Annotated in this window: 50 protein-coding genes and 1 pseudogene (1 of these 51 cut by a window edge); 32 read left to right on the top strand and 19 right to left on the bottom strand. The window is 68.7% G+C overall.

Going from position 1 to position 57,001, the window contains the following annotated elements; all coding sequences use genetic code 11:
- A protein-coding gene (locus TFC3_RS26185) for a regulator (RefSeq protein ID WP_067507623.1) crosses the window boundary here: on the top strand, nucleotides 1-68 show its final stretch. The gene continues 118 nt to the left of window position 1, outside the view; 68 of the gene's 186 nt are visible here — the last part of the coding sequence; the start codon falls outside the window, past its left edge; it ends in the stop codon at nucleotides 66-68.
- Between the two features lie 145 nt (nucleotides 69-213).
- Here the strand turns inward: TFC3_RS26185 and TFC3_RS26180 are convergent, their stop codons facing one another.
- The 3 genes from TFC3_RS26180 to TFC3_RS26170 all read right to left on the bottom strand — a co-directional run bounded on the left by TFC3_RS26180 (nucleotide 214) and on the right by TFC3_RS26170 (nucleotide 3,451).
- Nucleotides 214-1,452: a DNA-processing protein DprA gene (locus TFC3_RS26180; RefSeq protein ID WP_067505211.1), complete on the bottom strand. Its 1,239-nt coding sequence runs from the start codon at nucleotides 1,450-1,452 to the stop codon at nucleotides 214-216.
- Between the two features lie 96 nt (nucleotides 1,453-1,548).
- A complete protein-coding gene (locus TFC3_RS26175) occupies nucleotides 1,549-3,090 on the bottom strand; it encodes a YifB family Mg chelatase-like AAA ATPase (RefSeq protein ID WP_067505208.1) in 1,542 nt (513 codons plus the stop codon).
- Between the two features lies 1 nt (nucleotide 3,091).
- On the bottom strand, nucleotides 3,092-3,451 hold the full coding sequence (locus tag TFC3_RS26170) for a YraN family protein (protein WP_067505205.1): 360 nt from the start codon (nucleotides 3,449-3,451) through the stop codon (nucleotides 3,092-3,094).
- 440 nt (nucleotides 3,452-3,891) lie between these two features.
- Between TFC3_RS26170 and rpsB the strand changes: the two genes are divergently transcribed.
- The 7 genes from rpsB to TFC3_RS26135 all read left to right on the top strand — a co-directional run bounded on the left by rpsB (nucleotide 3,892) and on the right by TFC3_RS26135 (nucleotide 10,771).
- Complete coding sequence (gene rpsB / locus TFC3_RS26165; RefSeq protein WP_067505202.1) at nucleotides 3,892-4,851, top strand: 30S ribosomal protein S2; 960 nt, start codon at nucleotides 3,892-3,894, stop codon at nucleotides 4,849-4,851.
- A 93-nt stretch (nucleotides 4,852-4,944) separates the two neighbouring features.
- Entirely contained in the window at nucleotides 4,945-5,772 is an 828-nt protein-coding gene (gene tsf, locus TFC3_RS26160) for a translation elongation factor Ts (RefSeq protein WP_067505199.1), read from the top strand.
- Between the two features lie 99 nt (nucleotides 5,773-5,871).
- Complete coding sequence (pyrH, locus tag TFC3_RS26155; protein WP_067505195.1) at nucleotides 5,872-6,636, top strand: UMP kinase; 765 nt, start codon at nucleotides 5,872-5,874, stop codon at nucleotides 6,634-6,636.
- Between the two features lie 78 nt (nucleotides 6,637-6,714).
- Nucleotides 6,715-7,236 (top strand): ribosome recycling factor, encoded by a 522-nt coding sequence (gene frr / locus TFC3_RS26150; RefSeq protein WP_067507620.1) that lies wholly within the window; start codon nucleotides 6,715-6,717, stop codon nucleotides 7,234-7,236.
- Nucleotides 7,236-8,348: a phosphatidate cytidylyltransferase gene (locus tag TFC3_RS26145; protein WP_067505192.1), complete on the top strand. Its 1,113-nt coding sequence runs from the start codon at nucleotides 7,236-7,238 to the stop codon at nucleotides 8,346-8,348. The genes frr and TFC3_RS26145 overlap by 1 nt, the downstream gene beginning before the upstream one ends.
- 34 nt (nucleotides 8,349-8,382) lie before the next feature.
- Nucleotides 8,383-9,561, top strand: coding sequence for a 23S rRNA (adenine(2503)-C(2))-methyltransferase RlmN (gene rlmN, locus TFC3_RS26140; RefSeq protein ID WP_067505189.1), 1,179 nt, complete (start codon nucleotides 8,383-8,385; stop codon nucleotides 9,559-9,561).
- Nucleotides 9,562-9,601: 40 nt separating this feature from the next.
- Nucleotides 9,602-10,771 carry a DivIVA domain-containing protein gene (locus tag TFC3_RS26135; RefSeq protein ID WP_067505186.1) on the top strand — a complete coding sequence of 390 codons (1,170 nt, stop codon included), beginning with the start codon at nucleotides 9,602-9,604 and terminating at the stop codon, nucleotides 10,769-10,771.
- 50 nt (nucleotides 10,772-10,821) lie between these two features.
- On the opposite strand, the gene TFC3_RS26130 is transcribed toward TFC3_RS26135, so the two are convergent.
- Nucleotides 10,822-11,049, bottom strand: coding sequence for a DUF2631 domain-containing protein (locus tag TFC3_RS26130; RefSeq protein WP_067505183.1), 228 nt, complete (start codon nucleotides 11,047-11,049; stop codon nucleotides 10,822-10,824).
- Between the two features lie 177 nt (nucleotides 11,050-11,226).
- Here TFC3_RS26130 and TFC3_RS26125 point away from each other — a divergent pair, with 177 nt between their 5' ends.
- The gene (locus tag TFC3_RS26125; protein ID WP_067505180.1) at nucleotides 11,227-12,873 is read left to right on the top strand and encodes a Rieske 2Fe-2S domain-containing protein; all 1,647 of its coding nucleotides are present in this window, start codon (nucleotides 11,227-11,229) and stop codon (nucleotides 12,871-12,873) included.
- 451 nt (nucleotides 12,874-13,324) lie between these two features.
- Nucleotides 13,325-13,891, top strand: coding sequence for a GNAT family N-acetyltransferase (locus TFC3_RS26120; protein WP_067507617.1), 567 nt, complete (start codon nucleotides 13,325-13,327; stop codon nucleotides 13,889-13,891).
- Here the strand turns inward: TFC3_RS26120 and TFC3_RS26115 are convergent.
- Entirely contained in the window at nucleotides 13,857-15,479 is a 1,623-nt protein-coding gene (locus TFC3_RS26115; RefSeq protein WP_067505179.1) for an NAD(P)/FAD-dependent oxidoreductase, read from the bottom strand. The genes TFC3_RS26120 and TFC3_RS26115 overlap by 35 nt on opposite strands.
- A 99-nt stretch (nucleotides 15,480-15,578) precedes the next feature.
- On the opposite strand from TFC3_RS26115, the pseudogene TFC3_RS26110 reads away from it, so the two are divergent.
- Nucleotides 15,579-17,624, top strand: a pseudogene (locus TFC3_RS26110) (MMPL family transporter); the annotation flags it as partial.
- Here the strand turns inward: TFC3_RS26110 and TFC3_RS36280 are convergent.
- Nucleotides 17,569-18,507, bottom strand: a complete 939-nt coding sequence (locus TFC3_RS36280) for a YhjD/YihY/BrkB family envelope integrity protein (RefSeq protein WP_082772312.1) — start codon at nucleotides 18,505-18,507, stop codon at nucleotides 17,569-17,571. The pseudogene TFC3_RS26110 and the gene TFC3_RS36280 overlap by 56 nt on opposite strands.
- Nucleotides 18,508-18,602: 95 nt before the next feature.
- On the opposite strand from TFC3_RS36280, the gene dxr reads away from it, so the two are divergent.
- Genes dxr through ispG form a run of 3 tightly spaced genes read left to right on the top strand, consistent with a single transcriptional unit; the run spans nucleotide 18,603 to nucleotide 22,241 of the window.
- Nucleotides 18,603-19,814, top strand: a complete 1,212-nt coding sequence (gene dxr / locus TFC3_RS26105; protein ID WP_067505173.1) for a 1-deoxy-D-xylulose-5-phosphate reductoisomerase — start codon at nucleotides 18,603-18,605, stop codon at nucleotides 19,812-19,814.
- Nucleotides 19,814-21,061, top strand: coding sequence for an RIP metalloprotease (locus tag TFC3_RS26100; RefSeq protein WP_067505170.1), 1,248 nt, complete (start codon nucleotides 19,814-19,816; stop codon nucleotides 21,059-21,061). Before dxr ends, TFC3_RS26100 begins: the two co-directional genes overlap by 1 nt.
- A gap of 7 nt (nucleotides 21,062-21,068) precedes the next feature.
- Entirely contained in the window at nucleotides 21,069-22,241 is a 1,173-nt protein-coding gene (gene ispG, locus TFC3_RS26095) for a flavodoxin-dependent (E)-4-hydroxy-3-methylbut-2-enyl-diphosphate synthase (RefSeq protein ID WP_067505167.1), read from the top strand.
- A 61-nt stretch (nucleotides 22,242-22,302) separates the two neighbouring features.
- On the opposite strand, the gene TFC3_RS26090 is transcribed toward ispG, so the two are convergent.
- On the bottom strand, nucleotides 22,303-23,142 hold the full coding sequence (locus TFC3_RS26090; RefSeq protein WP_067505164.1) for a DUF4081 domain-containing GNAT family N-acetyltransferase: 840 nt from the start codon (nucleotides 23,140-23,142) through the stop codon (nucleotides 22,303-22,305).
- A 125-nt stretch (nucleotides 23,143-23,267) separates the two neighbouring features.
- Between TFC3_RS26090 and TFC3_RS26085 the strand changes: the two genes are divergently transcribed.
- Nucleotides 23,268-23,885 (top strand): PadR family transcriptional regulator, encoded by a 618-nt coding sequence (locus TFC3_RS26085; RefSeq protein WP_067505161.1) that lies wholly within the window; start codon nucleotides 23,268-23,270, stop codon nucleotides 23,883-23,885.
- A gap of 105 nt (nucleotides 23,886-23,990) precedes the next feature.
- On the opposite strand, the gene TFC3_RS26080 is transcribed toward TFC3_RS26085, so the two are convergent.
- Nucleotides 23,991-24,950, bottom strand: coding sequence for an LLM class F420-dependent oxidoreductase (locus TFC3_RS26080; RefSeq protein WP_067505158.1), 960 nt, complete (start codon nucleotides 24,948-24,950; stop codon nucleotides 23,991-23,993).
- 173 nt (nucleotides 24,951-25,123) lie between these two features.
- Between TFC3_RS26080 and TFC3_RS26075 the strand changes: the two genes are divergently transcribed.
- The 3 genes from TFC3_RS26075 to TFC3_RS26065 are packed head-to-tail and all read left to right on the top strand — an operon-like array spanning nucleotide 25,124 to nucleotide 28,442.
- Nucleotides 25,124-25,711 carry an ABC transporter ATP-binding protein gene (locus tag TFC3_RS26075; RefSeq protein WP_067505154.1) on the top strand — a complete coding sequence of 196 codons (588 nt, stop codon included), beginning with the start codon at nucleotides 25,124-25,126 and terminating at the stop codon, nucleotides 25,709-25,711.
- Nucleotides 25,708-27,852 carry a YhgE/Pip domain-containing protein gene (locus TFC3_RS26070; protein ID WP_067505152.1) on the top strand — a complete coding sequence of 715 codons (2,145 nt, stop codon included), beginning with the start codon at nucleotides 25,708-25,710 and terminating at the stop codon, nucleotides 27,850-27,852. The genes TFC3_RS26075 and TFC3_RS26070 overlap by 4 nt, the downstream gene beginning before the upstream one ends.
- Nucleotides 27,853-27,854: 2 nt before the next feature.
- A complete protein-coding gene (locus TFC3_RS26065; RefSeq protein ID WP_173745400.1) occupies nucleotides 27,855-28,442 on the top strand; it encodes a TetR/AcrR family transcriptional regulator in 588 nt (195 codons plus the stop codon).
- Between the two features lie 80 nt (nucleotides 28,443-28,522).
- Here TFC3_RS26065 and TFC3_RS26060 read toward each other — a convergent pair whose 3' ends face one another.
- The 6 genes from TFC3_RS26060 to TFC3_RS26035 form a co-directional block, all read right to left on the bottom strand.
- Entirely contained in the window at nucleotides 28,523-29,593 is a 1,071-nt protein-coding gene (locus TFC3_RS26060) for an ABC transporter permease (RefSeq protein ID WP_067505146.1), read from the bottom strand.
- The gene (locus TFC3_RS26055) at nucleotides 29,590-30,483 is read right to left on the bottom strand and encodes an ABC transporter ATP-binding protein (RefSeq protein ID WP_067505143.1); all 894 of its coding nucleotides are present in this window, start codon (nucleotides 30,481-30,483) and stop codon (nucleotides 29,590-29,592) included. The genes TFC3_RS26060 and TFC3_RS26055 overlap by 4 nt, the downstream gene beginning before the upstream one ends.
- Nucleotides 30,484-30,580: 97 nt before the next feature.
- Complete coding sequence (locus TFC3_RS26050) at nucleotides 30,581-31,231, bottom strand: response regulator transcription factor (protein WP_067505141.1); 651 nt, start codon at nucleotides 31,229-31,231, stop codon at nucleotides 30,581-30,583.
- A complete protein-coding gene (locus tag TFC3_RS26045) occupies nucleotides 31,228-32,613 on the bottom strand; it encodes a sensor histidine kinase (protein ID WP_067505139.1) in 1,386 nt (461 codons plus the stop codon). The genes TFC3_RS26050 and TFC3_RS26045 overlap by 4 nt, the downstream gene beginning before the upstream one ends.
- Nucleotides 32,610-33,134 carry a helix-turn-helix domain-containing protein gene (locus tag TFC3_RS26040; RefSeq protein WP_067505137.1) on the bottom strand — a complete coding sequence of 175 codons (525 nt, stop codon included), beginning with the start codon at nucleotides 33,132-33,134 and terminating at the stop codon, nucleotides 32,610-32,612. Before TFC3_RS26040 ends, TFC3_RS26045 begins: the two co-directional genes overlap by 4 nt.
- Nucleotides 33,135-33,136: 2 nt before the next feature.
- Nucleotides 33,137-33,709, bottom strand: coding sequence for a DUF998 domain-containing protein (locus TFC3_RS26035; RefSeq protein ID WP_255363810.1), 573 nt, complete (start codon nucleotides 33,707-33,709; stop codon nucleotides 33,137-33,139).
- 215 nt (nucleotides 33,710-33,924) lie between these two features.
- Between TFC3_RS26035 and TFC3_RS26030 the strand changes: the two genes are divergently transcribed.
- Nucleotides 33,925-34,809 carry an SDR family NAD(P)-dependent oxidoreductase gene (locus tag TFC3_RS26030; RefSeq protein ID WP_082772534.1) on the top strand — a complete coding sequence of 295 codons (885 nt, stop codon included), beginning with the start codon at nucleotides 33,925-33,927 and terminating at the stop codon, nucleotides 34,807-34,809.
- Here TFC3_RS26030 and TFC3_RS26025 read toward each other — a convergent pair.
- Complete coding sequence (locus tag TFC3_RS26025) at nucleotides 34,767-35,165, bottom strand: MerR family transcriptional regulator (RefSeq protein ID WP_067505131.1); 399 nt, start codon at nucleotides 35,163-35,165, stop codon at nucleotides 34,767-34,769. The two genes, TFC3_RS26030 and TFC3_RS26025, sit on opposite strands and share 43 nt — an antisense overlap.
- 1,254 nt (nucleotides 35,166-36,419) lie before the next feature.
- On the opposite strand from TFC3_RS26025, the gene TFC3_RS26020 reads away from it, so the two are divergent.
- The 6 genes from TFC3_RS26020 to TFC3_RS36275 all read left to right on the top strand — a co-directional run bounded on the left by TFC3_RS26020 (nucleotide 36,420) and on the right by TFC3_RS36275 (nucleotide 44,046).
- A complete protein-coding gene (locus tag TFC3_RS26020) occupies nucleotides 36,420-37,949 on the top strand; it encodes an amino acid permease (protein ID WP_067505128.1) in 1,530 nt (509 codons plus the stop codon).
- Nucleotides 37,950-38,022: 73 nt separating this feature from the next.
- Nucleotides 38,023-39,369: a glutamine synthetase family protein gene (locus TFC3_RS26015; protein ID WP_067505125.1), complete on the top strand. Its 1,347-nt coding sequence runs from the start codon at nucleotides 38,023-38,025 to the stop codon at nucleotides 39,367-39,369.
- Between the two features lie 49 nt (nucleotides 39,370-39,418).
- Entirely contained in the window at nucleotides 39,419-40,780 is a 1,362-nt protein-coding gene (locus TFC3_RS26010) for an aldehyde dehydrogenase (protein WP_082772311.1), read from the top strand.
- Nucleotides 40,781-40,791: 11 nt separating this feature from the next.
- Nucleotides 40,792-41,556 (top strand): 3-oxoacyl-ACP reductase, encoded by a 765-nt coding sequence (locus tag TFC3_RS26005; protein WP_067505122.1) that lies wholly within the window; start codon nucleotides 40,792-40,794, stop codon nucleotides 41,554-41,556.
- Nucleotides 41,557-42,167: 611 nt separating this feature from the next.
- Complete coding sequence (locus tag TFC3_RS26000) at nucleotides 42,168-42,860, top strand: gamma-glutamyl-gamma-aminobutyrate hydrolase family protein (RefSeq protein WP_067507611.1); 693 nt, start codon at nucleotides 42,168-42,170, stop codon at nucleotides 42,858-42,860.
- 421 nt (nucleotides 42,861-43,281) lie between these two features.
- Nucleotides 43,282-44,046 carry a gamma-glutamyl-gamma-aminobutyrate hydrolase family protein gene (locus tag TFC3_RS36275; RefSeq protein WP_082772310.1) on the top strand — a complete coding sequence of 255 codons (765 nt, stop codon included), beginning with the start codon at nucleotides 43,282-43,284 and terminating at the stop codon, nucleotides 44,044-44,046.
- Here the strand turns inward: TFC3_RS36275 and TFC3_RS25990 are convergent.
- Nucleotides 44,043-44,615, bottom strand: a complete 573-nt coding sequence (locus TFC3_RS25990) for an HD domain-containing protein (RefSeq protein ID WP_067507608.1) — start codon at nucleotides 44,613-44,615, stop codon at nucleotides 44,043-44,045. The two genes, TFC3_RS36275 and TFC3_RS25990, sit on opposite strands and share 4 nt — an antisense overlap.
- Nucleotides 44,616-44,675: 60 nt before the next feature.
- Here TFC3_RS25990 and TFC3_RS25985 point away from each other — a divergent pair, with 60 nt between their 5' ends.
- The gene (locus TFC3_RS25985) at nucleotides 44,676-48,311 is read left to right on the top strand and encodes a SpoIIE family protein phosphatase (protein WP_067505116.1); all 3,636 of its coding nucleotides are present in this window, start codon (nucleotides 44,676-44,678) and stop codon (nucleotides 48,309-48,311) included.
- Here the strand turns inward: TFC3_RS25985 and TFC3_RS25980 are convergent.
- Nucleotides 48,298-48,615, bottom strand: coding sequence for an STAS domain-containing protein (locus TFC3_RS25980; protein ID WP_236718323.1), 318 nt, complete (start codon nucleotides 48,613-48,615; stop codon nucleotides 48,298-48,300). The two genes, TFC3_RS25985 and TFC3_RS25980, sit on opposite strands and share 14 nt — an antisense overlap.
- A gap of 88 nt (nucleotides 48,616-48,703) precedes the next feature.
- Between TFC3_RS25980 and map the strand changes: the two genes are divergently transcribed.
- Nucleotides 48,704-49,561 carry a type I methionyl aminopeptidase gene (gene map / locus TFC3_RS25975; RefSeq protein WP_067505113.1) on the top strand — a complete coding sequence of 286 codons (858 nt, stop codon included), beginning with the start codon at nucleotides 48,704-48,706 and terminating at the stop codon, nucleotides 49,559-49,561.
- Between the two features lie 27 nt (nucleotides 49,562-49,588).
- On the opposite strand, the gene TFC3_RS25970 is transcribed toward map, so the two are convergent.
- Both TFC3_RS25970 and TFC3_RS25965 read right to left on the bottom strand, forming a co-directional pair.
- Nucleotides 49,589-50,011, bottom strand: a complete 423-nt coding sequence (locus TFC3_RS25970) for a ferritin-like domain-containing protein (RefSeq protein ID WP_067505111.1) — start codon at nucleotides 50,009-50,011, stop codon at nucleotides 49,589-49,591.
- Nucleotides 50,008-50,436 (bottom strand): hypothetical protein, encoded by a 429-nt coding sequence (locus TFC3_RS25965; RefSeq protein ID WP_067505108.1) that lies wholly within the window; start codon nucleotides 50,434-50,436, stop codon nucleotides 50,008-50,010. Before TFC3_RS25965 ends, TFC3_RS25970 begins: the two co-directional genes overlap by 4 nt.
- Nucleotides 50,437-50,654: 218 nt before the next feature.
- Here TFC3_RS25965 and rimP point away from each other — a divergent pair, with 218 nt between their 5' ends.
- From rimP to TFC3_RS25940, 5 genes are all read left to right on the top strand, one after another.
- Nucleotides 50,655-51,332, top strand: coding sequence for a ribosome maturation factor RimP (rimP, locus tag TFC3_RS25960; RefSeq protein ID WP_067505105.1), 678 nt, complete (start codon nucleotides 50,655-50,657; stop codon nucleotides 51,330-51,332).
- On the top strand, nucleotides 51,329-52,345 hold the full coding sequence (gene nusA, locus TFC3_RS25955; RefSeq protein ID WP_067505101.1) for a transcription termination factor NusA: 1,017 nt from the start codon (nucleotides 51,329-51,331) through the stop codon (nucleotides 52,343-52,345). Before rimP ends, nusA begins: the two co-directional genes overlap by 4 nt.
- Entirely contained in the window at nucleotides 52,323-52,718 is a 396-nt protein-coding gene (locus TFC3_RS36270; RefSeq protein WP_082772308.1) for a YlxR family protein, read from the top strand. Before nusA ends, TFC3_RS36270 begins: the two co-directional genes overlap by 23 nt.
- Nucleotides 52,719-52,825: 107 nt before the next feature.
- On the top strand, nucleotides 52,826-55,909 hold the full coding sequence (gene infB, locus TFC3_RS25945) for a translation initiation factor IF-2 (protein WP_067505096.1): 3,084 nt from the start codon (nucleotides 52,826-52,828) through the stop codon (nucleotides 55,907-55,909).
- A 64-nt stretch (nucleotides 55,910-55,973) separates the two neighbouring features.
- On the top strand, nucleotides 55,974-56,999 hold the full coding sequence (locus TFC3_RS25940; RefSeq protein ID WP_067505092.1) for a TRM11 family methyltransferase: 1,026 nt from the start codon (nucleotides 55,974-55,976) through the stop codon (nucleotides 56,997-56,999).
- Nucleotides 57,000-57,001 lie beyond the last annotated feature (2 nt).

The following is a 57,001-nucleotide window of genomic DNA, read 5'->3' as shown; positions in this document are numbered from 1 at the left end:
GGCTGACCGAGGACGTCGAGGCATGGATGAAGGTCCACCGCCGCGACGTCGACGACACCGAGGACTGACCCTCCCCGGCCCGCAGCACCGAAGGCCGCCTGCTCCCGGCGGGCGGCCACGGTGCGATTCATGCTGCCCGCCCAATGGATTGCTTGAGCGATCGCAGTAGCCGGGCGGCTTCGGCGAGAAGCGCGCTGCAGGCGCCCGGGATGGTTATCCGCCGCCGGTGGGCGGGGTGAGACCGGGTAGCTGCGGCGGCATGCCTCTGCGGTCGGAGTTGGTGCGGGCTGCCGGGGACAGCGCTATCCCGTCGTCCAGGCGTATCACCAGGCCCCTCATCTCCAGCAAGGACAAGCGCCGCAGCACCGTTCGCAGGCCCAGCCCGGCCCGCGCGGCCAGCTGATCCGGGTCGATGGCGCCCAGCAGGGGCATGGCCTCCAGGACCAGCGCGCTTTCCTCGTCGAGGCTGTCCCGGGCATGTTGCGCGGCGCGGGCTGGTTCCGATATGTACTCGCCAATGGTGCCCACCTCGTCCAGAACATGGGCTGCTGTGGTGACAAGCCTTGCCTCGGGGCAGCGCCGCAGAAGTTCGTGGCAGCCCACGGACATGGCCGAGGTAACGGGACCCGGTACGACCATCGCCCGCCGACCCAGGGCAAGCACCCTCCCCATGGTCTGCACCGCCCCACTGCGCGCCGCCGCCTCCACCACCACCGCGCCGGTAGTGGCGGCAGCTATCACGCGATTGCGGATCAAGAAGCGGTGGCGCAGCGGCTCGGCACCGATCGGCCATTCGCTCATCAGCAGCCCACTCGACTCGATCTGCTCGAACAAAGAGGCATTGCCCAGCGGGTACGGCCGGTCGACCCCGCACGCCAGCACCGCCACGGTCAGGCCGCCGGCAGCCAGCGCGCCGTGATGGGCTGCCGAGTCGATGCCGAAGGCGCCGCCCGACACCACTGTCCACTCCTGCTCGGCGAGGCCGAAGCTGATGTCCGTGGTCACGTGCCTGCCGTACTCCGTGGCTGCGCGGGCGCCGACAACGGCCACTGAGCGTTCGAAGGCGTCGTTGAGTGGGCGTTCGCCGCGTACCCAGAGGCAAAGCGGTGGCCGGACGTGCCGGTCGATGCTGTTCGTGCCGTCCAGTTCGAGGGTGGCCAAAGCGTCGGCACCGGGTGGCCATTCCCGGTCCGAAGGGATGATGACCCGGGCGCCGAGGCGTTCACCCTTGCGCAGCGCGAGGTCGGCGAACCTGCGGGGGTCGTCGATGCCGCTTCGAGCTCGTACGGCCGCCAGCAGGGAACTGTTCGCGATCTCGCCTTTGAGGAGCTGCTTGAGCGTTGTCTCGGCTCCTTGTGACTGCACGAGTTGCCAGATGGTGCGGTTACCCGGCTCGGCCAGCCAAGTGAGGGCCACCCGGGCCAGACGGTCGCCCGCTGAGTCCGTACTCATGCGGTCTGCTTGGTGATCTTGGGTTGTGCGCTTTGGATGCCGACGGAACGCGCCGGGGAAGTAGTGAGCGCGCGAAGGCTGTGCAGCACTTTCGGGTCAAGGGCGGGTTTGCCGGTCACGGGCGTCTCCCATTCTGAGTTGGGCGGCCTCGTCCACGTCGGAGCCGCTGGGGCTGGTGTGTCCGCTCAGGTCGGCGACTGTCCACGCCAAGCGGAGGATTCGGTCGAAGCCGCGGGCAGACAGCGAACCGCGGTCGAGGCTGGCCCGCAGGGTTGCGGTCTGCCGGGCGGAGAGCCGGAACGGGGGCCGGCGCAGGTGCGGGCCGGGTACGTCGGCGTTGATCCGCCAGCCCCAGGCCGCCCACCTGGCCTCGGCTGCCTGCCGGGCGGCGGACACGCGCCCGGCTACGTGAGCCGAGGACTCCGGGGGATCCGATGACGAGGTCATCAGCTGGGCGGCGCGAACCGGACGCAGCCTGATCTGGATGTCGATCCGGTCGAGCAGCGGCCCGGAGAGCTTGCTCAGGTAGCGGCGGCGGGCGAGCGCGGTGCACTGGCAGTACTGGTCGCCGGACGAGGCCGCACAGGGGCACGGGTTCGCGGCCACGACGATCTGCACGCGCGCCGGATATTCGGTGCTGCCACGCGCCCGGGCCAGGACCACCCGTCCGCTCTCCAAGGGCTGGCGGAGGGCTTGCAGGGTTGCGTTGGCGAACTCGGGGGCCTCGTCGAGCAGCAGCACACCGCGATGTGCCAGCGAGATGGCGCCGGGGCGGGCGATGCCCGAGCCGCCACCGATCAACGCTGCGGTGCTCGCGCTGTGATGCGGGGCCTGGAACGGGGGCCGTCTGATCAGTTGGCCGTCCGGCGGGAGCAGCCCGGCTATGGAGTGCAGGGCTGTCACTTCCAGTGCGGAGGTGTCGTCGAGCCGGGGCAGGACCGAGGGGAGGCGTTCGGCGAGCATGGTCTTGCCGGCGCCGGGCGGCCCGAGCATGGACATGTGATGACCGCCCGCCGCGGCTACCTCGATGGCGTAGCGGCCCATCTCCTGACCGGCAAGGTCGGCCAGGTCGGCGCCGTCGGGCACCGGGTCGGCTGCGGGCGGGGGCGGGGGGAGCAGTTCCGACTCGCCGCGGATGTAGCCGATCAGCCGGCGCAGCGAGTCGACCGCCTGCACGGTCAGGCCGGGGACCAGGGTTGCCTCGCGGGCGTTGCCGAGGGGCACCACAACGCGGGTGATCCCGGCCGCCGCGACCGCTGCGACCATCGGCAGGACGCCGCGCACCGGTCGTACCGTTCCGTCGAGGCCCAACTCGCCCAGGACCGCGACGCCTTCCATGGGGGCGAGGGGCAGCTCTCCCGCCCCGGCGAGCAGCGCAACGGCGATCGCCAGGTCGAAGGCACTTCCTTGCTTGGGCAGCGTGGCCGGCAGCAAGTTGACGGTGATGCGACGGTTGGGCCAGCGCTCGCCGGAGTTGACGATGGCCGCCCGTACGCGATCCCGGGCCTCATGCAGGGCGGCGTCGGGGAGCCCGGTCAGCACGAGGGCCGGCAGTCCGATCGACAGATCCGCTTCGACCTCGACGACGTGGCCGCGTACGCCGACCAGCCCGACGCAGAGCACTCTGGCGTAGCTCATGTCAGAACGCCGCCCGCAGGTGATCGATGTGCGCCGGACCCTTGGGCTGGGGGAGCACCGACACCACGTCGAAGCGGACCTCGCGGGGCCGTACGGAATTCTGGGACAGCCAGATCGCCGCCAGCCGGCGCAGCCGGCGGATCTTCGCGGGGTTTATCGCCTCCACCGCAAGCCCGAACATCGTGCCGCGGCGGGTCTTGACCTCGCAGAACACAAGGTCGTCGCCGTCTCGCAGGATCAGGTCGACCTCGCCGTCGGCGCAGCGCCAGTTGCGCTCCAGCAGGATCAGGCCCTCGTCGCACAGGTGTCGTTCCGCGATGCGCTCGCCGTATTCACCCACGGCCTTGGTCTCGTTCGTCATGCCGGGGACCTTGGCAATTTTTCTGCCTCGACGCGACCGAGCCTGTGGACAAAGCGCTCCGGCCCGGTCACCCGGGCCATCCCGCAAGGCGAGCAGATGTGGATAACCGGCATGGCTCCCACCGTTTGTGCTACACGAGCCCGCGTGTCCGGTATGTCGGATCGGGTGGCCCGTTCGAGGGCGTAAGCAGGGGCACACCTGCCCGGAAGCAGACTCCGGCGCCTACGGCGTATGCTTGGTCCCGGCGACCGCCTCGTGCGGTCGACCTCGCGCGCCCTCTGCACGTGCCGTGTCCCGATACCCCAGCGGTGTCGGATCAGCCGGCAGCGACGGCCCTCCCTGGTCCCGGCTCTCCCGGGCCCACCCTGGGCCGACGACCGGGCGCCAGGACGCCCACCGCCGGTGAGCGTGACAACCAGGGAAACAGGGAGCAATTCACCATGGCCGTCGTGACCATGCGCCAGCTACTGGAAAGCGGTGTCCACTTCGGGCACCAGACCCGGCGCTGGAACCCGAAGATGAAGCGCTTCATCTTCACCGAGCGCAACGGTATCTACATCATCGACCTGCGCCAGACCCTCGACTACATCGAGAAGGCCTACGCGTATGTGCGCGACACCGTCGCCGAGGGTGGCCACATCCTCTTCGTCGGCACCAAGAAGCAGGCTCAGGAAGCGATCGCCGAGCAGGCGACCCGCGTGGGTCAGCCCTACGTCAACCACCGCTGGCTGGGTGGCATGCTCACCAACTTCCAGACGGTGTACAAGCGGCTCCAGCGCATGAAGGAGCTCGAGGCTCTGGGTGACCTGAGTGGCACCGCCACCGGTTACACCAAGAAGGAGACCCTCCAGCTCTCGCGCGAGAAGGAGAAGCTCACCAAGACCCTCGGTGGTCTGCGTGACATGACCAAGGTGCCGTCGGCGATCTGGGTTGTCGACACCAAGAAGGAGCACATCGCCGTCGACGAGGCCCGCAAGCTGGGCATCCCGGTCATCGCGGTGCTCGACACCAACTGCGACCCCGACGAGGTCGACTTCCCGATCCCGGGCAACGACGACGCCATCCGCTCGGCCGAGCTGCTGACCCGGGTTGTTGCCGCCGCCGTCGCCGATGGTCTGATCGCCCGCTCCGGCCGGGGCCGTGGCGCCGACGCCGACTCGAAGCCCGAGGCGACCGTCGCTGCCGGTGAGCCGCTGCCCGAGTGGGAGCGCGACCTGTACGAGGGTGCCGAGAAGAAGGCCGCGGACGTGGAGCCGGCTGCTGCCGCCCCCGCCGCCGCCGAGCCGGCTGCCCCCGCCGCCGAGTCGGCTGCCCCCGCGGCCGAGTCGGCTGCCCCCGCGGCCGAGCCGGCTGAGCCGGCTGCCCCCGCCGCCGAGCCGGTGGCAACCGCCGCGGAGTAAATCCTCCGTACAAGCCGGCCGCCGCGAGGTGGCCGGCTTGCACCAAGCCAGCGAGACTCAAGCCAGCGAGACTTCAGAGGATCAGAGAGAGTCATGGCCAACTACACCGCCGCGGACGTCAAGAAGCTCCGCGACCTCACCGGCGCCGGCATGATGGACTGCAAGAAGGCGCTCGACGAGTCGGACGGTGACTTCGACAAGGCCGTTGAGTTCCTGCGCATCAAGGGTGCCAAGGACGTCGGCAAGCGGGCCGGGCGCACCGCCGCCAACGGCATCGTCAGCCACTCCGGCAACGCGCTGCTCGAGCTCAACTGCGAGACCGACTTCGTCGCCAAGACCGCCGACTTCGTCGCGCTGGGCGCCCAGCTCGTCGAGCTCGGTGTGCAGAACAAGGCCGCCGACGCCGCCGCGCTGCTCGCTCTGTCGCTGGACGGCAAGCCGGTAGCCGACGTCATCCAGGACTTCTCCGCCAAGATCGGCGAGAAGATCGTGGTCAACCGCTTCGCCGAGCTTGACGGCAACGTCGCGGTCTACCTGCACCGCAAGGCCCAGGACCTGCCGCCGCAGGTGGGCGTGCTGGTGCAGTACACCGGCAAGACCGGCGAGGCCGGCGACGACGACGCCCGCGCGGTCGGCATGCAGATCGCGGCCATGCGCCCCAAGTTCCTCACCCGCGAGGAAGTCCCGGCCGAGACGGTCGAGAAGGAGCGCAGCATCGCCGAGCAGACCGCTCGCGAGGAGGGCAAGCCCGAGCAGGCGCTGCCCAAGATCGTCGAGGGTCGGGTGAACTCCTTCTTCAAGGACTTCGTCCTGCTTGAGCAGCCGTCGGTCACCGACAACAAGAAGACGGTCAAGCAGGTTGCGGCCGACTCCGGTCTCGAGATCACGGCGTTCGTCCGCTTCGAGGTCGGCCAGGAGTAATCCAGCCGCTACGCATTGCGGGAGGCCGGGACGCGAGACAAGCGCCCGGCCTCCCCGTCACATAAGGTCTCGTGTTAGCGAAGGAAGGGCGGGGTCGGCATGACGATGGTGACCGAGCAGACTGCCGTGGTGGGCGAGGTCCCCTCCCCGCGGCCCGAACGGCCGCGACGGGTCGTCCTCAAGCTCTCCGGTGAGGTGTTCGGCGGCGGTGCGGTCGGTGTCGACCCCGACGTCGTGCAGGGCATCGCCCGGCAGATCGCCACGGTGACCCGCCGGGGCGTGCAAGTGGCCGTGGTCGTCGGTGGCGGCAACTTCTTCCGCGGCGCCGAGCTGCAGAAGCGCGGCATGGACCGCAACCGCGCCGACTACATGGGCATGCTCGGCACGGTCATGAACTGCCTGGCCCTGCAGGACTTCCTCGAGAAGGAGGGCATCGAGACGCGGGTGCAGACCGCGATCACGATGGCCCAGGTCGCCGAGCCGTACATCCCGCTGCGCGCGATCCGCCACCTCGAGAAGGGTCGCGTCGTCATCTTCGGCGCCGGCGCCGGCATGCCGTACTTCTCGACCGACACCGTCACCGCGCAGCGGGCGCTGGAGATCCACGCCGACCTCGTGCTGATGAGCAAGAACGGCGTCGACGGCGTCTACACCGCTGACCCGCGCACCGACCCCGAGGCGCGCAAGATCGAACACATCACCTTCGCCGGCGTGCTCCAGCGCGGGCTGCGAGTCGCCGACCAGGCCGCTTTCAGCCTCTGCGAGGAGAACGGCCTGCCCATGCTCGTCTTCGGCGCCCAGGGCGACGACACTATCGTGCGAGCCGTCAGCGGCGAGAAGATCGGCACCTTGATCACCGCGTAAACCCCTTTCCACCAGACACAGAAGCAAGGAGGCGACGAAGTGGAGATCGACGAAATCCTCTTCGAGGCCGAAGAGAAGATGGAAAGCGCGGTCGAGCACGCCAAGGAGGAGTTCGCCGCGATCCGCACGGGCCGCGCCACCCCGGCGATGTTCGCCAAGATCGTCGTTGACTACTACGGCGCCCCCACCCCGGTGCCGCAGATGGCCTCGATCGGCGTCCCCGAGCCGCGCATGGTGATCGTGAAGCCCTACGACGCCTCGCAGATCGGCCCGATCGAGCGCGCCATCCGCGACTCCGACCTCGGCGTGAACCCCAACAACGAGGGCACCCAGCTGCGCATCCACCTGCCGCAGATGACCGAGGAACGGCGCCGCGACATGATCAAGATCGCGCGCAGCAAGTCGGAGGAGGGCCGGGTGGCGATCCGCAACGTGCGCCGCAAGGCCAAGGAGCAGATCGACCGCGCGGTCAAGGACGGCGAGATCGGCGAGGACGAGGGCCGGCGCGCCGAGAAGGAGCTGGACGACACCACTCAGCGCTACGTCGCCGTGGTGGACGAGCTGGTCAAGCACAAGGAAGCCGAGCTGCTCGAGGTCTGATGTCGTACCTCGAGCCCGGCGGCGGGCACCCCTCAACCGGCGGCGCAGCGTCAGGCACCCCTGACGCTGCCGCTCCTCACGCCGGAGTCACCCCGCCCGCGGCGCGGCCGGCAGTCACCCCGCCCGCGGAGTGGCCGGCCGTGCACCAGCAGCGTGACGACGAACCGGCCTGGGCCGCCCCCACCGCTGCGACCTCGACGTCGGAGGCGGAGTGGGAATTGACCGCTGCCGAGGCCGCGCGCCGGGGCCCGGGTAAGCGCCGCGCCGGCCGCAACGGCAAACCTGCCAAGCCGAAGGGGCGAGCCGGGCGCAACCTGCCGGCCGCTATCGGAGTCGGCGCCGGCCTGGTTCTGGTCGTACTCGTGTCGCTGTTCGTCTGGACGCCTGCCTTTCTCGGTGTGATCGTGCTGGCCGTCAGCGTCGGCATCTGGGAAATGGTCCGGGCGCTCCGGTCGGCCGGAGCCCGGCCTCCGCTGATCCCGCTGCTCGCGGGCGGCCTGCTGATGGTTGGGCTGGCCTGGTTCGAGGGGCCGGACGCGCTGCAACTGGGCCTGGTCGCCACCCTGCTGGCCACGTTCGTGTGGCGTTTCAGTGAGAGCGAGCACAAGGACCGCATCCGCCACGATCTGGGCGTGAGCGCGCTCATCGCGGTGTACGTGCCGTTCCTGCTCAGCTTTGGCATCCTGCTCGTGCAGCCCGAGGACGGCCCCGAGCGGGTGCTCTGCACCCTGCTCGCGATTGTGTTGTCCGATACCGGTGGCTATGCGGCGGGGGTGTTCTTCGGCAAGCACCCGATGGCCCCGGCGATCAGCCCGAAAAAGTCCTGGGAGGGCTTCGGTGGCTCGATCGTCGCCGCGTCCGCGGGCAGCTCCCTGCTGCTGCACTACCTGGTCGGCGTCCCGTTCCAATGGGGTGCCTTGTTCGGTGCGGTGATTTCCGTCGCAGCAGTCATCGGCGACCTGGCCGAGTCCATGCTCAAGCGCGACATCAAGATCAAGGACATGAGCAACCTGCTGCCCGGGCACGGCGGGCTGATGGACCGGCTCGATTCGATCCTGTTCGCCGTCCCCGCGGCCTACGTGCTGCTCACGATCATCGCGCCGCCGGGGTAGGCATGTGTACCCGACGTGGGAGACTTGACGGGCCATGACGATTCTTCCGGTCATCCCGACCAGCCCCGACACCCCCGACGCGGTCACCACGCGCCGCCGCCCCACCATGCCCCCGCGCCACCTGGCCGACCTGGACCTGGAGGCGCGCAAGGCTGCGGTGACCGAGCTCGGTCTGCCCGCGTTCCGGGCCAAGCAGCTCTCCACCCACTACTTCGGCCGGCTCGTGCGCGACCCGGAGGCGATGACGGACCTGCCCGCCGCCGCCCGGTCCACGCTCGCCGGTGACCTGTTCCCGACGCTGCTCACCGCGCAGCGCGAGCTGACCTGCGACGACGGCGCGACGCGCAAGACCCTGTGGCGGCTGCACGACAACGCCATGGTCGAGAGCGTGCTCATGGGTTACCCCGACCGCATCACCGCGTGTGTCTCCAGCCAGGCGGGCTGCGGCATGGCCTGCCCGTTCTGCGCCACTGGCCAGGCCGGGCTGACCCGCAACCTGTCGGTGGCCGAAATCGTCGACCAGGTCGTCTACCTCGCGGGCGTGGCGGCCTCCGGCGCGGTCACCGGCTCCCCGCCGCGGCTGTCGCGCGTGGTCTTCATGGGCATGGGCGAGCCGCTGGCCAACTACCCCCGGGTGATCCAGGCCGTCCGGCGCCTCACCGCGCCCGCTCCGGAGGGCCTGGGCCTGTCCCAGCGCCACATCACCGTCTCCACCGTGGGTCTCGTGCCCGCTATGCGCCGGTTGATCGCCGAAGAGCTCTCGGTGACTCTTGCGCTGTCACTGCACGCCCCCGATGATGATCTGCGCGATGAGCTAGTGCCCGTCAACCAGCGCTGGAAGGTGGCCGAGGTGCTTGATGCCGCGTTCGACTACGCGGCGCAGACCGGCCGCCGGATCTCCATCGAATACGCCCTGATCAGGGACGTAAACGATCAGCCTTGGCGTGCCGACCTGCTTGGCAGGCTGCTGCACGGCAAGCTGGCGCATGTGAACTTGATCCCGCTCAACCCGACGCCGGGCAGCAAGTGGGACGCCAGCCCCAAGCCGGTCGAGCGGGAGTTCGTCCGCCGGCTGCGCGAGGCCGGCGTGGCCACCACGGTCCGCGACACCCGGGGACGCGAGATCGACGGTGCATGCGGCCAGCTGGCCGCAAGTGAGCTGACGGCGGTGGACGCAGGGGGCTCCACCACCCGCGCGGAGGTGGCACGATGACTGGGCTCAGATCCCAGCGGACGCGAATTTGGGAGACGTTGTGACGAGTCAGGGGCAGCGTTTCCGCCGTCGCGCACTGCGCCGCGGCTACAAGGTGGATGAGGTCGACGCTTTCCTCGACCGTGTGGAGGCCACCCTCGCCGGCGAGCAGTCCGGCGCGCCCGGCGGCGCCCAGGAGGTGCATGACGTCGTCTTCCGCGTGCGCTTCGGCGGCTACGACGAGTGGCAGGTCGACCTGCATCTCGACCGGGTGGAGCGTCAGCTCGCCGAGTTCGAGGACCGCGGTGGCCGCGGCCCCGAGGTCCGCATGCAGCCCGAGCCGATGCGGGGCGGCCCCGAGCCCATGCGCGGCGGTCCGGACCCGATGCGCGGCGGTCCCGACCCGATGCGTGCCGGTCCCGAGCCTGCGCGTGGTGGCATGGCCGAGCGCATGAACCCCGACCGGATGAGCCAGGCTCTCGGCCGCGGCGCGCCGCCCACCGAACGCCTGCAGGCTCCCCGCCTCGACGACCGCCAGTTCGCCCGCGACGACCAGTACGGCCGCGACGAGCAGCAGCAGTATGGCCGCGAGGAACAGTACGGCCGCGAGGAGCAATACGACCAGTACGGCCGCGATCCGTACGCGCAAGAGGACCGCATGCAGCCGCAGCAGATGCCGCAGCGCCCCATGCCGGCGCCGGACCCCTACGGCCGCTACGAGGAGCCCACCTACGGCGGCCAGCAGATGCCGCAGCGCCAGCAGCAGCCGCAGGCCTACGACACCGGCGGCTACGAGCAGTTCGAGCCCGGCCGGCACGGCAAGGCCGACATGACCGCCGAGATCCGCATGCCCGAGCGCGGTGGCTTCGGCGGCGGCAACGCCCCGATGAGCGGCCCGCCGATGAGTGGTCCGCCCCTGAACGCGCCGATGAGCGGTGGTCCCGGGCCGGGCCCCGGTGGCCCCGGCGGTGGGGGGAGCCCCGAGCTCTACCGGGTGGACCAGCTACGACGCACGTTCCAGCCCCGGCGCTTCGGCAGCGGCTACGACCCGGCGCAGGTCGACCGGCTGTTCGAGAGCATTCTGCAGGCGATGACCGGCCGTGGCCCGATGCCGGTGCCGGAGAACGAACTCGACACGTTGCAGTTCGGGCTGGTGCCGGGAGGTTACTTCGAGGCTGAGGTCGACGCGGCGCTGCGCGAGGTCAAGGACATCCTGCTGCACCGCCGTTGAGAACATGGCAAAGCCCGCCTTCTCCGCAGAGAGGGCGGGCTTCGCGTTGCCTACTGGTCTTCGGGCCTGAGGCCGTTGCGGCGCAGGACGATGTCCACGAACAGCGCAACGATCAGAATCGCGGCGAAGAGGATGAGGTACAAGTTTTCGGTGTTGCCCTCGTGGTTGCCCCACAGCATCAGCAGCAGGACAGCCGCGCTGACGATCGCACCGACCCGACGGCCCTTACGCTTGACCGGCTTGAGCTGGTCCGGCGCGTAAACCGGCTCTTCTGCCACGACTCGGTCCTCCCGAAGAAACGATCACTCTGAGCGCCTTTCAGTGTCGCACGCCGCCCGTCCGGCGCATCGGGAAGGCCCAAGTAATCCACAGGCCCGGCCCTCCGCCCGCGCCCTCCTCGGCCGCACCCGGTACCTTCGATGCCGTCGGAATAACCAGCCGAGGGAGTAAAGACGGTGCGGATCACGGGCACTGGCCACGCCAGCATGCGGATCGACACGGGCGCGGGCAGCATTCTGTGCGACCCGTGGGTCAACCCGGCGTACTTCGCGTCGTGGTTCCCCTTCCCGGACAACTCGTTGCTGGACTGGGAGACCCTCGGCGACGTCGACTACCTCTACGTCTCCCACCTGCACCGCGACCACTTCGACGCCGAGCACCTCAAGCGCTTCATCAGCAAGAAAGCCACTGTGCTGCTGCCGGAATACCCGACCAGCCAGTTGGAGGACGAGCTGCGGGAGCTGGGCTTCACCAGCTTCCTGCGGACCAAGTCCGACGAGGTGCACGAGCTTGACGGCGGCCTCAAGGTGATGATCCAGGCGCTGATCAGCCCCACCGACGGCCCGATCGGCGACTCCTCGCTGTGGGTCGAATACGACGGCATGCGAGTGCTCAACCAGAACGACGCGCGCCCCACCGACCTGTCCCGCTTCACCGAGCTTGGCCACGTGCACGCGCACATGCTGCAATTTTCCGGCGCCATCTGGTACCCGATGGTGTACGAGCTGCCCAGCTCGGCCAAGACCGCGTTCGGCAAGCAGAAGCGCGACCGTCAGTTCGACCGCACCTGGCGCTACATCGACGACCTCAAGGCCGACCACGTCTTCCCGATCGCCGGCCCGCCGTGCTTCCTCGACGACGAGCTGTGGCAGTTCAACGACATCCACGGTGACGAGGGCAACATCTTCCCCGACCAGTCCGTGTTCATGAGCGAATACGCCAAGGTCGGGGGCACCAACGGTGTGGTCCTGCTGCCCGGCAGCGTGTCCGAGCTGAGCCTGACCCCGGCCGGCGCCGCGACGATTACCGGCGTTCCGGTCAGCGGCGGCACCGAGCTGCCGGTCGGGGGCGCGCCCGAGGTGGTCCGGTCCAGCGTCCAGACCACGCACCCCACCGACATCGACGAGTTCTTCGCCAACAAGAAGGCGCACCTCGAGGAGATGCGCGAGCGCAAGGCTCCGATCATTGCCGCCGAGAAGGCGTCGTGGCGTCACCCCGAGATCGACGTCCTGGGCGAACTCAAGAAGCGCATCGAGCCGCTGCTGGAGGAGTCCATCTACCTGGCCAACGGCGTCGGCGGCCCGGTCCGCTTCGACCTGGTCAGCTATGACGGCGGCTCGGTCGAGTCGATCCTGGTCGACTTCCCCGGCAAGCAGGTCCGCCCGGCCGCCGACGAAAAGGTCCGCTACCGCTTCCGCACCCAGCGCGAACTGATCGAGCATCTGATCCACATCGACGAGGGCGACTGGGTCAACTCGCTGTTCCTGTCCTGCCGCTTCTCCGCCGCCCGCATCGGGCAGTACAACGAGTTCGTCTACGCCTTCTTCAAGTGTCTCAGCGAGGAACGCCTCCAATACGCCGAGGGCTGGTATGACGAGCACGAGAAGGCCGTCGAAGCCGAGGACACCCAATTCGGTGACTGGACCGTCCAACGCCGCTGCCCGCACCTGAAGGCCGACCTGAGCCGCTTCGGCATCGTCGACGGCAACGTCCTGACCTGCCAGCTGCACGGCTGGAAGTTCGACCTGCCCAGCGGCAGGTGTCTGACGAGCGTCGGCCACAAGATCCGCGCCGAGAAGACTGAGACGCCGCAGCAGGCCTGAATCAAGGGCTGCAAGCGGATGTCGTGCCTTGGTGGGTGGTGCTGACCGCAGTTCCCACCGAGGCCGGGCGCGGGCGGCCAGGCGCCCAGAGGCGCCTGAACGGCCGCCCGCACCCTTCGTTCTGCGGGAGTGGACCCGCTCGCGGCCTCCGCTCCGGGACCAGGTGAGTGCGGCGGCTTGCGCTCCCAGCTCAGCGGGGATTGGCGGTCGACCGGGGATGTGCTGTTTGCCGAGGGCTGAAGGGGCGGCCCTAGACGAGTAAGTCCTAACTACCCCTGAGTCGTGGGCATGACGAAGGGTGTCGATGATCCGTTTGTGACGACAGACATCAACACCCTTCTGACCGCGCCGCAATCTGGCACAACCGGGCAACCGGCCAGCCCGTGACCAGGTCACTCATCGCCTACGACCACTAACCGCGGTTAGGAATTACTCGTCTAGGGTGGCCGGTGTGACTGCGCTGCCTTATCCCCAACCACCACTCACCGATGGCGTTGTGCTGCTGCGGGCCTGGCAGCCGGAAGACGCCGCCCAGCGGTATGAGGGCTTCGCCGACGAACTGTGCCAGCGGTACTCGTGGTCGCTCGTGGAGCCGTTCACCGAGGCCCACATCCGCGCCGCGTACGAGCGCGATGAGCAGGACCGGCTCTCCGGCGACGCCCTCAACGTCGCGATCGCGGACGCCGGAAAGCCCGGCCGGGTGCTGGGAGCGATGTCGGTGTACGACGTCAACGCCTCCGAGCAGCGGGCAGCCATCGGATACTGGCTGGCACCCTGGGCCCGCGGGCAAGGCTTGGCGACCCGTTCACTCCGGCTGCTCGCGGGCTGGACGTTCGCGCACCTCGGGGTGCAGCGGCTTGAGTTGACGTGTGCGCCGGACAACGTGGCTTCGGCCCGGGTTGCTGAGCGGTCCGGGTTCGTCCGCGAGGGGGTCATGCGGTCGCACCTGCGGTTCAAGGGCGCGCGCCGGGACACGGTGTTGTTCAGCCTGCTCCCCGGTGAGCTGACCGCTGTTTAGCGACGCCCAGGTCCCGCAGGATGCGCTGCGCGGCGTTGTGGCCGGCCGCGCCGATCACGCTGCCGGCCGGGTGGGCGCCCGCCGAGCCCGCGTACAGCCCGTCCAGCCCCGTCGCGTACGGCATGCGCTCGTTGAAGGCAACAGTGTTGTCGACGTGGTGGATGTGGCCGCCGGTGATGCCGAAGTGCTGCTCGATGCCTGGCGGGGTCAGCGGCATGATGTCGGTGACCAGGTCCGAGGCGCCGGGGGCGTAGGTGTCGCAGATCTCGAGCAGCCGGTCGACGTACCCGGGCAGCGCCTCGTCCCAGGTGGTGCCGGCGGGCTGATAGGGCACCGATTGCACGAACAGGGCCGAGGAGTGGTGGCCGTGCTCGTCCTGCAGCGACGGGTCGACGGTGGTGTGCAGATACCACTCGATGGTCGGCTCGGCGGGGAGGCGACCGGCTTGCACGTCCTCCCACATGGACCGCAGCGCCGTCATGGGGGAAGCCGAGGCGGCACCCAGGCTCGCCGATCCGGGCAGCAGGTGGATCGTGGAGCCGAACGGGGAGGGCGCTTCGGGCGGCAGGCAACTGAACGCCGGCAGGCCGGACAGCGCCATGTTGAGCTTCAGCGTGGTTCCCGGGCGCCGCACCAACTCCATCCGGGCAGTCAGCTCAGCGGGCAGGGCACCCTCCGGGACCAGCGACATGAGCTGGTAGGGGTCGCAGGCACCCAGCACCACCCGGGCACCTATCGAACGCCCGTCAGCCAACTGCACACCGCTGGCCGCGCCGCCGTCCACGGTGACGGCGCTTACCGGCGTACCGGTGAAGATGTTGGCTCCTGCTCCTCGTGCTGCGGAGGCGAAGGTTTGCGACACGGTGCCCATGCCGCCTGCGGCGATCATCCAGGTGCCGTCGGCGCCGGGCAGGCGGCACATGTTGTGGACCAGGAAGTTGTGGCCGGTGCCGGGGTCGTCGGGGCCGGCGTTGAGGCCGGAGAGCCCGTCGGTTACCGCGTACATGCTCATCAGCAGTTCGCTCTTGAAGCCGAAGCGCTGCAGGTAGTCGGCCACCGAGCCGCGGACGAGGTCGATGAAGGTGCTCTGCAGCTGCGGGCGGATGTAGCGGTCGGCGATGCCTTCCACCGGCAGCGGCTCCTGCAGCCAGGCCGGGGCCAGGTCGGCGCGCAAAGCCGCGATCTCGACCTGCAGGGCCTCGTCGGCGGCGATGTCGCGCGGGGAGAAGAACGCCTCCATCTGGGCGCGCGTGGCCTCGCGGTCGGTGCCGAACAGCAGGTAGGGCGCGCCGGGGCCGCCGGGGGTTGGCAGGAAGTAGTGCGGGTCGCGGCGGCGCACCGGGATGTCGACGTCGAGGAGTTCGAGCAGCTCGGGGGGCATAAGACCGAGCAGGTACGACCCCGTGGACTGGCCCAGGCCGGGCACCTTGGCGAACGGCCGCTCGGTGCGGGTGGCGCCGCCCAGCACGTCCGCGGCTTCCAGCACCACGACGGACAGGCCCGCGCGGGCGAGCAGCACCGCGGACACCAAGCCGTTGTGCCCGGAACCGATGATCACAACGTCAGCGCTCGACGGTAGATCGCTCATGAGCGACGACGATAGCGCGTCCGCTGAGGGGATGTTTCCGGCGAAAGTTTCTTATCGGTCTATTCGCGTGACCGGCCCTCGATCGGGTAAGACAGACAGGTGTTCGATGGGTGGGGCAAAACCGTCGTGGCGGTCCGCTGGTGGGTCGTCGCGGCGGCGTGCGCGCTGGTGGTGGCCGGTGCTACGTGGGGCGCCGGCGTCTTCGGCGCGCTCACCGGCGGGGGTTATGACGACCCGGACAGCGAGTCCAACCGAGCCGCCGCGGGCATCGCGCGCGAGCTTGGGCAGCGTGATCCGGATCTCCTTGTGCTGTGGTCCAGCCCCGGCGCCACGGTCGAAGATCAGGCATTCCGCGACGCGGTGACCGCCGCGGTGGCCAAGATCCGGGCACAGGCCGACGTCGAGCAGGTCGCCGCGTACACCGATCCGCAGGCGCCGCCCACCTTGATCAGCACCGACAAGCGCGCCACCTACGCAGCCGTTTACCTCCGCGCCGGCGACGAGGACGGCAAGGTGGCCGCCTACCACCGCATCGAGCGGGCTTTCGCCGCCACCGGGCTGACCACGCAGGTCGGCGGGCTTGTCGCGTTCACCGACGAGGCCAGCTCGCAGACCGAGAAGGACATCACCCGCGCCGAGATCTTCTCCCTGCCCGTGCTGTTCGTGTTGCTCGTGCTGATCTTCCGGGGGCTCATTGCCGCCCTGTCGCCATTGGTCATCGGCGGTCTGGCGATCCTCGGGGCGTTCGTCGCGGTGCGGGCCCTCACCTACGTCACCGACATCAGCGTGTTCGCCATCAACGTGATCACGCTGCTCGGGCTCGGAATGGCCGTCGACTACTCGTTGTTCGTGGTCAGCCGGTTCCGCGAGGAGCTGGCGCGCGGGCAGGACGTGGCGGGCGCGATCAGGACGACGGTGGCGACGGCTGGTCGTACCGTTGTGGTCTCGGGTCTGACGATCGTCCTGGCTCTTTCCAGCTTGTTGATCTTCCCGCAGCCCTTCCTCGGTGGCATGGCCATCGGTGGCATGGCGGCCGTGCTCGTTGCGATGCTCGCCGCCCTGACGGTGTTGCCCGCGGCCCTGTTCCTGCTCGGCCATCGCATCGACAAGTTGCGCATCCCGCTGCCTCAGCGCAATCCAGCGGCGGGTTCCGGCGCGTGGGCGCGCGTCGCGCACAGCGTCATGAAGAGACCGATGGTGTACGTCCTCGGCGTGCTCGTCGTCCTCGTGGCTTTCGCGGCGCCGTTCCTGCGTGTCGAGTTCGGTGGCTTCGATGAGCGCGTCCTGCCCGCTGGCAGTTCCGCGCGCGTGGTGGGGGAGCGGCTCGAAACCGGATTCCCGGGCGGCGGCGAGGAGCCGATCACCGTGTTCGTGCGGGGACCGGCCGGTGACCTCGCCGGCCGGATCGCCGGGCTGCCGGATGTGACGAAGGCGATGGTGACGGCTCAGCGCGGTGCGGCCTCGCTGATCACGGTGACCTACCCGGCCGAGCTGTCCACGGGCGAGTCGCGGGAGATCGTTGCCAAGATCCGCGATCTGAGCCTGCCGCGGGGAACGGCTGTGCTGGTCGGCGGGCGCCCGGCGATCGACCTTGACCTGTTGGAGAGCCTCGCCGACCGGCTGCCGGTCATGGCCCTGATCATGGCGGTGGCCACGATGCTGCTGCTCTTCCTCGCGTTCGGCTCGGTGCTGCTGCCGATCAAGGCGGTGCTGATGAACGCCGTGTCGATCGGGGCGTCGTTCGGCGTGGTCGTCTGGATCTTCCAGGACGGCCACCTGGAGGGTCTGCTGCGCTTCCGGTCCACCGGGTTCATCGAGCCCAGCAACATGATCCTGGTGCTCGCGGTGCTGTTCGGGCTGGCCACCGACTACGAGGTGTTCCTGCTCTCACGGGTGCGCGAGGAGTGGGACCGCACCGGGGACAACACCGCGGCCGTGGCGACCGGGTTGCAGCACACCGGCGGGATCATCACGGCCGCAGCGTTGTTGCTGATCACGGTGGTCGCGGGCTTCGCTACCGGGGGCGTCACCGTGATCAAGACCATCGGGGTGGGCATGATTGTGGCCATTGTCGTGGACGCCACGCTGGTCAGGGCGCTGCTGGTGCCCGCGACGATGCGTCTGCTGGGCCGCTGGAACTGGTGGGCTCCGGGGATTCTGGGTCGCTTCTACTCCCGCTACGGGATTCACGAGACGCCTCAGCCGCAGCGAGAGTCCGTGCGCGTCTAGCCCGCTGATATGTGCTCGCGCTCTGGTTGTCGGCGTACCCGGTCAGCAGGATCACGTGGAACATGTAGAGCCAGAACCCGACAGCGACCATGCCGCCGATCTCGGTGAAGCCGCCGAACGGCACGCCCAGGTCCAGCGGGAACGAGCAGAACCACACGAAGCCGTGCAGGAATCCGGAGATGTTGGCGGCGGTGAACGAGCCGACCAGCACGGTGGCCAGCCACTCAGGCCGGCCCGGGGCCACCGCGCGATAGACCCAGATCACCACGGGCGTCAGCACGAGCCACGCGGCCAGGAACGACAGGACCACGCCGAGAACCGAGTACCAGCCGCCACGAATCCACAGACCGCTCGTCACCGGCAGGGCGAGAAAGAGGGCGAGCAGAAGTGCCGGTGCGGCCGCCAGCAGGGGCAGCCACAACACCCGCCCGCGCCACCCGACCAGCGATTCATTGGAGTCCCGCAGTGACACGAAGGCCCGTCGCAGGCCCTCGCCGTAGAACGTGGCGGGCAACAGGCTCGCGAGGGCCAGCACCGGCGTCAGGTGCAAACCCGCGTTGATCAAACTCTCGAGCGCCCGCGGCGCCCCGATCGCATCCGGCAGGGCGGCGATTGTATGCCCGGTGAGCCGCCGTACTCGATCAGCCCCCGCGATCAGCCCGGTGATCCAGATTGCCAGCAACGCGACGGGCACCACGGCGATGCCCCCGTAGAACGTCACCGCTGCCGCCCGCAGTGCCACATCACGCCCCCGCAACGGGCGGAACGCGGCAGCAACGATCCGGCGCAGTCTTCGCATGTTCCTTCACTTACCCCGCTCAGCCGAGTGATCCCACTTGTCGAGTGCTGTGATGGGCAAGGCTGACCACGACGGGCGTGCACGCGTCCGGGAAGATGGCAGGCATGCGTGAGCTTGTCCTTCTCGGATCCACCGGGTCGATCGGAACCCAGGCCATCGACATCGTCCGGCGCAACCCCGGCCAGTTCCGGGTGGTCGCCGTCGGCGCAGGCGGGGGCAATGTCGAGTTGCTCGCTGCTCAGGCGCTGGAGCTGGGCGTCGACGTGGTCGGCGTGGCCCGTTCGAGTGCGGTGCAGGACCTGCAACTCGCGTTCTATGCGCAGGCGCAGAAGCAGGGCTGGGCCACCGGCGATTTCAAGCTGCCGAAGATCGTGGCCGGGCCCGACGCGATGACCGAACTCGCCCAGTGGCCCTGCGACGTGGTGCTGAACGGGGTGGTGGGGAGCCTGGGACTTGCTCCTACGCTGGCGGCGCTGGGCTCTGGTCGTACCCTCGCGTTGGCAAACAAGGAGTCGCTCGTCGCCGGCGGCCCGCTCGTGAAGGCCGCCACCCAGCGGCCGGGGCAGATCGTCCCTGTGGACTCCGAGCACTCGGCGCTTGCGCAGTGCCTACGTGGTGGCGCCGAGCGTGAGGTACGGCGGCTGGTGCTGACCGCGAGTGGGGGAGCGTTCCGGGATCGGCGGCGCAGCGAGTTGACGAACGTCACGCCCGAGGAAGCGCTCAAACACCCGACCTGGGACATGGGCCCGGTGGTCACGATCAACTCCGCCACCATGGTCAACAAGGGGCTCGAGGTGATCGAGGCGCACGAGCTGTTCGACGTGGCCTACGACGACATCGAGGTCATGGTCCACCCGCAGTCGGTGCTGCACTCGCTGGTGGAGTTCACCGACGGCTCGACGCTCGCACAGGCCAGCCCGCCGGACATGCGGTTGCCCATCGCGCTCGCGCTGGCCTGGCCCGATCGGGTGCCCGAGGCGGCAGCGGCGGTGGACTGGACGCTCGCGCACAACTGGGAGCTGCGGCCGCTGGACGCGGAGGCGTTCCCCGCGGTGGAGCTGGCCAAGGCCGCCGGTCGGGAGGGTAACTGCCGGCCGGCGATCTTCAACGCGTCGAACGAAGAGTGTGTGGCCGCCTTCGTGTCCGGTCGGCTACCTTTTCTGAGCATCGTCGACACCATCGCGGCGGTGCTGGCGGCGGCTCCCGATTTCGGTCCGCCGGGTACCGTCGAGGACGTACTGGCCGCGGAGGCGTGGGCGCGGGCCCAGGCACAGCGGATGATCGCGACTGCGGCTGAAGGAGCCTGATGCTGTACTGGTTGGGAACGGCGGCGTTCGCGCTCGCGATCCTGATCTCGGTGTCCCTGCACGAACTGGGGCACATGATCACGGCCAAGCGGTTCAACATGAAGGTGACGCAGTATTTCGTCGGCTTCGGCCCGACGATCTTCTCCTTCAAGCGCGGCGAAACCGAATACGGTCTCAAGGCCATCCCGCTGGGCGGCTTCTGCAAGATCGTCGGTATGACGCCGCAGGACGACGACGTGCTGCCCGAGGACCAGCCGCGCGCGATGTGGCGCTTCCCGGTGTGGAAGCGCACGATCGTGATGTCGGCCGGCTCGATCACCCACTTCATCCTGGCGATCGTCGCGATCTGGTTCGCCGCGGTCTTCGTGGGCCTGCCCAACCCCGCCTATCCGGCGACTGCGGCCGAGCAGCGGGCCATCCCGGCCAAGATCTCGGTCGGCAAGTGCGTGCAGATCGTGCTCTCCGAGCAGGAGTGCACGTCCGCAGACCCCGCCGCCCCCGCGGCGACCGCCGGGCTCAAGACCGGTGACGTCATCACCAGCGTGGGCGGGCAGCCGATCCAGAACTACGGCCAGCTCACCGACGTCATCCGGGCCGCCAAGCCCGGCGACGTGGCGTTCGGCTACACCCGCGACGGCGTGGCCGGCACCGCCACCGTCAAGCTCGTCGCGGCCCAGCGCACCCCGATCGACGACCCGAGCGGCAAGGTCACCGAGGTCCCGGTCGCCGGGGTGGGGCCGGTTGTCGACACCCCGGCCCTGGTCACCTATGGCCCGGGCGAGGCCGTGGGCGAGACGTTCTCGTACAGCTGGACCATCGTCAAGGGCTCGTTCGAGGCGCTCGGCCGGATCCCCGAGAAGATCCCCGCGCTGTGGCACTCCATCACCGGCAACGAGCGTGACCCCGACACCCCGATCAGCGTGGTCGGCGCCAGCCGGCTCGGCGGCGAGGCCATCGAACGCGGTGTGCCCGAGGTCTTCCTGATGGTGTTCATCTCGCTGAACGTGTTCATCGGGCTGTTCAACCTGCTGCCGATCCTGCCGGTGGACGGCGGTCACATTGCCATCGCCTGGTTCGAGCGCGTCCGCTCGTGGCTCTACGCTCGCCTCAAGAAGCCCGACCCCGGGCGCGTCGACTACTACAAGCTCATGCCGTTGACCTACGCCGTCATCCTGATCGGTGGCGCGTTCACCGTGCTGACCATCACCGCCGACGTCATCAACCCGATCTCGATCTTCTCGAGGTGACACACCCATGACCGCTATCAGTCTTGGCATGCCGGCCGTGCCTCCGCCGCCGCTCGCCCCGCGCCGGGCGAGCCGTCAGATCAACGTCGGCGGCGTCCTCGTCGGTGGTGGTGCGCCGGTCAGCGTGCAGTCCATGACCACCACGCTCACCTCCGACATCAACGCGACGCTGCAGCAGATCGCCGAACTCACCGCGTCCGGCTGCCAGATCGTGCGCGTCGCGGTGCCCTCGCAGGACGACGTCGAGGCCCTCCCGGCGATCGCCAAGAAGTCGCAGATCCCGGTGATCGCCGACATCCACTTCCAGCCCAAGTACGTGTTCGCCGCGATCGACGCGGGCTGCGCGGCAGTGCGGGTGAACCCGGGCAACATCCGCCAGTTCGACGACAAGGTCAAGGAGATCGCGAAGGCGGCCGGCGACGCGGGCGTGCCGATCCGTATCGGCGTCAACGCGGGCTCGCTCGACAAGCGGCTGATGGAGAAGTACGGCAAGGCCACCGCCGAGGCGCTGGTCGAGTCGGCGCTGTGGGAGTGCTCGTTGTTCGAGGAGCACGGCTTCCGCGACATCAAGATCTCGGTCAAGCACAACGACCCGGTCGTGATGATCCGCGCCTACCGCCAGCTCGCTGAGCAGTGCGACTACCCGCTGCACCTCGGCGTGACCGAGGCCGGCCCGGCGTTCCAGGGCACGATCAAGAGCGCGGTGGCCTTCGGGGCCCTGCTCGCCGAGGGCATCGGCGACACCATCCGGGTGTCGCTGTCCGCCCCGCCGGTCGAGGAGATCAAGGTCGGTCAGGGCATCCTGGAATCCCTCGGCCTGCGCGAACGTGGCCTGGAGATCGTTTCCTGCCCGTCCTGCGGGCGCGCCCAGGTCGACGTGTACACCCTGGCCGAGCAGGTCACCGCCGCGCTCGACGGGCTGCCGGTGCCGCTGCGCGTGGCGGTCATGGGCTGCGTCGTCAACGGTCCCGGCGAGGCGCGCGAGGCCGACCTCGGCGTGGCCTCGGGCAACGGCAAGGGACAGATCTTCGTCAAGGGTCAGGTCATCAAGACCGTGCCGGAGTCGGTGATCGTGGAGACGCTGGTCGAGGAGGCCCTGCGCCTGGCCGACGAGATGGGCGCCGAGCTGCCCGACGAGATGCGCGAGCTGCTGCCCGGCGCACAGGTCACGGTGCACTGACAGCGCTGCTTGTTGTAGTACCTGTGCCGCCCTTTCTGGCGTTCGGGGGCGGCCCAGGTCTTCAGAACAGCACAGTGGCGAAGCTGCCCTGCTGGATGAAGCCGCAGCGGGCGTACACCCGGCGGGCCGGGGCGTTGTAGTCGTTGACGTACAGGCTGACGGTGGGGGCGACCCGCTGCAGGGCGTCTTGCAGGACCGCCGCCATGGCTCCGGCCGCGAGCCCTCGACCTCGATATTCCGGGTCCACCCAGACGCCCTGGATCTGGGTCGTGCGCCGGGTCACGATGGCGAGTTCGGCCTTGAAGACCACGCGGTCGCCGACAAATCGGGCATAGGCTCGTTTTCCCCGTACGAGCTCAGCGATCCGCCTCTTGTAACCGCGCCCGCCATCGTCGAGCAGCGGGGAGACGCCGACCTCTTCGGTGTACATCGCCACCGCGGCTGGGAAGAGCTGATCGACCTCGTCCGGCCTGACCAGCCGCACCTCGGGGTCGGGTGCCACGGGTGCCTCGCGATCCGCCACGAGCAGCGGCTGGTGCGGGCGTACGTCGCGGGCCGGGCCCCAATGCGCGCTGAGCCTGTCCCACAGGTCGAGTACGGCCTCGGAGCGCCCGATGATCGACGAGCAGATGCGCGGATCCGAGCCGAGCAGCTCCGCGAAGGCCGCCACCGCCGGGGCGCTGGCGCACACCGGCACCAGGTGGGCTCCTGACCAGCACAGTGACTCGATGCGGCGGCCGTTGCCGTAGCCGTAGATGCGACCGTCGGAACGCCACCAGTTGAGCCCGTGCGCCGCCACGCGCTCGGCAATCTGGGCGCCGGCGTAGGGGTCTTGATCGAGAACTCGCTCGACCGTGGCCCGCTCGGACTCCCCGAGCTGGCGTATGGGCACCGTCAACACAGGTATCAGATTGCCAGATCGAAGGCGTCTGACACCCCGCGCTTCCCATCGGATCCGGAAAAGGCCTTGCACTCGACTGTTCGCCGATATATCGTCTAACTATCGACAACAGATCGGAGATAATCATGAGGCACGAACACATGCGCCGGCTGCACGAGGCTCGGTCCCGTGGCTTCGGGTTCCCGCCCGGATTTCCCTTCGGCGGCCCGGCTCAAGGTGGCGGTTTCGGTGGCCATGGCGGCTTCGGGGGCTGGGGGCCTGAGGGTCCCGGCGGCCCTCGAGGCGGCGGGTGCCGAGGCGGGCGAGGCAGTCGCCCCAACGTCCGGCCGGCGATCCTGGCGCTGCTTCTCGAACGCCCGATGCACGGCTACGAGATGATCCAGGAGCTGGAGAGCCGCACCGGCGGCATCTGGCGCCCCAGCCCCGGCTCGGTCTACCCCACCCTGCAGTTGCTGGAGGACGAGGGCCTGATCGAGGCCGAGGCGGCCGTTGGTCGCAAGCGCTTCTCGCTTACCGATGCCGGTCGTGAGGAGGCCCAGGCGGCGGCGGAAAACCCGCCGTGGGCGCGCTTCAGCGATGACACGATGTCCCAGGTCGCGGACTTCCGCGACGCCGCCGTCGGCATCATGAGCGCGCTGCGCCAGGTCGGCTTCAACGGAACCCCGGAGCAGCGCGACAAGGCGCTCACGGTGCTCAACGAAACCAAGCGCAAGCTGTACGCCATCCTCGCCGACAGCGAGTGATTGTCGCGGCTCAACCGAGGGCGCACCCGATACCGGGTGCGCCCTCGCTGTCTCTTGGGCGCATTCGTGGGCGTGAGTGGGTGTGCGGTCTCGCTGTTTGCAGGGTCAGCGGCCGAGGCCGGTGATGATCCGGCCCAGGGCCGTCGCGTCTTCCTGCAGCTCGGGTGTCGGAAGCAAAGCCATTACCGGTACGGTCACGCCGGCCTCGGCATAGCGAGCGACATGGGCCCGGCACTCCTGCGGGGAGCCGTGCACGATCAGCTCGTCGACGACCTCATCGGGAATCGCCGCTAGCGCCGCCCGCCGATCGCCCGTGGCCCACGCCTCCCGCAATTGGCCCAGCACGGGTTCGCGGCCGAGCCAGCGATGAAACTCCAGGTATGCCGGCACGGTCAGGTAGGCGGCAATCAACCGGCGGCCCACCGTGCGGGCGTATTCGCGGTCCTCGGTCGGGCAGACGAAGATGCGAGCCACGATGTCGAAGTCTGGCTTGCCGGTCTTTGCCTCGTTCAGGACCTGCGCGACGTCGGTGGCGGCGAGCCAGTTGAGGATCACCCCGTCTGCCTCGGTGGCGGCGAGCTTGAGCATGCCCGGGCGCAGCGCCGCGAGCAGGATCTGGGGCGGCACCGCGGGCGGGCGTTCGAGCCGGAATCGGCGTACCCGGAAAGTCTCGTAGGTCTCGTCGATCACCTCGCCGGCCAGGGCTGCCTTGAGGAACCGGAGCATGTCGCGGCTGCGCGCAAAGGGCTTGGTGAACTCGGCGGCATTCCAGTCGCCGGCGACGACGGGCGAAGAGGCGCCGATGCCCAGCTGGAAGCGACCCGGTGCGGCCTCCGCCAGAGCTGCAGCCGTCATCGCCAGCAGGGCCGGGCCGCGGGTGAAGACGGGTGCGATGGCCGTGCCGAGCCGGGCTTGCGGCTGCCAGATCGACGCCAGCGTCAGCGGTGTGAACGCGTCGGTGCCGTTCACCTCACTCGACCAGAAGTCGGTGAAGCCGGCCGCACTCAACGCCTCGTAGACCGCGGCGTGCTCGGTCAGCGCTACCCCGCCCAGTGGAACGGTCATGCCCCATCGCGTCACCATGCCCCGATCCTGCCGGGTTGCCGGGGAGCGGTCCACCGCCCGGCGCCAGCCTGTGGACAACTCGCGGATCGTGAGGTGCGCCACGTGCCCGATCGATCGATGAAGATGAGGAGTATGTTTTTAGACTGACCAGTCAGTTCAAAGAAGGTATTGTCATGCCGGTTCTCACCGCGGGCGGAGCGGGCGTCCGTCACCGCCGCCGATGGCTCTTCCGGGACCTCGATGTCCGCATCAACGCGGGGGAGAAAGTCGCTGTCGTGGGGCCGCCCGGCAGCGGCCGGACAACGGTGCTGCTCGCGCTTACCCGGCGCTTCCGGCTTTCTGCCGGTCAGGTCCATCTGACGGGTACGGCCGCCCTCGGCTATGTGCCCGAGGTGTCCGAGCCGGAGAACGTATTGAGCGCAGCCGAACTCGTGCAGGAAAGGTATCTGCTCCTGGGGCGCCGCCCGGATACCGAAATCAATTGGCACGGGCTTGACCCCTCGCTGCGCGGCTTCGAATTGAGCCCGTTCCAGCGCCAGGTCCTTGGAGTGATCCTGGCGCGCCTCGCGCAACCGCAGCTTGTGGCGCTTGATGCGACCGACGAAGGTCTCGACGAATCCGAGCGCGACCAGCTATGGGCGCTCATTGACGAACTGGCCGAGGACGGGATCGCGGTCCTGTTCAGCGCCCGTTCCGTCGACGACTCGCGGGTCGCCACTGTCATCAACCTTGGTGCGGATCAGAAAGAAGAAGTGAAGTGACCGGTACGTCCAGTGTGCGGCTCGCCGGCTTTGAACTGCGCCGATTCTTGCGTGGCCGGTTGACCGCTGCTGCTCTCGTCGTGCTTTGCGTCATCCCGCTGCTCTACGGCGCCCTGTATCTCTATGCGTTCTGGGATCCCTATGGCCGGCTCAATCACATTCCGGCCGCGCTCGTCATGCAGGACACCGCCGCAACGGCCAGCGACGGGACGAATGTCCACGCCGGTCAGGATCTGGCCAACAAGCTGATCGAGCGGGAAGTTTTTGATTGGCATGTCACCGATGAGAAGGGCGCCGAGGAAGGACTGGCCGACGGGCGTTATCAGCTGTCGCTGCGCATTCCCCGCGACTTCTCCACGAACCTGACAACCGGGCCCGATGAGAACGCCGCCCCGAAAGCCGCGCAGCTCGTCGTGGTCAACGACGATGCCACCAACTACCTCGCCGGCATTTTCTCGCGCACCGCGTTCGAGGAAGTACGGGCCGCCGCCGCGCAGACCGCCCAGTCCGGCTACTTCGACAAAATGCTCGTCGGATTCACCGATCTCAAGTCGCAGACCGAGAAGGCGGCCGACGGCGCACAGCAGCTCGACAGCGGGCTGGTCGACGCCAGGAGGGGCGCCAGCCGGCTGAACAACGGGCTTTCCGATGCCGAGAATGGCGCTGGGCAACTGTCCTCCGGACTCGGCTCGGCGGCGCAGGGAGCCGACGACCTCGCCGATGGCCTTGCCGCTTTGCAATCGGGAGCGGCGCAATTGGCCACCGGGACCCAGCAAGCGGCGGCGGGCGGGCGACAACTTGCGAAGGCCGTGGACGCTGCCGCTGACAAAGCCGAGCCGGCCCTGCGCCGCAACGCCGAATTGATCGAGCGGTCCGCCACTTTGGTAGCCGGTGGTGCCGACCTGCTGGCAAACAATGTGAACCGGCTCGACGACGCTGCCGACGACGCGGTTCGCAACGCTACGCGACTGCAGCGCTATCTCAACCGGTTGCCGGATTCGACGCCGGACGTGAAGCAGGCGCGGTCGTACGCGAATCAGCTCGTGACCGATGCCAAACGCGTGCAGGCAGTTATCGACGGCTCGGATCTCAACGCTTTGAGCAAGCGCCTCAAAGCCGTGGCGGCGGACGCGCGCGAGCTTGCCGGGGCCGCCCCGCATTTGGCTGACGACATCGTGACGGCCCGATCCCGGGTGAACGAGCTGTCCTCGGGTCTCAACCGATTGGCCACCGGGGCACGCCAGCTCAGCAGCGGAACCAACCAGGCGGCATCCGGAGCGGAGGATCTGCGAGGTGGCATTTTCCAACTCGCCTCGGGTGCTCGCCGGCTCGACAATGGGCTGGGCACGCTGTCGGAGGGTGGTCAGCAGTTGGCGAGCGGCCTGGGCGACCTGCAAAGTGGAGCCGCGCAACTCGCCTCGGGATTGAGCGACGGCGCCGAGCGGATCCCGTCGTTCGGTGACGACCCGGCCAACCGCGCCAACCTGCTGAGCAACCCCGTGCAACTCGATCGCACGGTAAGGCACCCCGCGGCAACCTACGGCGTCGGCTTCGCACCGTACTTCCTCGCCCTCGCCCTCTGGGTCGGCGCCATGATCACCTACATGGTGCTGCGCCCGCTCAACCGCCGCTACGTGGTGTCGGGTGCGCCGGCCTACCGGGTGGCGCTGGCCGGTCTGCTGCCCGCGGTGGCGGTGGGACTTGCGCAGGCTCTGCTGCTGTTCTGCGTGGTCGTCTTCGCGCTCGGCCTCAGCCCGGCCAGCCCGGTGCTGACGCTGGCCCTGCTGATGCTCACCGCAGCGGCGTTCGCGGCGATCATGCAGCTGCTGGGCGCGGCGCTCGGCCCGGCCGGTCGCATCCTCGCCCTGGCGCTGCTGATGCTGCAGCTCACCTCGTCGGGCGGGACGTACCCGGTGCAGACCACGCCGGGGTTCTTCCAGGCGATTCACCCGCTGCTGCCCATGACGTACGTGGTGGAAGCGCTACGGCACACCATCGACGGCGGCCCGGCGGGTACGGTGGTGACCGGCTTCGTGGCGCTGCTGGGCTACGGGCTCGGGGCGCTCGCGCTCACCATCGCCGTCGCCCGCCGCAAGCGCCGCCTGACCCCGTCCGACCTGCATCCGGAGCTGGTGATCTGACAATCGTGGACGGACGGACCCGCCGACGCTCGGACACCCGCCAGCGCCTGTACGAGGCGGCTGTGGAACTCATCGCCGAACAGGGCTTCTCAGCGACAACCGTCGACGACATCGCCCTGCGAGCCAACGTCGCCAAGGGCACGGTGTACTACAACTTCGCCTCCAAGACGGCGTTGTTCGAGGACCTGCTGCGCCACGGGATCGCCCTGCTGACCGACGCCTTCCGAACGGCCGTGGAAGGACTGCCACCCCGCGAAGCGGTGGACGCCCTGATCCGCGCCCAACTCGAGTACATCCGCAAGTACCGGGCGTTCGCGCAGCTCCTGCTCTCGGAGATGTGGCGCACCAACCGCGAATGGCAGCAAACACTGATCCTGCTCCGCGAACAAGCAATCGAAGTGATAGCCGAAACGGTGCAGGCCGGCGTGGACGCGGGAGAGCTGCCGGCCGACCTGGACGTCCGGGTGGCGTCGTCGGCCCTGTTCGGGGTGGGGCTGGTGGTGGCGGTGGACTGGCTGGTGTTCCAACCGGAGCGGCCTATTGAGGACGTTGAGCGGTCGCTGCTGGCCATTGTCCGCCGGGTCGCCTGATCTTCTTCGCGCGCTGGTTCTGGGGCGCGCCCTCGGTTTCGGGGCGCGCCCTGCGTCTCAGGGGCCGATCTCCTGGGTCGTCAGGAGCCGATAGTGGATCGGGTGCGCCAGGCGGTGGCGAACGAGGTGCGGCCGTTGGTACGTAGCAGCGAGCCCTCGTACACGCGGGCGCCTACTCGGAGGAAGACGGCGGCCGAGATGGCGAGGATGAGCAGCGAGACCACGGGTTCCCAAGCCGCCGCGTCCGAGTTGAACAGGCGGACCGGCATGGCGATCGGGGCCGAGAAAGGGATGTACGACAAGATCCGCATCACGGGTTCGTTGTCGGTGAGGAACAGCACCGCGAAGAAGGGCAGCATGACCGCCATCTGCAGCGGTGTTGAGGCCCCCGCCAGGTCTTCCTGGCGCGCGGCGAGCGCCCCGACGCCGGCCCACAGGGTTGCCAGCATGACGAAGCCAAGCACGAAGAACGGGATGAACCAGCCGATGGCCGGGCCGACGAGGCTCACCACCTCGGTGTCGACATCGGCGATCTGGATGCCCGCAAACGCCACCAGGGCGATCAAGGCGATCTGTCCGAACGCCAGCAGGGTGATTGCGCCGACCTTGCCGGCGAGCAGGGCCCGTACCGGAATGCTGGACACCAGAATCTCGACGATCCGGGTCTGTTTCTCCTCCGTGACGCTCTGGGCGATCTGCATGCCGAACGTGAACGAGGTGACGAAGAAGAGGAAGGCCAAGGCGAACGGCACGACGAACTTGAGGAACGGGTTGACCGCGTCCGGGTCGAGCAGCTGCACCGGGGGCGAAGCGCTCAGCGCCCCGACCACGTCGGCGGGCGTCTCGTCCATGGCCAGCACCTTCGGTCCCGACACCACGGCGGCGTCGACGTCGCCGTCGCGCAGCACGCGTTCGGCCGCGGCGTCATCCGGCACCACGCTGACCTCCAGGCCGGCGTTGCGCAGGGCGGTGACCGCAGCGCTGTCGGAGACGGCGACCTTGGTCGGGCCACCTTCGATCAGCGCGGGCAGCACGGTGCTGGCCACGGCGACGAGCAAGAAGAACACCGTGCTGAAGATGAACGTCTTGTCGCGCAGCTTCATCCGGATCTCGCGTGCGGCGACCAGCTTGGCGGCGGCTGACGTGGTCACTGGTTGACCTCCCGGAAGATCTCGGTCAGGGACGGTGCGACGGGGCCGAACGCGCGAACCGGCCCCCGGGCCAGCGCAGCGCGCAGCACCTCCTGGTCGTCGGTGCCGGGGTCCAGGTCGAACACGGCTTGTGCGCCGTCGAGCTCCAGCAGTGTCACACCGGGCTGATCCCGGATCCAGCCGGCGTCTGCGCCGACCTCGATGCGGTACCGCGGCAGGGCATGGCTGATGCGGAGCTGGTGGCGGCTGCCGGCCGCGCGGATGGTGCCGTCGGCGATGATGACGAGGTCGTCGCAGAGCCGCTCGACCACGTCGAGCTGGTGGCTGGAGAAGAGCACCGGTGCACCCGCGGCTGCCCGGTCTCGCAGCACGCCGAGCACGACATCGACGGCGAGCGGGTCCAGCCCGGAGAACGGTTCGTCCAGGACCAGCACCTCCGGGTTGTGCACCAGCGCCGCGGCAATCTGCACGCGTTGCTGGTTGCCCAGCGACAGCTTCTCCACGAGGTCGCCGGAGCGGTCGCTGAGGCCCAGACGCTCCAGCAGGGCATCGGTGCTGCGGCGGGCGTCGCCGGCGCTCATGCCATGCAGGCGTGCGAGGTAGACGATCTGGTCGGCGACCGTCATCTTGGGATAGAGCCCGCGCTCCTCGGGCATGTAGCCGAAGCTCTGCCGCGCATCCCGGGTCAGCGGCCGGCCCTGCCAGCGCACCTCGCCGGAGTCGGCACCGAGCACGCCCAGCATGATCCGCATGGTGGTGGTCTTGCCGGCCCCGTTGGCGCCGACGAAACCGGTCATCCGCCCGGCCCCGACGTCGAACGTGACGTCCTTGAGCACCTGACGGTCCCCGAAGCTGCGGCTGATGGCGTTGACGCTCAGCACGTTGGTCATCCCTTCACGCTAGGGTTTGTTACCTGATCACCGCGTCCGGCTGGCGAACGACAACCCGTGTCCTCCGCTCGGAGGACATCGCCGCCGAACCACCGGATCAACCTCCCGGCCGCACCACTCCCCACTCGTACGCGAGAACGACCGCCTGCGTCCGGTCCCGCGCCCCGATCTTCATCAGCACCCGGCTCACATGCGTTTTGACGGTGGTCTCCCCAAGCCGCAGAGCCGTGGCGATCTCAGCATTCGTGGCGCCGCCAGCCAGCTGGACGAACACCTCGTGCTCGCGCGGCGTCAACTCCTCCACCCGCGCCGCAGCCTGGCTCGGCGCACCCGTAGCGGCGAACTCGGCGATGACCCGCCGCGTGATCGCCGGTGAGAGAAGGGCCTCACCCGCCGCCACCACGCGTACGGCCTCGATCAGCGCCTCCGGCGTGCCGTTCTTGAGCAGGAACCCGCTGGCCCCGGCCCGCAAGGCGGCGAACAGATAGTCGTCGCGGTCAAAGGTCGTCAGGACCACCACGGCCGGACCCTGCTCCGCGGTGACAACCTCGGTCGCCTCGAGACCGTTCATGCCCGGCATCTCCAGGTCCATGAGCACGACATCCGGCCTCATCCTGCGGGACAGCTCAACCGCTTGCCGCCCGTCGAACGCCTCGCCCACCACCTCGATGTCGTCCTCGATCTCCAGGATGACCCGGAAGCCGGTACGAACAAGCTGGTGATCGTCGGCCAGCAGCACCCGGATCATCTGGGCGCCGCCGTCACCATCGGATTCGCAGCGCTCCTCCTGGCGTTCTCTCTCTTCGCGGCCGCTGGCCCTTCGGACGGCCGGGCGAGGGGCAGGCGCGCTCGTACCCGGAAGCCGCCGCCCGAGCGCGGGCCGATCTCCAGTACGCCGTCATGCACGGCGACTCGTTCGCGCATGCCGAGAATCCCCATGCCCATGCCCATGCCCATGCCGGTGCCGGTGCCGGTGCCGGTGTCGGCTCGGGTGCCCGCGCGCTGCTGTTCGGCGAGTCCGTCGTCGGCCACGTCGAGTTCCAGCTCCTCGGCCAGGTAGCGAACCCGGATGTCGACCGTGGAGGCTCGGGCGTGCTTGAGGACGTTGGTCACCGCTTCCTGGGCGATCCGGTAGGCCGTTTGCGAGATCGAGTCGGGCACTGCCACCGGGTTGCCGTAGACCGCGTAGTGGGTGGTGAGGCCGGCTGTTCGTACGCGATCAGCCAGGTCTTCGATGTGCTCCACCCCGGCAGCCGAAGCCGGAGCGGTGCTTGTCTGCTTGCTGTCGGGACTTCGCAGCGCGCCGAGCATCCTGCGTAGCTCGTCCACCGCGGTCCGTGCGCTCGTTTCCACTGCTGTCAGGGCGGTCCGGGCTCGTTCGGCATCCTTGTCCAGCACCCGGCGGCAGGCCGAGGCTTGGATTCCCATCACCGACACGTGATGCGCCACAACGTCGTGCAGCTCGCGGGCGATGCGCAGCCGCTCATCGATCACGGCGCGCTCGCCGGCCAGCCTCTGCGCCATGACAAGTTGCTCGGTCTGCACCTCCAGTTGGTGCTGCCTAAGCGCGGACTGCCACGCCGCATTGCCCATCAAATAGGGGATGCCGAAGACCGCCGCATTGACGATCACGCCGTTGATGAGGCTGGCCGGAAGCGGGGGCAATTCACCTGAGGCGCCCGGCGGTCCCTCGGCCGGCATGAGGTCATGGCTCAGGAACCAGGCGATGACCAGCCACAGGAACATGGCGGCGATGACGGAGATCCGCAGCGTCCGGGACCGTCGGCGATCTCGTCCCCACGCGCCGAGGGTGTAGACGGCTGCCACGATGGCTCCCGAGGCAAGCTGCTGCTCTTGCGCCCCGCGGATCTGTCCGGCGATGAAGGTCACTGCAATGATGATCGCGACCACGTCGGGTTGGCGGCGTCGCCAGCAGAGCGGCAACGTCACCGCCACTGCCCAGCAGAGCTGCTCGGCCAGAGCGGGACTCGAGCTGGTGGCATACATGCCGACACTGCGTGCGAGGAACACGTTGAGCACCGCGAAAGCCGCCGCAACCAAACCGATCACCAGGTCGGTGCGTTGCTGACGCGGGGTGGGGCCTGGACGTACCCACTGATCCCTGATCATGATCGAGCACCCGTCAGAACAACGAGAAGTGGAACGACTCTTTCCCCGGGAACGGAATAGCGTCCGCGTGCGGACGAGTGCAGCCAGCCGGTGCTCACCAACTGGCGGAGATGGTGATATAGCTGTCCCGTGGTGCCGAGCGCTTCGTCGGCGGCTAGCTCCGCGGCCGTGCGCGTGCCGGCAAGGACTCGTCGCAGCAGCAGAAGCCGGACCGGATGGCCCAGCGCTCCCAGCGTCGCCGCCCAGTCGGACCAGTCCGCCTCGAAAAGATCGTCAACGGAGGTGCCGAGCTGCCAGTCGTAATGCTCGCCCGTCGGAAGCTCGACAATGCCGGTGTAGACCACCGCACCCGAACTGTCATCGCCAACCCGCTTGCGAAGGCCGTCAAGCGCCCACAGGTCCGCGTTTCCGAGCTCGCGCGGCAGCCGCTCCAGAGTGGCCTTGTCCCGGATGAAGTCGGCGAAAGCCCGCTCGAGCTCCGAGACTCGGTTCTCCAGGGTGGGCGGCTCATCGGCTGGCATGATTACACTTTTACGGAAGAACGTAATATCGTCAAGTTGCACATGCCGATCAGCCAGGCGACGGCGACGGTCAGCGCGAGCCTCTCGACGACGGCGCCGGCCGAGCCCCGGCCTACCAACAGCATGACCAGGCCCAAGGTGGCGCTCAAAGGGACAAGGATCAGCGTGGCGACTGCGGACAGCCTCCGGGCGGCCAGGCGGAAGAACGAGGAGAACGCGATCATGGCCATCACGCCTGCCAGCACCGCCATCCCGGCGATGCTCGCCGCGGTGTGCACCACATCGCTGACGGTCGTCGGTTCAAAGGGCGGCAACGGGCACTGGTTCGTGCAGGGCACCACTCCGGAGACCGCGGCGAGAAAGGCCGCAGCGCCGAGCAACGCGGCGACCGGCTGCGGCGCGGGCCGTAACGCGAGCCCCAGCAAGGCGACGCCCGCTGCCAGAAGAACAAGTCCGCATCGGTACGCCACAGCGAACGGCCGCCCGGCAGTGCCCGCCTCGCTGACGTATCCCAGTAGCCAGGACCCGGGGCTGGCGACCAGGGCGACGAGCATGGTCACCGAACCCGCCAGCACGGCGGCGCCCGCTGCCGCACCGAGAGCCCGGCCGCCTGAGTTCGCCGGCGGGCGCGCGACAACTGTTGCCGAGGATGCCGCGGGGGCATCCTCGGCCGCCCTACCCACGCGCGCCCCGGCCAAAGGTGCTGCTCGCGGTGCATTCTCTGATGATCTCCGGCATGGCGTTCACGCTAGCCGCGCCGCAATGATCGAATGCTGTGGTGGGGCACACGGTGGTGATCACGGGCGCCAGTTCGGGCATCGGGCTGGCTGCGGCAACCGCGTTCGCGCGGAATGGCGACGACGTTGTGCTGCTGGGCCGGCATCCGGGCCGGCTTCAAGCGGCCGTCGAATCGGTCCGGGACGCGGGCAGGCGGACGCCGGCGGCGTACCGGGCGGACTTCGCGCGGCTGGAGGAGGTACGCGAGGTGGGTCGCCGGGTGGCGGCCGAGCACGAGCAGATCCACGTGCTGGTGAACAACGCCGGCCAGCTCGCCCCTGCGCGCCGCCTGACGGCAGACGGGTTCGATCCCGGCATGCAGGTCAACCACCTGAGTGGGTTCTTGCTGGCCAACCTGCTGGTCGACCGGTTACGCGCAGCGGCAACGGACAACGAGCCTGCGCGCATGGTCACCACGGGTTCGCTGGCCGAGGCTTGGGGCACGCTCGACGTCTCGCGGCCCGGACGTCGCCAGATCAGCTCGTGGCTGGCATACGGGGCCGGAAAGCAGGCCAACCTGTTGTTCACCATCGAGGCGGCGCGGCGCTGGGGCTCATACGGGATCGTGCCAACCTGTTTCTTCCCCGGCTTGATCCGCAGCCGGTTCGGACGGCGCAGCCCGCTGTTCACGCTGGCCCGCTTCGCTCCGGCGCTGTTCCAAAGCTCGGAACAGGGCGCCGAGACGCTGCTGTGGCTGGCCAACGATCCGGCTGCCCTGGTGCCCGGCGGCTACTTCGCGTGGCGCCGGCCGATGGTCGCCACCGGCCGGGCAACAAACCCCGACCGGGCGCGGCGGCTCTGGGACGCGAGCCTCGCCGCGGTCGGGCTTGAGCGGCCGGCGGTCGACCAGGCTGGTCAGGGAGTGGAGGGGGACCGGTCGGGCCGGGGCGAGGGGTAGTACTTGGGCGTCGCGATGTCGGGGTGCGTCGAGGTGGGTACGTCCGCGTCGTCGTCGGGGGTGAGGGTGCCGCCGAGCTCGGTAATGCGCCGGTGCGCGGCGTCGAGGCGGTCCTCCAGCGTGACGATGCGGCAGGCGGCGGCCATCGGAATGCCCTCGTCGAGCAGTTGACGTGCGCGGCCGGCCAGTTGGAGCTGGTGGCGGGAGTAGCGGCGATGGCCGCCGTGCGAACGCTCCGGCTCGATCAAACCGGCAGCGCCCAGGCTGCGAAGAAACGCGGGGGTCACGCCAATGATGTCGGCGGCGCGGCCCATGGTGTACGCCGGAAAGTCGGCGTCATCGAAAGCGGTGTTCATGGTGCCCTTCTTCCGGGGTGGCCGGTCGGGGTCCGTTCGGTTCGCGTGACGACCTCTGCATGAGGGCTCCGCGGTGGCGGAGGCTGCTCTGCGGTGGCAGGGCTGCTCTGCGGTGGCAGGGCTGCTCTGCGATGACGGGTGGTGCTGGTGCGTCGCAGCCGGCTTTTGGCCGGGGCGCGAGGGGGCTCGTTACGAGCGTCTGAGGCTGGGGTCGCCACTGCCCAGGGAAGCGCGGGTTCTCTGGGATGCCTGGACGCTTTGCGCGCGGGGGCTTGGCTTGGGGCGGACTGGTTGGGGCCATAGATGCAGTCCAAGGCCCCGGCGGGTTACCGGGGCCTTGGCTGTTCAATTCTCTTGCCGACCGTCGTCGGCTCGGTCGATCCGCTTGCGTGCCGCTAGCGGATGGCCTGGGTGATGGGCATCGGCTGCGATCACCTCTTGTCGGGTCGGGGACGGTGTGAGAACGCGTTGCTGCGGTATCTCGTCCTCCTTAGCCAACTCAGCGTCTGTGCCAGTTGCATGTCGGCTGTGCGTGGCCGACTCAGATCATGTTAGGCCCGTCACTAGTCAATTTCTAGACTCGCCGCTGTAGATTTTTTGGACTTATCCGGCAAGAGCGGTAAGCGGGATCGGCGCTGAGCAGCGATGAGGCGAGGTTGAGCCCGCTGCCTGAGCGCGTCGCGGGTCCGGATGGGCTGAATCGGCTGTTGCTGCGATGCAAGCCAGGTGGGGGGCTGGGCAACTAGGACTGTGAGTCGAACCCACCGAGCCATACGGCCCGAGCCGAGCCGGTCGGTGAGCACAGGGAGATCCTGGGGACGGCGGCTGGCCAAGCGCGGCTCGAGCAGGCCGAAAAGCTGAGCTGAGCCGGCCAGGAGCGGGGGCGACTGCCGAGCTTGAGAGCGGGGCGCGGGGCGGGCGCATGGCACAGCGGTAGCTGCGTCGGAGAGAGGTGACCGCGCCCCGCGCCGCCGCGGGTTGGGAGTGATGGACTCCCGGGGTGTTCGCGAAGCCTGCCGAGGGCTCGCGCGCTGGTTGCCAGCGTCAGAACACCGGCAGGGCTGAGCGTGGGTGCCGGCTGTGAGTGCCGCGCCACGCTTTCCAATGCCCTGACATGTGTACGAGTGTGCGGGTTGTACCTGAGGCGCAGCAACGCAATTAACACGGCTCATTGACGGGCGTAACACCGCGGCGAGATCATCACCGGACGGCAGTGACCGTGGTCACAGCCGCCCCTCGGTCTAGGGAGCCTTCATGAGTGCTGACCCTGTCCCCAGCACCGACGAAGAACGACTTGCTCAGCTTGGCTACCAGCAGGAACTGCATCGCCGGCTGTCCGGGTTCTCGAACTTCGCGGTCTCGTTCTCCATCATTTCCATCCTGGCCGGCGCGATCACGTCGTACGGCATCGCCATGACCGCCGGTGGTCCGCTGGCCATCACCATCGGCTGGCTCTTCGTCGGCATCATGGTCACCTTCGTGGCCCTGGCCATGGCGGAGGTCTGCTCCGCCTACCCCACCGCGGGAGCCCTCTATTGGTGGGCCGCCGCGCTCGCCAAACGCAACAAGGCCGCCTGGGCGTGGTTCGTCGGCTGGTTCAACTTCCTCGGTGAGGTTGCCGTCACCGCGGCCATTGACTTCGGTGCTGCGATCACCACGTCCGCCTTTCTCGGGTTGGCGTTCGACATGGAAGTCACAACCGGGCGTACGTTCCTGATTTTTCTGGTGATCATCATCGCGCACGGGTTGCTGAACACCTTCGGCGTCAACCTGGTGCGATTGCTGTCCGATGTGAGCGCGTGGTGGCATCTTGTCGGGGTTGCCGTCATTGTCGGCGTACTTGCGGTCGTACCGGATGATCACAAGCCTTTGTCTGAAGTGTTCTTCGAAGTGCAGAATGCGACCGGATTCACTTTCTCGGGCGCTGGGGCCTATGCGGTTCTTGTTGGTCTGCTGATGGCTCAGTACACGTATACCGGATATGACGCCTCGGCCCACGTTGCGGAAGAAACCCATGACGCGGCCCGTGCGGCACCGCGCGGAATCGTGATGTCCGTTGTGGTGTCGGTCATTGCCGGCTTCGTTCTGCTCGTGGCCATTACCTGGTCGATTCAGGACTATGAGGCCGAGCGAACCACCGACCTCGGCCTTCCGCCGGCGCAGATCTTCATCGACGCCGTCGGACATGACCTCGGCACGTTCCTCCTGTTGATCTGCATGGTTGCTCAATGGTTCTGCGGAATGGCCTCAGTTACCGCAAATTCCCGGATGGCTTACGCGTTCGCCCGGGACGGCGCGCTGCCCGGATCGAGGCTCTGGAAACAGGTCAACCCCCGCACCGGTACGCCCACGAACTCCATCTGGCTGTGTGTGACGATCAGCACCATCTTGGTTCTGCCTTCGTTGTGGAACACCACGGCCTATCTCGCGGCGACGTCAATTGCGGTCATCGGGCTCTACATCGCGTACGTCGGACCGGTGCTCCTGCGCCGCCTCAACCCCGACTTCCGGCCGGGTCCGTGGCACCTCGGCCGGTGGAGCGCGCCGATCGGCTGGCTCGCGATCGTGTGGGTCGTCCTGATCTGCATCTTGTTCGTCCTGCCGACCGCGAGTCCGATCACCGCGAGCACGTTCAACTACACCATCGTGGCGGTCGCAGTGGTCGTCGGAGCCGCCGCGATCTGGTGGGTTGTCAGTGCCAGGAAGTGGTTCACCGGCCCCAAGCAGAACCTGATCGAAAAAGCCGCCCACGGCGAGCAGACGATGCCGGCCCCGCCGGAGTGATCTTGAGTCTCCGGGGCCGGGCGACCCGCCCGGCCCCGGCAATCTGTCGGACCCGTGAGATAGGACTGCACCCATGGATCTCGAGGACCTCGACGTCGCGGTCACCAATGGCAGCATCGACACCGTCCTGCTCGCGCTCGCCGACATGCAGGGGCGCCTGCAGGGCAAGCGCCTGCACGGCCGCTACTTCATGGACGAGGTGGTGTCCGGCGCCAGCGAGGGCTGCAACTACCTGCTTGCCGTCGACGTGGACATGAACACCGTCGACGGTTACGCGATGTCGTCCTGGAACAGCGGCTACGGCGACTTCGTGATGAAACCCGACTTCACGACGCTGCGGCCGGTGCCGTGGCAGCCGGGCACGGCCATGGTTCTCGCCGATCTGGAGACCACCGATGGTCAGCCCGTATACGCGTCTCCCCGCCAGATTCTGCGGCGCCAACTGGACCGGCTGGCCGGACGCGGGCTTACTGCGTACGCCGGGACCGAACTTGAATTCGTGCTCTACAAGGACAGTTACGAACAGGCGTGGGACAAGAACTACCGGGATCTGACACCTGCCAATCAGTACAACGTGGACTACTCGCTGCTCGGCACCGCTCGGGTCGAGCCGCTGTTGCGGCGCATCCGGAATGAGATGGCCGGTGCCGGGCTCACCCCGGAGAGCGCCAAGGGCGAGTGCAATTACGGTCAGCACGAGATTGCCTTCCGCTATGCCGAAGCGCTGGCTGCCGCCGACAACCACGTGATCTACAAGAATGGCGCCAAGGAGATCGCCGCGCAGGAGGGCATGGCGCTGACCTTCATGGCCAAGCCGAACGAACGGGAAGGCAATTCCTGTCACATCCATTTCTCGTTGCGGGGCGAGGACGGCCGCTCGGCGATGCTGGGAGATGGCCCGGCTCATTTGTCGGTCCTCGGGCAGCAGGTGCTGGCCGGATTGCTCGCCACCATGCGCGAGTTCAGCCTGCTCTTCGCGCCGAACATCAACTCTTACAAGCGTTATCAGCACGGTTCCTTCGCGCCAACCGCGCTGCGATGGGGGGTCGACAACCGCACATGTGCGCTGCGCATCGCCGGCCATGGCCAGGGCATGCGAGTGGAGAACAGGGTGCCGGGCGGCGACGTCAATCCCTATCTGGCCATCGCGGCCTTGATCGCGGGGGCGCTGCACGGGATCGAGAACGAGCTGGTGCTTGAGGACGAATTCGCAGGCAACGCGTACGGCGACAGCACGGCACCGCGGGTCCCGGCAACGTTGCGCGAGGCCCTGGAGTTGTGGCAGGCCGGGCCCGTTGCCGCCGCGGCCTTCGGTGGCGACGTGGTGGCGCACTACGCGAACATGGCGAAAGTTGAGCTGTCGGCGTTCGATGCGGCGGTCACCGACTGGGAGCTGCGGCGCGGATTCGAGCGTTTGTGAACGAAGGTGCGGCAGGAACGGCGTGTGATGATCATCGGGGAGGTGGGGCGTGGACAGCATTGACCTGATCAACCCGGCGACCGGGGGCGTGCTCCGGGACGTACCGCTGAACGGGGTTGTCGAGACCGACGCCGCGATCGAGCGGGCGCAACGGGCCTTCGAGAGCTGGCGCAAGATCGCACCGGGGGATCGGGCTCGGCTGCTGAGGCGCTTCGCGGCGGTTGTTGACGAGCACGTCGAGGAGCTTGCTCGGCTGGAGGTCCGCAATGCGGGGCATACGATCAGCAACGCGCGGTGGGAAGCCGGCAACGTCCGCGACGTGCTCGATTACTACGCGGCGGCGCCCGAACGGTTGGCCGGGCGTCAGATCCCGGTGGCCGGCGGCATCGACCTGACGTTCCACGAACCGCTCGGCGTGGTCGGCATCATCGTCCCGTGGAATTTCCCCATGCCAATCGCCGGATGGGGGTTCGCGCCCGCGCTCGCGGCCGGCAACACCGTGGTGCTCAAACCCGCCGAGCTGACCCCGCTGACCGCCTTGCGTCTCGGTGAGCTGGCGTTGGAAGCGGGCCTGCCCGAGGGCGTGTTCACGGTGCTGCCCGGTCGCGGTGACGTGGTGGGGCAGCGGTTCGTCACGCATCCGGGCGTCCGGAAGGTCTGCTTCACCGGATCCACCAGGGTCGGCAAGTCGATCATGGCTGGCTGTGCCGATCAAGTGAAGAGGGTGACCCTCGAACTCGGCGGCAAGAACGCGAACATCGTCTTCGCCGACGCTGACCTGGAACGGGCCGCGGCAAGCGCTCCGGGCGGCGTGTTCGACAACGCGGGCCAGGACTGTTGCGCACGGTCACGACTGCTGGTCCAGGACACGGTGTACGACCGCTTCCTCGCCCTGCTCGAGCCGGCCGTAAAGGCTTTCCGGGTGGAGGACCCGCAGCTCGACACGGCCGAGATGGGACCGCTGATCTCCGCCGCGCACCGGGAGAAGGTGGCCTCCTACACCGCCGAGGGCGAGGTCGCGTTCACCGGCGCCGCTCCCGGCAGCGACGGCTGGTGGTTCCCGCCCACGGTGCTGCTGGCCCACTCGGCACGGGATCGGCACTGGCGCGAGGAGGTGTTCGGGCCGGTCATCTCGGTGCTGCCGTTCCATGAAGAGGACGAGGCTGTCCAGCTTGCCAACGACACCGAGTACGGGCTCTCCGGCTCGATCTGGACCCGGGATCTGGGCCGGGCGCTGCGGGTCTCCCGGGGCGTCGACACCGGCAACCTCAGCGTCAACTCGCACTCGTCGGTGCGCTATTGGACGCCGTTCGGTGGCATGAAGCAGTCCGGGTTCGGCCGGGAGTTGGGTCCCGACGCGGTGCTGGGCTTCACCGACGTCAAGAACGTGTTCATCTCAACGGAAAGCTGAGAGGGTCGGCTGTGGAGCGTTTGCAAGATCGGGTCGCGGTCATCACCGGCGCGGGCAGTGGCATCGGGCTGGCCACCGCGCGCAGGTTCGCCGCCGAGGGCGCCAAGGTCGTCTGCGTGGACATCTCGCAGGACGCGGGCAAGTCCGCCGCCGAGGAAGTGGGCGGCGAGTTCGTGGCCTGCGACGTCAGTGACGAAGATGCGGTACGAGCCCTCTTCGACGGCGTCGCCGAGCGCCACGGCCGAGTGGACATCGCCTTCAACAACGCCGGCATCTCCCCACCCAGCGACGATTCGATTCTGGTAACCGGCATCGAAGCGTGGGAACGAGTGCTCAAGGTCAACACCACCAGCGTGTTCTTCTGCTGCAAGTACGCGATCCCTCACATGCAACGGCAGGGCAAGGGCTCGATTATCAACACGGCGTCGTTCGTGGCCCTGCTCGGAGCGGCAACGTCGCAGATCGCGTACACGGCCAGCAAGGGCGGCGTACTGGCCATGACCCGCGAGCTCGGAGTCCAATTCGCCCGCGAAGGCATCCGCATCAACGCGCTCTGCCCAGGCCCGGTCGCTACGCCGCTGCTCATGGACCTGTTCGCCAAGGACCCGGAACGCGCGGCCCGGCGCCTCGTGCATGTGCCGATGGGCCGGTTCGCGGAGCCTGAGGAGATCGCGGCGGCGGTGGCTTTCCTGGCCAGCGACGACGCTTCGTTCATGACTGCTTCGCAGTTCGTCGTGGATGGCGGGATTACGGGGGCCTATGTGACGCCGCTGTGATTCGCCGGGGTGCGGGAGAGTGGTCTGTGGTCCTGCGTCGAGGGCGGCTTGGAAGTCGCTGCCTGATGGCGGTTGTTGGCTCGGAGATTGAGCCGGCTGCCGGGGTGGCTGGATTGGCGGGGTGCACCAGCGGGCGGAGGTAGGGAAATGGCCGGCATGGGCGGGGGAATGGTTCCGGCTTCTTAGCGGAGTTGGATGATCGCGCACTGTGCCGACCTGCTGAAATTCCGCATGGTTTGTTTAGGACGATCAGACCGCGGGCACCCGAACTGCACGCTTCCTTATGAAGGAGGCGCAGGGGTCGAATCCCTGCCGGTGCACGCTTTGATCGCTGTGCCGGTGGGTCGGACGGGCCCGGGCGCGGCGTCAGCCCTCAAGAGGGTGACGCCGCGCGCTCGTGCCCGCAGAATGCGTTGCCGAGCCGTGCCCGCAGAAGGCGTGGCGCATATAGACGTGCAGCGGCGGCGCGCCTGGCCGGGGAGCAGTGCCACGGGGACCTGCGACTTCCCCGCGCCCGCCGGTGAACGGGCTCGATCCCGCGGGAGTGCGCTGGAGTGGTTCTCAGATCGCGGCCACTTGATCTGGGCGGAACGATGATTAAGGTTGCGGAGATGCGCCCGGTCATTGGCATCACCACCTACGTGGAGCCCGCTACGTGGGGGGTTTGGCGCGATCTGCCAACGGCGCTTGTGCCGCATGACTATGTCGCTGCGGTGAGTGCTGCTGGCGGGCGGGTTGTGCTTCTTCCGCCCGATGACATGGATGCCGACATTCTTCGGGTGCTGGACGGGTTGGTGCTTTCCGGCGGCGCCGATCTGGCTCCCGACATGTACGGCGCGCAGGCTGAGCCGCTCACGGTTACCCGGCCGGAGCGGGATTCGGCCGAGATACTGTTGGCGCGGGTGGCTCTTGCTCAGGATCTTCCGGTGCTCGGAGTGTGCCGGGGGATGCAGTTGCTCGCCGTGGCCGCCGGGGGTGCTCTTCACCAGCATCTGCCCGACGTTCTGCGGCACGAGGGACACCGGCCCGCACCGGGCGTCTACGGGAAGCAGGAAGTGTCCTTCATTCCCGGCAGCCGGGTTGCCGGGCTCATGGGCGAGGATCGCTCGGTGCACTGCTACCACCATCAGGGGGTTGCTGATGCGGGGTCGCTCACCGTGACCGGACGTACGAACGATGGGTTGATCGAGGCCGTCGAGGATCCGGAAATGACCTTCGTGCTTGGCGTGCAGTGGCACCCTGAGGTGGTATGGGACAAACGCATATTTGGAGCGCTGGTCACAGCCGCGGCCTCTAACGGGTGAATGCCGCAGATAGCGGAACAAGCGGCTTTCGGGGCGCGCTCTTCAGTACAGGGACGCCCCGGCAAGGAGGCCGTCAGGCAACCTCACCCCCCGCAACGATGCCGGACATCGACCCTCTCCGAGACGAGCCCAGCAGTGCCGCCGGGCTGGCCACCGGACCGCGACCCCCAGGAACCGCCGGCAACGGGCCACCCCAACCGGCCCGGAAACCCAGCGACCCGAGCCAAGCAGTCCAGGCCACCCCCCTCGGACCCGGCAGCCGGGACCAACAGCCGACCGAACGGCCGGAACCAAGCCGACAGCCACTCACCCCCACCCCGGGCAAGAACCAGCCGTACCCCAGAACCGGGTGCGGTGAGGGCCTCAGGCGTCTCGACTTCCGGCCGATGTCTGACATCTAGAGACCGAGAGGAGCGCTCGCATGCGTCGACCCTTGATCGGACTGACCTCGTATTCTCAGCACGTCCAGTACAACGGCAGCAATCAGGAAGTAGGGATGCTGCCGATTGCCTATGTCCGAGCCGTTCATGCTACTGGCGGCCGGGCTGTCCTTGTTACCCCCGATGATCCCGGTGTGGATGTTCTGGAATCGCTTGATGGGATTTTGTTTGCCGGGGGCGGGGATATCGATCCGGCGACTTATCGGGCTGCGCGCCATCCTGCTACCGAGGCTGACCAGCCCCGGGACACGGCCGAGTTGATGCTCATGCGAGCCGCTCTGGACATGGGCCTTCCCGTTCTCGGTGTGTGCCGGGGCATGCAGGTCATGGCCGTGGCCACCGGCGGTTCGCTGCATCAGCATCTTCCCGATGTGGTGGGGCATGAGCGGCACCGGGCCGCCCCGGGTACCGATCCGCTGGCCGCTGACGCCGCTGATTTCGGACGGCATGAAGTCGTTGTTCAAGAGCATTCCGCGGCCTTCGCCTTGCTGGGGTCGCGGCTCACCGTCAATTCGTTCCACCATCAGGCGGTTGATGATCCGGGCACATTCACGGTCAGCGGGTGGTGTCCCGATGATCGGGTTCCGGAAATTATGGAACATCGGGAGCACGCTTTTGCTCTCGGCGTGCAATGGCACCCGGAACGTACCGGTGATCTCCGAGTTTATGCCGCCCTCGCCGAAGCCGCAGCGCGCCGATCCGGTCTGCACTTTCCGGAGCAACAGCAAGAGCGGCGAGCGGCCTAACGCACCGGAAAGGCCGATTGAAACGCCAGCCGTGAGTCAGCGGCCCCGGCCAGTTCTTGTATTACATCGTCGAGGAACATGAAGCTTTCCCAGGGCGGCCCGCCGAGATGCCCAGCCACTTGATCTTCCAGGCTGGGCACCCGGGCGCCTTTCCACACCTTGTCCGCCAGGCTGACCAGCAGATCCTCCAGTGTCCGCTCTTCCTCGGCGTCCCAGGACCCGTGCGTGCCGGCAAAACGAGCAAGATGCCATGGCACCCCGTACGAGATCAGCAAATCCCTTCCCGCCGCCTCATGCCGATTTCCCGGTACGGCCAGTTCTTCGCCATGAATGACTTTGCCGATGTCGTGCGTCGCCGCGCCGAACAGCACCGCCGTGGTGTCGAAGTCCAGCTCCGGCCGGGCTCGGCCCAGCCGATCCGTCAGCAACCAGGCCACATCGTGGACCGCTCGCAGATGCGCGGCCAGCCGCGGCGGGGCTTGCAGGGATTGCAGCAACTCGGTTGCCGCCGGGGGCAGCGGGCGTAGGCCGGAGTCGGTCAGCGCACGGTCGAGGGCCGGGTTTGTCACGCGCACCAGGCTAGCTACGGTTTACCCAGCGGGATCGGTCGAGACAGTCCGGAGGGGTGCATGGGCGGTGGCCTGCCGGGGCAGCTACGGACGGCGTTCGAGCGCGGCGGTGAGATGGGTCGCCGCATGAGTGAGCTGGACTGGGCGGCGACTCCGCTCGGGGAGCCCGCGCAGTGGCCCGATGAGTTCGTGCACGCCGTTTCCACCATGCTGGCGTCGAAGGCGCAGATCGCCGTCTTCTGGGGCCCCGACTACTGCGCCCTCTACAACGATGCCTACATCCCGACGATTGGCATCAAGCATCCCCTTCACCTGGCCCGGCCCGCCCGCGAGATGTGGGCCGAGACCTGGGGTCTGCTGCAGGACCTGTTCACCGGCGTGGTCACCAACGACGAAGCCTATTGGGCCTCCGACCACCCCTTTCTCCTCGAACGGCACGGCTTCCTCGAGGAGACCTACTTCGACATCTCGTACGATCCCATCAGGCTCGCTGACGGCACGGTTGGCGGCTTTTTCTGCATCGTCAGCGACACGACCGCGCAGGTGCTCAGCAGCCGGCGGGTACGCACGCTGAGCCGGCTCGCCTCGCTGCTGGCCGATGCGCCGGATCAGGCCGCGCTCGGGGTGCAAGCCGCTCGCGTGCTCGGCGAGAACGACGGTGACGTGCCGTTCGCCGCGCTCTACCTCCACGACCCGGCCGGCGGGGACGCCGTGCTGCTGGCCGGATCGTCCGGGGTGCCGCCGGTGGCGTGCTGGCCGTTGGAAGGCGCCGCGCGGCAAGCCGTGGAAACCGCGATCCGCACCGATCGGGCCGGCACGGTAGCAGCCGGGGACGTTGCCCATCCACCGCCCACATCGGCCGCGCCCGAGGCGTTGGTGCTGCCCGTGGGCATCGGCACCACCGATGTCGGTGCCCTGGTTGTCGGGGTCAGCCGGTATCTGGCGCTGGATGACGATTACCGGGACTTCCTGCTGCTGGCCACCGCACAGATCTCCCGGGCGGTCGCCAACTTGCGGGCGTACGAGCAGGAGAGAAAACGCGCCGCCGAGCTGGCGGCCCTCGACGCGGCCAAGACCAACTTCTTTTCCAACGTCAGCCATGAGTTCCGCACGCCGTTGACCTTGATCCTGGGCCCGCTGGAGGATCTGCTGGCGATGCCGGGGATCGACGCCGAGCAGCGGGAACGCCTCGAACCGATGCGGCGCAACGGCTTGCGGCTGCTGAAGCTGGTGAACACCGTGCTCGACTTCTCCCGGCTGGAATCCGGTCGGCTGCGTGCCGCCTACCGGCCCACCGACCTGGCCGACTACACGGCCCGGCTGGCCAGCGCCTTCCGCTCAGCCACCGAGCGCGCCGGGTTGTCGCTGAAGGTCGAGTGCCCGCCGCTGAGCGCGCCCGTCTACGTCGACCGGGAGATGTGGGAGAAGATCGTCTTCAATCTGCTCTCCAATGCGGTCAAGTTCACCCGGTCCGGGGGGATCACCGTGCGGCTGTCGGAGCAGTCCGGGGTCGCGGTGCTGGAAGTGATCGACACCGGGGTGGGCGTCACGCCCGAGGATCAGGCGCTGCTGTTCGATCGGTTCCACCGGGTCACCGGGAGCTGGTCGCGCAGCCACGAGGGCACCGGCATCGGCCTGGCTTTGCTGCGCGAGCTGGTCGAGCTGCACTCCGGCACCGCCACCGCGCAGAGCGCGCCGGGGGTGGGCAGCACGTTCCGGGTTGCCGTCCCGCTCGGGACCGCCCATCTGGCCGCCGATCGCATCGTTGACGACCCGGGCGAGGCGTTGCTCGTCGACCAGGCCCGGCTGTATGTCGAGGAGGCGCACTGGTGGCTTGGCGAAAGCTTGCCCGAGGCCGTACCCACCCCGCCGGGGCAGGTGCAGGCTGCCCGCCGGGGGCGGGTGCTGGTCGCTGACGACAACGCTGACCTGCGCGACCACGTGGTACGGCTGCTGCGGCCGACCTGGGATGTGACAGCGGTAGCCGACGGGCAGGAGGCGCTGGAACGGGCCCGCGACGAACCGTTCGACCTGGTGCTGACCGATGTGATGATGCCCCGGCTGGACGGGTTCGGGCTGATCCAGGCGTTGCGGGCCGACGAGCGGACCCGGGACGTGCCGATCCTGGTGCTCTCCGCCCGTGCCGGCGAGGAGTCCGCGGTCGAGGGCTTGAACGCCGGGGCCGACGACTACCTGGTCAAGCCGTTCTCGGCGCGCGAGCTGACCGCGCGGCTACGGGCCAATTTGGAGCTGGGGCTGCTGCGGCGCCAGATCATCAGCCGGCTGCGCGGGCTGGTCGATGCGGCGGCGGCGGTGAACACCGTACGGACCACGGCCGAGGTGCTCGACGTGGCGGCTCGGCACGTGCGCGCGATGACCTCGGCGGGCCGGGTCGTGGTGACCACGCCGGGGGCCCGGGCCGAAGTGGACGGGGGAGCATCGGACACCGCGCAGCCGGACGCGGTGCTGGTGTTGCCGGACACGTCCGGGGCCACGCTCGGCGAGCTGACGGTGTGGTCCGGCCCGGACGGCCCGGCCGAGCCGGTGCTGCTCACCCAGCTGGCCCGGTTGATCGGGCTGCGCCTGGAGAACGCCCGGCTGTACGAGGCCGAGCACCGCATTGCCAGCACGTTGCAGCACAGCCTGTTGCCGCAGTCGCTGCCCCGGATGCCCGGCGCGATCGTAGCGAGCCGCTACCTGCCGGGCAGTTCCGAAGCCGAGGTGGGTGGCGACTGGTACGACGTCATCCACGCGCCCGGCGATCAACTGTTCCTGGTGATCGGCGATGTGGTTGGCAAGGGTGTGCAAGCCGCTGCCGTGATGGGTCAGCTGCGCAATGCGCTGCGGGCGTACATCCTCGAGGGTTTCGATTGTGGAGATGCCTTGACCCGCCTCAACCGGCTGGTGGACAACCTCGGCCGGCGGCAATTTGCCACAGTGGTCTGCGTGCGATTTGATCCTCGCGTGAGGGAATTGCATTTCTCCTCGGCCGGGCATCCATCGCCGATCATCGCGGCGGCGGGCGAGGAGGGGGAGTTTCTCTACACTTCGGCGCTCGGACCGCCCATCGGTGCGCTCGGCGGCTCGCAATATCCGACGCTGCAGGCCGTGCTCGAACCCGGGCGGCGGCTGCTGCTCTACACCGATGGTCTTGTTGAGGACCGGCGGCAGGGCATCGACACCGGCTTCTCCGAGATCCGCGCGGACCTGGCCCAACCCACCGACCATGTCGAGGATATGCTGGACAACCTGCTGGCCAAGGCCGCTGTGCGCCCCCGCCGCGACGACATCGCGCTGCTGGCGCTGCAGGCCACCGAGCCGCTTGAGTTCGTGTTGCGGCTGCCCGCGGATCCGACTCGGCTCAGCGTGCTGCGGCGCCGTCTGGAGGATTTCCTCACCGCCAACGACGTGCCCGACAATGACATTTTCGACGTGACGGTGGCAGTCTCGGAAGCGGCAGCGAACGCAATCGAGCATCCGATCGACCCGGCCGAGCCAGTGATAACCGTCGAAGTGTCGCTGGTGGACGACGCGGTGACGGCGACCGTGCACGACACCGGCCGGTGGCGTCCGGCGACCGGTCCGGGCTTCCGGGGCCGCGGGCTGGCGCTGATCGGCGCGTTGTCGGAACTGTCGGTGGCGCGTTCCGAGGCGGGCACGTCCGTAACGCTGCGCCGGCCGATCAGCCGCGCTTGAGCCAGGGCTGAGCGTCCAACCCCGAAATCTGCAAAACCCGCAAAACCGCAGCCGATGGTACGACCTCAAGTGTGCCGCCGTCATACCGCTCGACGAGCCGGATCACAGCTTGGATCGCTGCCGAGTCGAAGAACGTGACGCCGTGCAGATCCAGCGTCACCGCTCGGGTCTGCGCGTCGGTGGCCGTCTGGATCATCTGTCCGGCCGTCGACATGTCCACCTCGCCGGTCACGACGACGGTGACGCGCTCGCCGGCCACCGCCGCGGTGACCGAAAAGATGTTCTTGGGGCCGTCTTGATCCACGCAGACACGATTACACAGGGCCCACAGGGCGGCAAGAACCGGTCCCGCTGGCCCGAAGCGCCCGGCCTTGCGGCGATAGGCTGGGAACATGACCGTTCGTGCCCCGCTGACTCCGGGAAAGCTCTCGCCTTGGCGGGCGGTGCCGCCACAGATCACCCGGCCCGAGTATGTCGGCAAGAAGCGCCCGAAAGAGTGGCGTGGCTCGCACGTGCAGACGCCCGAGACCATCGAGAAGATGCGCGTCGCCGGCCGCCTCGCCGCCCAGGCCACCCAGCTCGCCGGGGAGCACTGCAAACCCGGCGTCACCACTGACGAGATCGACCGGGTGGTGCACGAGTTCCTCGTCGACCACGGCGCATACCCCTCGACACTGGGTTACAAGGGCTTCCCCAAGTCCAGCTGCACCTCGCTCAACGAGGTCATCTGCCATGGCATCCCGGACACCACGGTGCTGGAGAACGGCGACATCATCAACGTCGACGTCACCGCCTACATCGACGGGGTGCACGGCGACACCGACGCCACGTTCCTGGTCGGCGAGGTCAACGAGGAGGCGCGGCTGCTGGTCGAGCGCACCCACGAGGCGATGATGCGCGGCATCAAGGTGGTGGCGCCGGGCCGGCCGATCAACGCGATCGGGCGGGTCATCGAGGCGTACGCGCGCCGCTTCGGCTACGGCGTGATCCGCGACTTCACCGGCCACGGCATCGGCGAGACCTTCCACAGCGGCCTCTACATCCCGCACTACGACAACCCGCGGCTGGACCTCGTGATGCAGGAGGGCATGACCTTCACCATCGAGCCGATGATCACGCTGGGCACCCACGAGTACGAGATGTGGAACGACGGCTGGACCGTGGTCACCAAGGACCGCAAGTGGACGGCCCAGTTCGAGCACACGCTGGTGGTGACCGCCGACGGCGCCGAGATCCTGACCCTGCCGTAGCTGTTCGAGCAGTCCCGGCCAGGGCTCCTAGGGGCGTCCCGGCCAGGGAAGAGTCACCGGGCTGACATTGCCGCGGCGACGCCACCGGGTGGCTCGCACGGCGGCGTCGGTCAAGGCGCTCAGGGCCGTCGAGCGGTCGCCACCCTCGGTGGACGGCAGCGTTGCGCGCCACGCCTGCGCGACCCCGTCCTCCACCTGGATGGCCAGCTTGAGGGCACTGTCGCGATCGGTGACCTCGAACGGGAGCTGGTAACCGGCGGGCGCGGGCGCGGTGCTGGCCTTCAGCGCTGCCAGCCGCAGCACCAGCGCGTCCCGGCGGTCGCGGTGGATGGCTTCACAGGCGCGCGCCTCGGTCAGGTCACCGTCGGAGGTCAGTTTCACGCCCAACAGCCCGTACGCGTAGATAGCCGCTTCTTCCGCAGCCAGCGCGGCTGCCATCGCGTCGCTCATCGCAGCGCCTCCGCGTGGGCGGCTCGGGCCGCGGCTATCGAACCCACGATCCCGGCGCGCTCCGCCGGGGCTGTCTTGCACGCCGCGGTCGCGGTCTTCTGGGCCGCCTGCTCGGCCTTGCGCAGCGCGGCCTTGGAATTGCCAGCCGCGGGTGCGCTGGGCGCGGCCGAGGGCAGGGTGGCGCCGATCAGCTTGGCCAGCTCGGCCGCGTGCGCCCGGTGATCGTCGCCGAAGACCTTCAGCGCCGGGTCGGCCACGGCGGCGCGATCATAGCCGGCGGCCAGCGCGAGCGCCTCGTCCAGCACGGGCTGCAGGGCATCGGGGGCCGGCGCCGGCTCGGGGTCGTCGCCGAACAGCCCGCAGCCGGTCAGCGTGGCGAGACCGGCCGTGCCCGCAACCCCACCGAGAAGCTGACGTCTTTTCACTGGACCATCCAACACCATCCGCGCACGTCCTCCTGCAGCATGCCGCTGACCTGCGCGGGCCCCCGATTCGGTGCGGCGCTGGCCGGGGCCCTATGACGGCGCGTTACGCTCTGCGTCAGCCGCCGGGGAAAACGGCCCCGGTGGCATGCCGGTGTTCCCGGCGATCGGCCGGTCGGCGCTCGCCACCGGCCATACTCCAGCAGAAGGGGTTGGGCCCGATGACGCAGCGTGGTCGCGCCGGTGCCCGGCCGTCGAACAACCGCCACTCCGGTGGGCGGGGTCGTGACGCAGCCGCCGAGCAGCCGGCTCCCGCGGCTCCACGGATCGATCTGGTGGCCGCCCGCGCGCGGGTCCGAGCCGTGATCGAACCGGTGGTGGTGGCTGCCGGGTACGACCTCGAAGAGGTGAATCTGTCGCGGGCCGGCCGCCGGCACGTGGTGCGGGTGCTCGTCGACGCCGACGGTGGGATCAGCCTGGACGACGTCGCGGTGGTGTCCCGGGAGATCTCCCATGCCCTGGACGCGGCCGACGAGTCCGGCGACGAGGTGCTGGCTGGGGAATATCAGCTGGAGGTGGGCTCGCCGGGCGTGGACCGGCCGCTGACCCTGCCCCGGCACTGGCGGCGCAACGTCACCCGGCTGGTGAGCGTCACCGTCGCCGGCCGCGCGCTGACCGGGCGCATCACCGGCGCGGATGACACCGGCGTGGTGCTCGACGTGGACGGGAAGGTTAGCGAGATCCCCTACGCGGAACTCGGCCCCGGCAAGGTCCAGATCGAGTTCAAGCGGCTGGACGAGGCGGTCTTCGCGGACGACGAAGACGGCGATGAAGACGACGAGGACGATGTCTTCGCAGACGATGACGACGATGAGGATGGGGAGGGCGAGGACAGGTGAACATCGACCTCGCGGCGCTGCGCGCCCTGGAGCGCGAGCGGGAGATCCCGTTCGACACGATCCTCGCGGCGATCGAGACCGCGCTGCTGACCGCTTACCGGCACACCGAGGGCGCCGAAGCGCACGCCCGGGTGGAGATCGACCGTAAGAACGGTGCCGCCCTGGTGTTCGCCCAGGAGTTGGATGCCGACGGCACGATCGTGCGCGAATGGGACGACACCCCGCACGACTTCGGGCGCATCGCCGCGATGACCGCCAAGCAGGTGATCCTGCAGCGGCTGCGCGAGGCGACCGACGAGGTCCACTTCGGCGAGTACGCCGGGCGCGACGGTGACCTGGTCACCGGCATCGTGCAGGCCGATGCCGCGCGGGCCGAGAAGGGCATCGTGATCGTCGACCTGGGCAAGCTGGAGGCCGTCCTCCCGCAAGCCGAACAGGTGCCCGGCGAAACGTACGACCACGGCTCCCGCATCCGCGCGATCGTGGTGCACGTGGCCAAGGGCTTCCGAGGTCCGCAGATCACGTTGTCGCGCTCGCACCCCGCGCTGGTGAAGAAGCTTTTCTCGCTTGAGGTGCCGGAAATCGCCGACGGTGTGGTGGAGATCGCTGCGATCGCACGTGAGTCTGGTCACCGTACGAAGATCGCCGTGCACTCGACTGTCCCCGGCGTCAACGCCAAGGGCGCCTGCATCGGCCCGATGGGTCAGCGGGTGCGCGCCGTGATGTCGGAGCTGCACGGCGAGAAAATCGACATCATCGACTGGTCCGAGGACCCGGCGCAGTTCGTCGGCAATGCCCTCTCGCCTGCCAGGGCACTGCGGGTGGAGGTCGTTGACCTGGCCGCACGCACCGCCCGGGTGACCGTGCCGGACTTCCAGTTGTCGCTGGCGATCGGGCGCGAGGGGCAAAACGCCCGGCTCGCCGCCCGGCTGACCGGCTGGCGCATCGACATCCGCCCGGACAACGAGGCGTCGCCGGCCCCGGAGCGGGATGCCGCCGAGACCGGAAGCTGACCGGATACGCGGGAAGCGCGTGCGAGGAGTAGACTTTTGCGGGGCTGGCCCGGTGCGTGTTCCTGAACGGACGTGCATCGGTTGTCGCTTACGCGCGCCAGCCTCGGCGTTACTGCGGTTCGTCGCGGTGGGAGCAGGAGATTCTTTCCGGCTTCAACCAGATCCGAACCGCCGGCTGCCGGGTCGGGGCGCGCATTTGCATCCTGATCTGGCCTGCTTCGCGCAAGCGGAGCGGCGTCGCGCCTTCGGGCGTGCGTTGCGTCTCACCGGTGTTGCTGACACCGGCTTGCTTGCCGAGCACATCCGCACGGCCGCGCCGCGCGGAACGACCGATGACGAGGCGTCGGTGCCTCGTCACGACCCAGCAAGGTAGGACGACCGACATGAGCACACGATGAAGTCCCTGAAATGACCAGGCTTCTAGTGCACGAGTGAGGTCGCTGCGGGTTCGGCTCGCACGACCTCAAAGTGAGGAGTGCAGTGCCAGGCAAGGCCCGCGTACACGAGCTCGCAAAGGAGCTCGGGGTCGACAGCAAGACCGTTCTCGCCAAGCTCAAGGAGATGGGCGAGTTCGTCAAATCCGCATCCAGCACGGTTGAGGCCCCCGTGGCCCGGCGGCTGCGTGGTGCTTACGAGGCGCAGAACGGATCCGCCGCACCGGCGGCCTCCGCTCCGGCGCCCAGCAGCGCCCCCGCGTCCTCCGCGCCCCGCCCCAACCCGATGACGGCACGGCCCCAGCCGCCGCGCCCGACGCCGGCTCCGGGAGCGCCCAGCGCTACCGCGTCACCGGCTCCCACTACTACTCCGGGTGCCTCCGTGCCTGGTCCCGGGCCCCGGCCCGGTCCCAAGGCGCCGGTTCCCGGCCGTCCGGGCCCCCGGCCCGGTCCGGTGGCCAAGCCGGCCAGCGCGCACGACATCGAGGTGGCGGCCGCCGAGGCTCGCGCATCGGCTCTCAAGGCCGAGCAAGAGGCCGCGGTGAAGGCTGCTCAGGAGGCCCGCACCCGCGACGCCGAGCGCCGGGCGCAGCAGCCCCCGGCCGACGGTGGCGCCTCCCGCCCGCGCCCGCCGGGTCCCGGTTCGGTCCCGCCGCGTCCCGGTTCGCCGGCTGCGGCGCGCCCGGCTGCGCCCGGTGCCCCCGCTCCGGGCCGTCCGGCCCCCGGTGGCGGCGCTCCGCGGCCGCCGGCGCGTGGGCCCGGTAACAACCCGTTCGGTGTCTCCGGCGGTGGCGGCGCTTCGCGGCCGTCCCCGGCGTCGATGCCGCGTCCCAACCAGCCCGGCATGCCGCCGCGGCCGAGCCCGGCGTCCATGCCGCCGCGGCCCAGCCCCGCGTCCATGCCCTCGCAGCGTCCCGGTCGTCCGGCCGGCCCCGGCACGGGTCGCCCCGGCGGTCCCGGTGGCGGCGGTCGCGGTCCCGGTGGTGGCGCTGGTGGCGGCTTCCGTCCCGGTGGTGCCGGCGGCGGTGGCGGTGGCTACCGCGGCGGCCCGGGTGCCGGCGGCGGTGGCGGTGGCTACCGCGGTGGCCCCGGCGGCGGTGGCGGCGCTGGTGGCGGCTTCCGTCCCGGTGGCGGCGGCGGTGGCCCGGTCGGCGGTGCCCCCGGTCGTCCCGGCGGTGGCGGTCGTGGCCGTGGCGGCGGCGCCGCGGGTGCCTTCGGGCGGCCGGGTGGCCGGCCGACGCGTGGCCGCAAGTCGAAGAAGCAGCGGCGTCAAGAGTTCGACAACCTGTCGGCTCCGCAGATGAGTTCGGGTGCTCCGCGCGGTCAGGGTCAGGAGATCCGGCTGTCGCGTGGCGCCTCGCTGTCCGACTTCGCTGACAAGATCAACGCCAACCCCGGCTCGCTGGTCCAGGAGATGTTCAACCTGGGCGAGATGGTCACGGCGACGCAGTCGTGCTCCGATGACACGCTGCTGCTGCTGGGGGAGCACCTGGGCTTCAACGTCCAGATCGTCAGCCCCGAGGACGAGGACCGTGAGCTGCTCGCGCAGTTCAACATCGACCTCGACGCCGCGGTTGCCGAGGACCGGCTGGTCACCCGCCCGCCGGTGGTGACCGTCATGGGTCACGTCGACCACGGTAAGACGAAGCTGCTCGACGCCATCCGCAAGACCAACGTGGTCGCCGGTGAGGCGGGTGGCATCACCCAGCACATCGGTGCCTACCAGGTCGCCTACGAGCACAACGGCATCGACCGCGCCATCACGTTCCTCGACACCCCGGGTCACGAGGCGTTCACCGCCATGCGTGCCCGTGGTGCCCAGGCGACGGACATCGTGATCCTGGTGGTCGCGGCCGACGACGGCGTCATGCCGCAGACGGTCGAGGCGCTCAACCACGCCAAGGCCGCCGAGGTCCCGATCGTGGTCGCGGTCAACAAGGTCGACAAGCCGGACGCCAACCCGGAGAAGGTCCGCCAGCAGCTGGCCGACTACGGGCTGCTCGCCGAGGAGTACGGCGGCGAGACGATGTTCGTCAACGTCGCGGCCAAGCCCGGCATCGGCATCGACGACCTGCTCGAGGCCGTTCTGCTGACCGCCGACGCGTCGCTGGAGCTCACCGCTCCGACCGACGGCCCGGCGCAGGGTGTCGTGGTGGAGTCGCACCTGGACAAGGGCCGCGGTGCGGTCGCCACCGTCCTGGTGCAGAAGGGCACGCTGCGGGCCGGCGACTCGATCGTGGCGGGTGGCGCGCACGGCCGCGTCCGCGCCATGCTCGACGAGAACGGCAACAACGTCGCCGAGGCCGAGCCGGCCCGTCCGGTTCTGGTGCTGGGTCTGACGTCGGTGCCGGGTGCCGGTGACACGTTCCTGGCGGCCGAGGACGACCGCACGGTGCGTCAGATCGCCGAGCAGCGGCAAGCCCGCCGTCGTGCGGCGAGCTTCGCCAACTCGCGTGGCCGGGCCACCCTCGAGACGCTCATGGAGCAGCTCAAGGAGGGCGAGAAGACCTCGCTCACGCTGCTCATCAAGGGTGACTCGTCCGGTTCGGTCGAGGCCCTCGAGGACGCGCTGTTCAAGATCGAGATTCCGGACGAGATTCAGCTCAAGGTCATCCACCGCGGCGTCGGTGCGATCACCGAGAGCGACGTCAACCTGGCGTCGGCCTCGTCGGAGCAGATCGCGACGATCATCGGCTTCAACGTCCGGGCGTCGAACAAGGTCAAGGAGCTCGCCGACCGCGCCGGCGTGGAGATCCGCTACTACAGCGTGATCTACCAGGCCATCGAGGAGATCGAGGCGGCGCTCAAGGGCCTGCTCAAGCCGGAGTACGAAGAGGTCGAGCAGGGCACGGCGGAGATCCGCGAGGTCTTCCGCTCATCCAAGATCGGTCTCATCGCCGGTACGATCGTCCGGTCGGGCCTCATCCGCCGCAACGCCAAGGCACGCGTCCTGCGCGACGGTGTCGTGGTGGCGGAGAACGTCACGATCAACTCGCTGCGGCGGTTCAAGGACGACGCAACCGAGGTCCGCGAGGGCTTCGAGTGTGGCGTCACCTTCTCGGGCTTCGGCACGCCGCAGATCGGCGACGTGTTCGAGACCTTCGAGATGCGCGAGAAGCCGCGGGCCTGATCCCAGCGGTATGACGTCGGCCCCCGGTGCTCAGGCACCGGGGGCCGTTGTCTTTACTACTCAGATGTCCCGCTACGCCCTCCTGCTCGCCCCGTCCGCCAACCGTGTCTACGCCGACCAGGCCGGGCGCCTGACCCGCGCCGAGCTGGCCGCGTTCTCCCGCGTGCTCACCGCCCCGCTGAGCGACATCGCGGAAACCACGATCGGTGGCGTCGGCTACATCACCTTCGAGGGCGAGCTCACCGCGCAGGACATTGCCTACCTGGCCAACCTGTCGGCCGGCTACGCGCTGTTCGAGCAGGCCGCCGAGGACCTGCTACGTCCGGTCACGCTGACCCCGCTGGCCCGCTTCGACAGCGACCTCATCACCATCCCGAAGTACGCGGGCAAGACCAACGAGCAGTTCACCAAGCTGCTGCTCAACCTCACGCTGCTCGGCTCGGCGTCGGCGACCCGCATGCTCGACGGCGGGCTCACCGTGCTCGACCCGCTGGCCGGGCGCGGCACCACCCTCAACCAGGCGCTGATGTATGGCTACGACGCCATCGGGGTGGAGATCGACGGCAAGGACGTGGAGGCGTACAAGCTGTTCCTGCAGACGTGGTTGAAGCGCAAGAGGCTCAAACACACTGCCGATCTCGTTCCGGTACGACGCCAGGGCCGTCGCGCCGCCCGCCGGCTCGAGGTCACACTCGCAGCCAGTAAGGAAGACCACAAAGCCGGAGCGGTCCAGAAGGTGGTCGTGCTGCAGACCGACACGACCCAGATCGACGGGTTGCTGCGGGGCGGCTGTGCGGACGTACTGGTAGCAGATCTGCCCTATGGGGTGGCCCACGGCAGTTACGACGATGCCGGCGGCATCACACGCAGCCCTCTCGACCTGCTGGAACGTGCGATCCCGCAATGGCTGCCGCTGCTGCGTCCGGGGGCGGCGATCGGGCTGTCCTGGAACACCAAGGTCGCCAAGCGTGAGTTGGCCGAGGACATCCTGATCGCCAACGGCCTGCAACTCGTGGCCGAGCAGGAGTTGAGCCACCGCGTCGACCAGGGCATCGAGCGCGACATCCTGGTGGCCCGCAAATCCGGGTGAGG

Source organism: Actinoplanes sp. TFC3 (genome assembly GCF_001553785.1).
Lineage (GTDB): Bacteria > Actinomycetota > Actinomycetes > Mycobacteriales > Micromonosporaceae > Actinoplanes.
This window is presented reverse-complemented; position numbering and strand designations above follow the sequence as displayed.

Bases quoted from the DNA above. Each gene is read 5' to 3' on its own strand.
- TFC3_RS26180 (WP_067505211.1), bottom strand. From the start codon at position 1,452: ATGAGTACGGACTCAGCGGGCGACCGTCTGGCCCGGGTGGCCCTCACT.
- TFC3_RS26175 (WP_067505208.1), bottom strand. From the start codon at position 3,090: ATGAGCTACGCCAGAGTGCTCTGCGTCGGGCTGGTCGGCGTACGCGGC.
- TFC3_RS26170 (WP_067505205.1), bottom strand. From the start codon at position 3,451: ATGACGAACGAGACCAAGGCCGTGGGTGAATACGGCGAGCGCATCGCG.
- rpsB (WP_067505202.1), top strand. From the start codon at position 3,892: ATGGCCGTCGTGACCATGCGCCAGCTACTGGAAAGCGGTGTCCACTTC.
- tsf (WP_067505199.1), top strand. From the start codon at position 4,945: ATGGCCAACTACACCGCCGCGGACGTCAAGAAGCTCCGCGACCTCACC.
- pyrH (WP_067505195.1), top strand. From the start codon at position 5,872: ATGACGATGGTGACCGAGCAGACTGCCGTGGTGGGCGAGGTCCCCTCC.
- frr (WP_067507620.1), top strand. From the start codon at position 6,715: ATGGAAAGCGCGGTCGAGCACGCCAAGGAGGAGTTCGCCGCGATCCGC.
- TFC3_RS26145 (WP_067505192.1), top strand. From the start codon at position 7,236: ATGTCGTACCTCGAGCCCGGCGGCGGGCACCCCTCAACCGGCGGCGCA.
- rlmN (WP_067505189.1), top strand. From the start codon at position 8,383: ATGACGATTCTTCCGGTCATCCCGACCAGCCCCGACACCCCCGACGCG.
- TFC3_RS26115 (WP_067505179.1), bottom strand. From the start codon at position 15,479: ATGAGCGATCTACCGTCGAGCGCTGACGTTGTGATCATCGGTTCCGGG.
- TFC3_RS36280 (WP_082772312.1), bottom strand. From the start codon at position 18,507: ATGCGAAGACTGCGCCGGATCGTTGCTGCCGCGTTCCGCCCGTTGCGG.
- dxr (WP_067505173.1), top strand. From the start codon at position 18,603: ATGGCAGGCATGCGTGAGCTTGTCCTTCTCGGATCCACCGGGTCGATC.
- TFC3_RS26100 (WP_067505170.1), top strand. From the start codon at position 19,814: ATGCTGTACTGGTTGGGAACGGCGGCGTTCGCGCTCGCGATCCTGATC.
- ispG (WP_067505167.1), top strand. From the start codon at position 21,069: ATGACCGCTATCAGTCTTGGCATGCCGGCCGTGCCTCCGCCGCCGCTC.
- TFC3_RS26085 (WP_067505161.1), top strand. From the start codon at position 23,268: ATGAGGCACGAACACATGCGCCGGCTGCACGAGGCTCGGTCCCGTGGC.
- TFC3_RS26080 (WP_067505158.1), bottom strand. From the start codon at position 24,950: ATGACCGTTCCACTGGGCGGGGTAGCGCTGACCGAGCACGCCGCGGTC.
- TFC3_RS26075 (WP_067505154.1), top strand. From the start codon at position 25,124: ATGCCGGTTCTCACCGCGGGCGGAGCGGGCGTCCGTCACCGCCGCCGA.
- TFC3_RS26055 (WP_067505143.1), bottom strand. From the start codon at position 30,483: ATGACCAACGTGCTGAGCGTCAACGCCATCAGCCGCAGCTTCGGGGAC.
- TFC3_RS26050 (WP_067505141.1), bottom strand. From the start codon at position 31,231: ATGATCCGGGTGCTGCTGGCCGACGATCACCAGCTTGTTCGTACCGGC.
- TFC3_RS26045 (WP_067505139.1), bottom strand. From the start codon at position 32,613: ATGATCAGGGATCAGTGGGTACGTCCAGGCCCCACCCCGCGTCAGCAA.
- TFC3_RS26040 (WP_067505137.1), bottom strand. From the start codon at position 33,134: ATGCCAGCCGATGAGCCGCCCACCCTGGAGAACCGAGTCTCGGAGCTC.
- TFC3_RS26025 (WP_067505131.1), bottom strand. From the start codon at position 35,165: ATGAACACCGCTTTCGATGACGCCGACTTTCCGGCGTACACCATGGGC.
- TFC3_RS26020 (WP_067505128.1), top strand. From the start codon at position 36,420: ATGAGTGCTGACCCTGTCCCCAGCACCGACGAAGAACGACTTGCTCAG.
- TFC3_RS26015 (WP_067505125.1), top strand. From the start codon at position 38,023: ATGGATCTCGAGGACCTCGACGTCGCGGTCACCAATGGCAGCATCGAC.
- TFC3_RS26000 (WP_067507611.1), top strand. From the start codon at position 42,168: ATGCGCCCGGTCATTGGCATCACCACCTACGTGGAGCCCGCTACGTGG.
- TFC3_RS36275 (WP_082772310.1), top strand. From the start codon at position 43,282: ATGCGTCGACCCTTGATCGGACTGACCTCGTATTCTCAGCACGTCCAG.
- TFC3_RS25985 (WP_067505116.1), top strand. From the start codon at position 44,676: ATGGGCGGTGGCCTGCCGGGGCAGCTACGGACGGCGTTCGAGCGCGGC.
- map (WP_067505113.1), top strand. From the start codon at position 48,704: ATGACCGTTCGTGCCCCGCTGACTCCGGGAAAGCTCTCGCCTTGGCGG.
- TFC3_RS25970 (WP_067505111.1), bottom strand. From the start codon at position 50,011: ATGAGCGACGCGATGGCAGCCGCGCTGGCTGCGGAAGAAGCGGCTATC.
- rimP (WP_067505105.1), top strand. From the start codon at position 50,655: ATGACGCAGCGTGGTCGCGCCGGTGCCCGGCCGTCGAACAACCGCCAC.
- TFC3_RS36270 (WP_082772308.1), top strand. From the start codon at position 52,323: ATGCCGCCGAGACCGGAAGCTGACCGGATACGCGGGAAGCGCGTGCGA.
- TFC3_RS25940 (WP_067505092.1), top strand. From the start codon at position 55,974: ATGTCCCGCTACGCCCTCCTGCTCGCCCCGTCCGCCAACCGTGTCTAC.